Annotated in this window: 47 protein-coding genes (2 of these 47 running past the window's edge); 16 read left to right on the top strand and 31 right to left on the bottom strand. The window is 73.3% G+C overall.

The window, feature by feature from the left end:
* Nucleotides 1–698 carry the 5' portion of a VOC family protein gene (locus B6R96_RS20285; RefSeq protein WP_053704876.1) on the bottom strand. 88 nt of this gene lie to the left of the window's left edge, so only the first 698 of its 786 coding nucleotides appear in the window; its start codon is at nt 696–698; the stop codon falls past the left edge of the window.
* A 373-nt stretch (nt 699–1,071) separates the two neighbouring features.
* On the opposite strand from B6R96_RS20285, the gene B6R96_RS20275 reads away from it, so the two are divergent.
* On the top strand, nt 1,072–1,689 hold the full coding sequence (locus B6R96_RS20275) for a flavin reductase family protein (RefSeq protein WP_081523141.1): 618 nt from the start codon (nt 1,072–1,074) through the stop codon (nt 1,687–1,689).
* Between the two features lie 93 nt (nt 1,690–1,782).
* Here B6R96_RS20275 and B6R96_RS20270 read toward each other — a convergent pair whose 3' ends face one another.
* The 3 genes from B6R96_RS20270 to B6R96_RS20260 form a co-directional block, all read right to left on the bottom strand.
* Nucleotides 1,783–2,850 (bottom strand): Zn-dependent alcohol dehydrogenase, encoded by a 1,068-nt coding sequence (locus tag B6R96_RS20270; protein WP_081523140.1) that lies wholly within the window; start codon nt 2,848–2,850, stop codon nt 1,783–1,785.
* Nucleotides 2,847–4,049 carry an acyl-CoA dehydrogenase family protein gene (locus tag B6R96_RS20265; RefSeq protein WP_081523139.1) on the bottom strand — a complete coding sequence of 401 codons (1,203 nt, stop codon included), beginning with the start codon at nt 4,047–4,049 and terminating at the stop codon, nt 2,847–2,849. The genes B6R96_RS20270 and B6R96_RS20265 overlap by 4 nt, the downstream gene beginning before the upstream one ends.
* 96 nt (nt 4,050–4,145) lie before the next feature.
* On the bottom strand, nt 4,146–5,057 hold the full coding sequence (locus B6R96_RS20260) for an SDR family oxidoreductase (RefSeq protein WP_052876994.1): 912 nt from the start codon (nt 5,055–5,057) through the stop codon (nt 4,146–4,148).
* A 117-nt stretch (nt 5,058–5,174) separates the two neighbouring features.
* Between B6R96_RS20260 and B6R96_RS20255 the strand changes: the two genes are divergently transcribed.
* The 3 genes from B6R96_RS20255 (at nt 5,175) to B6R96_RS20245 (ending at nt 7,820) form a co-directional block, all read left to right on the top strand.
* A complete protein-coding gene (locus B6R96_RS20255) occupies nt 5,175–6,101 on the top strand; it encodes a cyclase family protein (protein WP_053173597.1) in 927 nt (308 codons plus the stop codon).
* A 142-nt stretch (nt 6,102–6,243) separates the two neighbouring features.
* Nucleotides 6,244–6,936 (top strand): hypothetical protein, encoded by a 693-nt coding sequence (locus B6R96_RS20250; protein ID WP_081523138.1) that lies wholly within the window; start codon nt 6,244–6,246, stop codon nt 6,934–6,936.
* 266 nt (nt 6,937–7,202) lie between these two features.
* Nucleotides 7,203–7,820 carry a TOPRIM nucleotidyl transferase/hydrolase domain-containing protein gene (locus B6R96_RS20245; protein WP_081523137.1) on the top strand — a complete coding sequence of 206 codons (618 nt, stop codon included), beginning with the start codon at nt 7,203–7,205 and terminating at the stop codon, nt 7,818–7,820.
* A 12-nt stretch (nt 7,821–7,832) separates the two neighbouring features.
* Here B6R96_RS20245 and B6R96_RS20240 read toward each other — a convergent pair whose 3' ends face one another.
* From B6R96_RS20240 to B6R96_RS20220, 5 genes are all read right to left on the bottom strand, one after another.
* Nucleotides 7,833–9,479 carry an alpha/beta hydrolase gene (locus tag B6R96_RS20240; protein WP_081523136.1) on the bottom strand — a complete coding sequence of 549 codons (1,647 nt, stop codon included), beginning with the start codon at nt 9,477–9,479 and terminating at the stop codon, nt 7,833–7,835.
* A 287-nt stretch (nt 9,480–9,766) separates the two neighbouring features.
* A complete protein-coding gene (locus B6R96_RS20235) occupies nt 9,767–10,243 on the bottom strand; it encodes an ATP-binding protein (protein ID WP_030390415.1) in 477 nt (158 codons plus the stop codon).
* A 331-nt stretch (nt 10,244–10,574) separates the two neighbouring features.
* Complete coding sequence (locus B6R96_RS20230; protein ID WP_081523135.1) at nt 10,575–11,522, bottom strand: acyl-CoA dehydrogenase family protein; 948 nt, start codon at nt 11,520–11,522, stop codon at nt 10,575–10,577.
* Nucleotides 11,523–11,527: 5 nt separating this feature from the next.
* On the bottom strand, nt 11,528–12,694 hold the full coding sequence (locus tag B6R96_RS20225; RefSeq protein ID WP_030390413.1) for an acyl-CoA dehydrogenase: 1,167 nt from the start codon (nt 12,692–12,694) through the stop codon (nt 11,528–11,530).
* On the bottom strand, nt 12,694–13,890 hold the full coding sequence (locus B6R96_RS20220) for an amidohydrolase family protein (RefSeq protein ID WP_030390412.1): 1,197 nt from the start codon (nt 13,888–13,890) through the stop codon (nt 12,694–12,696). The genes B6R96_RS20225 and B6R96_RS20220 overlap by 1 nt, the downstream gene beginning before the upstream one ends.
* 133 nt (nt 13,891–14,023) lie before the next feature.
* Between B6R96_RS20220 and B6R96_RS20215 the strand changes: the two genes are divergently transcribed.
* Nucleotides 14,024–15,577 (top strand): class I adenylate-forming enzyme family protein, encoded by a 1,554-nt coding sequence (locus tag B6R96_RS20215; protein ID WP_081523134.1) that lies wholly within the window; start codon nt 14,024–14,026, stop codon nt 15,575–15,577.
* Between the two features lie 83 nt (nt 15,578–15,660).
* Here the strand turns inward: B6R96_RS20215 and B6R96_RS20210 are convergent, their stop codons facing one another.
* The gene (locus B6R96_RS20210) at nt 15,661–16,104 is read right to left on the bottom strand and encodes a protein kilB (protein WP_237291465.1); all 444 of its coding nucleotides are present in this window, start codon (nt 16,102–16,104) and stop codon (nt 15,661–15,663) included.
* A gap of 185 nt (nt 16,105–16,289) precedes the next feature.
* Here B6R96_RS20210 and B6R96_RS20205 point away from each other — a divergent pair, with 185 nt between their 5' ends.
* Nucleotides 16,290–16,724: a VOC family protein gene (locus tag B6R96_RS20205; protein ID WP_053704885.1), complete on the top strand. Its 435-nt coding sequence runs from the start codon at nt 16,290–16,292 to the stop codon at nt 16,722–16,724.
* A gap of 258 nt (nt 16,725–16,982) precedes the next feature.
* Here B6R96_RS20205 and B6R96_RS20200 read toward each other — a convergent pair whose 3' ends face one another.
* A complete protein-coding gene (locus B6R96_RS20200) occupies nt 16,983–18,362 on the bottom strand; it encodes a maleylpyruvate isomerase N-terminal domain-containing protein (protein WP_081523133.1) in 1,380 nt (459 codons plus the stop codon).
* Nucleotides 18,359–18,922 (bottom strand): sigma-70 family RNA polymerase sigma factor, encoded by a 564-nt coding sequence (locus B6R96_RS20195; protein ID WP_081523132.1) that lies wholly within the window; start codon nt 18,920–18,922, stop codon nt 18,359–18,361. The genes B6R96_RS20200 and B6R96_RS20195 overlap by 4 nt, the downstream gene beginning before the upstream one ends.
* Before the next feature lie 301 nt (nt 18,923–19,223).
* Between B6R96_RS20195 and B6R96_RS20190 the strand changes: the two genes are divergently transcribed.
* On the top strand, nt 19,224–19,742 hold the full coding sequence (locus tag B6R96_RS20190) for an EF-hand domain-containing protein (protein ID WP_030390654.1): 519 nt from the start codon (nt 19,224–19,226) through the stop codon (nt 19,740–19,742).
* 143 nt (nt 19,743–19,885) lie between these two features.
* Here the strand turns inward: B6R96_RS20190 and purU are convergent, their stop codons facing one another.
* The gene (gene purU / locus B6R96_RS20185; RefSeq protein ID WP_053704887.1) at nt 19,886–20,764 is read right to left on the bottom strand and encodes a formyltetrahydrofolate deformylase; all 879 of its coding nucleotides are present in this window, start codon (nt 20,762–20,764) and stop codon (nt 19,886–19,888) included.
* A gap of 14 nt (nt 20,765–20,778) precedes the next feature.
* A complete protein-coding gene (locus B6R96_RS20180; RefSeq protein WP_052877084.1) occupies nt 20,779–21,225 on the bottom strand; it encodes an SCO4402 family protein in 447 nt (148 codons plus the stop codon).
* A 218-nt stretch (nt 21,226–21,443) separates the two neighbouring features.
* Here B6R96_RS20180 and B6R96_RS20175 point away from each other — a divergent pair, with 218 nt between their 5' ends.
* The gene (locus tag B6R96_RS20175; protein WP_081525167.1) at nt 21,444–22,733 is read left to right on the top strand and encodes an ABC transporter substrate-binding protein; all 1,290 of its coding nucleotides are present in this window, start codon (nt 21,444–21,446) and stop codon (nt 22,731–22,733) included.
* Between the two features lie 127 nt (nt 22,734–22,860).
* Here the strand turns inward: B6R96_RS20175 and B6R96_RS20170 are convergent, their stop codons facing one another.
* Together B6R96_RS20170 and B6R96_RS20165 are read right to left on the bottom strand one after the other, a co-directional pair.
* Nucleotides 22,861–24,126 (bottom strand): hypothetical protein, encoded by a 1,266-nt coding sequence (locus B6R96_RS20170; protein ID WP_159396346.1) that lies wholly within the window; start codon nt 24,124–24,126, stop codon nt 22,861–22,863.
* A gap of 108 nt (nt 24,127–24,234) precedes the next feature.
* Nucleotides 24,235–25,614, bottom strand: coding sequence for a hypothetical protein (locus B6R96_RS20165; protein WP_030390659.1), 1,380 nt, complete (start codon nt 25,612–25,614; stop codon nt 24,235–24,237).
* 222 nt (nt 25,615–25,836) lie between these two features.
* Here B6R96_RS20165 and B6R96_RS20160 point away from each other — a divergent pair, with 222 nt between their 5' ends.
* From B6R96_RS20160 to B6R96_RS20150, 3 genes are all read left to right on the top strand, one after another.
* On the top strand, nt 25,837–26,517 hold the full coding sequence (locus B6R96_RS20160; protein ID WP_030390660.1) for a bifunctional DNA primase/polymerase: 681 nt from the start codon (nt 25,837–25,839) through the stop codon (nt 26,515–26,517).
* A 171-nt stretch (nt 26,518–26,688) separates the two neighbouring features.
* A complete protein-coding gene (locus tag B6R96_RS20155) occupies nt 26,689–27,531 on the top strand; it encodes an ABC transporter ATP-binding protein (protein WP_030390661.1) in 843 nt (280 codons plus the stop codon).
* Nucleotides 27,528–29,228, top strand: a complete 1,701-nt coding sequence (locus B6R96_RS20150) for a transporter (RefSeq protein ID WP_081525166.1) — start codon at nt 27,528–27,530, stop codon at nt 29,226–29,228. Before B6R96_RS20155 ends, B6R96_RS20150 begins: the two co-directional genes overlap by 4 nt.
* Before the next feature lie 102 nt (nt 29,229–29,330).
* Here the strand turns inward: B6R96_RS20150 and B6R96_RS20145 are convergent, their stop codons facing one another.
* From B6R96_RS20145 to B6R96_RS20135, 3 genes are all read right to left on the bottom strand, one after another.
* On the bottom strand, nt 29,331–29,849 hold the full coding sequence (locus B6R96_RS20145; protein ID WP_053173629.1) for a hypothetical protein: 519 nt from the start codon (nt 29,847–29,849) through the stop codon (nt 29,331–29,333).
* Between the two features lie 171 nt (nt 29,850–30,020).
* Nucleotides 30,021–30,890, bottom strand: a complete 870-nt coding sequence (locus B6R96_RS20140; RefSeq protein WP_030390664.1) for an alpha/beta fold hydrolase — start codon at nt 30,888–30,890, stop codon at nt 30,021–30,023.
* A gap of 290 nt (nt 30,891–31,180) precedes the next feature.
* Nucleotides 31,181–31,873, bottom strand: coding sequence for a metal-dependent transcriptional regulator (locus B6R96_RS20135; RefSeq protein ID WP_030390665.1), 693 nt, complete (start codon nt 31,871–31,873; stop codon nt 31,181–31,183).
* 258 nt (nt 31,874–32,131) lie between these two features.
* Here B6R96_RS20135 and B6R96_RS20130 point away from each other — a divergent pair, with 258 nt between their 5' ends.
* A complete protein-coding gene (locus tag B6R96_RS20130; RefSeq protein WP_030390666.1) occupies nt 32,132–32,887 on the top strand; it encodes an SIS domain-containing protein in 756 nt (251 codons plus the stop codon).
* 228 nt (nt 32,888–33,115) lie between these two features.
* Here the strand turns inward: B6R96_RS20130 and B6R96_RS20125 are convergent, their stop codons facing one another.
* Both B6R96_RS20125 and pdxH read right to left on the bottom strand, forming a co-directional pair.
* On the bottom strand, nt 33,116–34,378 hold the full coding sequence (locus tag B6R96_RS20125) for a PAS domain-containing protein (protein ID WP_237291680.1): 1,263 nt from the start codon (nt 34,376–34,378) through the stop codon (nt 33,116–33,118).
* Between the two features lie 460 nt (nt 34,379–34,838).
* On the bottom strand, nt 34,839–35,501 hold the full coding sequence (gene pdxH, locus B6R96_RS20120) for a pyridoxamine 5'-phosphate oxidase (RefSeq protein WP_030390668.1): 663 nt from the start codon (nt 35,499–35,501) through the stop codon (nt 34,839–34,841).
* Between the two features lie 200 nt (nt 35,502–35,701).
* Between pdxH and B6R96_RS20115 the strand changes: the two genes are divergently transcribed.
* Nucleotides 35,702–36,808, top strand: coding sequence for a citrate synthase 2 (locus B6R96_RS20115; RefSeq protein ID WP_030390669.1), 1,107 nt, complete (start codon nt 35,702–35,704; stop codon nt 36,806–36,808).
* A gap of 88 nt (nt 36,809–36,896) precedes the next feature.
* On the opposite strand, the gene B6R96_RS20110 is transcribed toward B6R96_RS20115, so the two are convergent.
* From B6R96_RS20110 to B6R96_RS20080, 7 genes are all read right to left on the bottom strand, one after another.
* Entirely contained in the window at nt 36,897–37,496 is a 600-nt protein-coding gene (locus B6R96_RS20110) for a TetR/AcrR family transcriptional regulator (RefSeq protein ID WP_081523129.1), read from the bottom strand.
* The gene (locus B6R96_RS20105; protein ID WP_081523128.1) at nt 37,484–38,218 is read right to left on the bottom strand and encodes an enoyl-CoA hydratase family protein; all 735 of its coding nucleotides are present in this window, start codon (nt 38,216–38,218) and stop codon (nt 37,484–37,486) included. The genes B6R96_RS20110 and B6R96_RS20105 overlap by 13 nt, the downstream gene beginning before the upstream one ends.
* Nucleotides 38,219–38,781: 563 nt before the next feature.
* Nucleotides 38,782–39,942, bottom strand: a complete 1,161-nt coding sequence (locus B6R96_RS20100) for an acyl-CoA dehydrogenase family protein (protein ID WP_053173634.1) — start codon at nt 39,940–39,942, stop codon at nt 38,782–38,784.
* Nucleotides 39,939–41,849, bottom strand: coding sequence for an acetyl/propionyl/methylcrotonyl-CoA carboxylase subunit alpha (locus B6R96_RS20095; protein WP_081523127.1), 1,911 nt, complete (start codon nt 41,847–41,849; stop codon nt 39,939–39,941). Before B6R96_RS20095 ends, B6R96_RS20100 begins: the two co-directional genes overlap by 4 nt.
* 8 nt (nt 41,850–41,857) lie before the next feature.
* Complete coding sequence (locus B6R96_RS20090) at nt 41,858–43,456, bottom strand: acyl-CoA carboxylase subunit beta (RefSeq protein ID WP_079405278.1); 1,599 nt, start codon at nt 43,454–43,456, stop codon at nt 41,858–41,860.
* Complete coding sequence (locus B6R96_RS20085; RefSeq protein ID WP_237291679.1) at nt 43,453–45,108, bottom strand: acyclic terpene utilization AtuA family protein; 1,656 nt, start codon at nt 45,106–45,108, stop codon at nt 43,453–43,455. Before B6R96_RS20085 ends, B6R96_RS20090 begins: the two co-directional genes overlap by 4 nt.
* A 68-nt stretch (nt 45,109–45,176) precedes the next feature.
* Nucleotides 45,177–45,989: a TIGR03084 family metal-binding protein gene (locus B6R96_RS20080; protein WP_081523125.1), complete on the bottom strand. Its 813-nt coding sequence runs from the start codon at nt 45,987–45,989 to the stop codon at nt 45,177–45,179.
* A gap of 344 nt (nt 45,990–46,333) precedes the next feature.
* Here B6R96_RS20080 and B6R96_RS20075 point away from each other — a divergent pair, with 344 nt between their 5' ends.
* Nucleotides 46,334–47,956 (top strand): CocE/NonD family hydrolase, encoded by a 1,623-nt coding sequence (locus B6R96_RS20075; protein ID WP_081523124.1) that lies wholly within the window; start codon nt 46,334–46,336, stop codon nt 47,954–47,956.
* A gap of 99 nt (nt 47,957–48,055) precedes the next feature.
* Here the strand turns inward: B6R96_RS20075 and B6R96_RS20070 are convergent, their stop codons facing one another.
* From B6R96_RS20070 to B6R96_RS20060, 3 genes are all read right to left on the bottom strand, one after another.
* Nucleotides 48,056–48,412 carry a DUF1801 domain-containing protein gene (locus tag B6R96_RS20070; RefSeq protein WP_081523123.1) on the bottom strand — a complete coding sequence of 119 codons (357 nt, stop codon included), beginning with the start codon at nt 48,410–48,412 and terminating at the stop codon, nt 48,056–48,058.
* Nucleotides 48,412–49,389, bottom strand: a complete 978-nt coding sequence (locus tag B6R96_RS20065; RefSeq protein ID WP_081523122.1) for an EamA family transporter — start codon at nt 49,387–49,389, stop codon at nt 48,412–48,414. The genes B6R96_RS20070 and B6R96_RS20065 overlap by 1 nt, the downstream gene beginning before the upstream one ends.
* Nucleotides 49,390–49,469: 80 nt before the next feature.
* Nucleotides 49,470–52,268: an FAD-binding and (Fe-S)-binding domain-containing protein gene (locus B6R96_RS20060; protein WP_081523121.1), complete on the bottom strand. Its 2,799-nt coding sequence runs from the start codon at nt 52,266–52,268 to the stop codon at nt 49,470–49,472.
* A gap of 84 nt (nt 52,269–52,352) precedes the next feature.
* On the opposite strand from B6R96_RS20060, the gene serC reads away from it, so the two are divergent.
* On the top strand, nt 52,353–53,471 hold the full coding sequence (serC, locus tag B6R96_RS20055; RefSeq protein WP_053704532.1) for a phosphoserine transaminase: 1,119 nt from the start codon (nt 52,353–52,355) through the stop codon (nt 53,469–53,471).
* A gap of 292 nt (nt 53,472–53,763) precedes the next feature.
* A protein-coding gene (locus B6R96_RS20050) for a sacsin N-terminal ATP-binding-like domain-containing protein (RefSeq protein ID WP_081523120.1) crosses the window boundary here: on the top strand, nt 53,764–56,829 show its 5' portion. It continues 66 nt past the right edge of the window; 3,066 of the gene's 3,132 nt are visible here — the first part of the coding sequence; its start codon is at nt 53,764–53,766; the stop codon falls past the right edge of the window.

Below are 56,829 nucleotides of genomic sequence, written 5' to 3'. Positions count from 1 at the left end.
GTGGCCGGCATGAGCACCGAGCCGCCGTTCGCCCTGGCCACCGCGACGGTCGCGTCGACGTCCGCCGCCATGAAGTACGGCACCCAGCGCGCCCGTTCGCCCTCGCCCTCGCCCCTGAAGGGGGCGACCCCGCCGAAGGAGGCGTCCTGCTGGTCCCCGTCGGCGGTGCTCAGTACCCGGTACGTCATTCCGGGCGCGGGCATCTCGGCGCTGCGCCAGCCGAACAGGCCTGCGTAGAAGGCGATGGCGGCGACGGGGTCCGGTACGTGGAGCTCGGTCCACAGCAAAGCGTTCTCGGCGGAGGTCAGCTGGAGTCCGGAGGTCTTGCCGGGCTGCCAGACGGCGAACTCGGCGCCCTGCGGGTCGGTGTACTGGGCCAGCCAGCCCTCGCCCATGACGTCCATGGGCTCCATCCGGACGGTGCCGCCGCCGTCGCGGACGGCGGCGGTGGTGGCCTGGACGTCGGAGGTCATGAAGTGCTGCATCCAGGCGGGCGTCGCGCCCTCCTCGGTGAGCGGCCCGAGCGCGGCGACGGTCTTGCCGCCCACCTGGAAGAAGCCGTACCCGCCGGCCTCGGGCCCGGCGGAGGCGAACTCCCAGCCGAGGACGGCTCCGTAGAAGGCGACGGCGGCGTCGGTGTCGGGGCTGCCGAGGTCGAGCCAGTTGGGTGATCCGGTGGTGAAGTCGGTGCCGAGCATGGGGTCCTCCCGGGGTGCGGCGGCGGTACGAGGTCGCTGCCACGATGCCGAGCCTCCACCCGCACCCGGGCGTACGGACCCACGGGGGCGGGGGGTTTCACCCGTGTGGGGGAACTGGGGGGGGGCAGGCCGGCGAGTCCTTCACGATCAGGTCCGCTCCGGCCCGCCGGTGGAAGCGGGTGTCGGCCGGGCGCTCCCGCCAGGTGCCGACGGCGGTGCAGCGCGCCACGGCGTGGTCCTCGCCGCGCCACTCGCCGACGTACTGCGCACGCTCCAGCCGGGGCACGCGTTCAATCGGCAGGACCCCGCACCCCACCCCTTCCTATCTGACGACTCGTCAGTTTCAATCGTTGCTGTGATGGGACATGCAGGGATGGCGGCCACCGTCGTCCGATACCTCAGGTCAGTCGGCTCCCCCACCTCCGCCTCGGCGCAGCGGGAACCCGAGTCCGTCGACGCCCTGCCGCGTCCCGATCTGCGGGCCGTCGGCGCGGACGAGCGCGCGCCGGTGTCCCCCGCCGAGTTCCGGGCCGTGCTCGGGAACTTCGCCAGCGGGGTCACCGTCATCACCGCGCCGCCCGGCGAGGACGAGGAGGGCCCGGCCGGCTTCGCCTGCCAGTCCTTCGCCTCGCTCTCCCTCGACCCGCCCCTGGTCACCTTCATGGTGGCCCGTACGTCGACCACCTGGCCGCGGATCGCCCGCGCCGGGGTGTTCTGCGTCAACATCCTCGGAGCCCAACAGGGCGAGCTGTGCCGGTCCTTCGCCGTCAGCGGCGCCGACAAGTTCGCCGGGGTGAGCCACACCCCCGCCCCCGTCACGGGATCACCGCAGCTCGACGCCGTGCCCGCCTGGATCGACTGCCGGATCCAGGCCGTCCACACCGGCGGGGACCACCTCATCGTCGTGGGCCGGGTCGTGGCCATGGGCGCGGCCGGCGAGGGCGAGCCGCTCCTCTTCCACAAGGGCCGTTTCGGCCGCCTCGCCGACTGACCCGGCAGACCCGGCAGACCCGGCAGACCGGGCAGACCGGGACGCGAAAGGGTGGCTCCGGGGCCCGGCCCCGGAGCCACCCTTTCGCGCGGTTCAGAAGGTGAGCACCCCGCGCGCCACCCGCCCGTGGTGGGCGTCGTCCACCGCCTTGGCGAAGTCCTCCACCGGGTAGACCTCCGTCACCAGCTCGTCCAGCAGCAGCCTGCCCTGCCGGTAGAGCTCGGCGTACAGGGCGATGTCGCGCTGCGGGCGCGAGGACCCGTACCGGCAGCCCATGATCGTCTTGTCCAGGTACATGGAGGACACAAGGAACGACGCCTCCTCCCGGAAGCCGGGCACGCCGAGCAGGACCGCCTGTCCGTGCCGGTCGAGGAGGTCGATCGCCTGGCGGATCAGCTTGACGTTGCCCACGCACTCGAAGGCGTGGTCGGCGCCGGTCGGCAGGATCTCGCGGACCGCCGCCGAGGAGTCGGCCACGGCGGACGCGTCGATGAAGTGCGTGGCGCCGAACTGGCGGGCCACGGCCTCCTTCGCCGGGTTCGCGTCCACGGCCACGATCGTCGTGGCACCCGCGATCCGGGCCCCTTGCAGGACATTGAGGCCGATTCCGCCGGTGCCGATGACGACCACGCTCTCGCCCCGGTCCACGCGGGCCCGGTTCAGCACCGCCCCCACCCCGGTGAGGACCCCGCAGCCGATGAGCGCCGCCGAGGCCAGCGGGATGTCGGCGGGGATCCGCACCGCCTGCACGGCCTTGACGATCGTGCGCTCGGCGAAGGCGGAGTTGGAGGCGAACTGGAACAAGGGCTTGCCGCCCCGCGAGAACGGCTGCCCCGGCATCCCGATCGCCTTGCGGCACATCGTCGGCCGGCCCCGGTCGCAGTCCGCGCACGCCCCGCAGTTGGCGAGGGTGGACAGGGCCACATGATCGCCCGGCGCGACGTGCGTGACGCCCGGGCCCACCGCCTCCACGACGCCCGCGCCCTCGTGCCCCAGCACCACCGGCGGCGGGAACGGGATCGTCCCGTCGATCACCGACAGGTCGCTGTGGCACAGCCCGGCCGCCCCGATCGCGACGAGCACCTCCCCCGGCCCGGGACCGCGGATCTCCAGGTCGTCGACCACCTGGGCCTGCTTGCCGTCGAACACGACGCCTCTCACCTGGACTCCTTAGGCAGGCCGAGCACGCGCTCGGCGATGATGTTCCGCTGGATCTCGTCCGAGCCGCCGTAGATGGTGTCGGCACGGGTGAACAGGAACAGGCGCTGCTCCTCGTCGAGCCCGAGTTCGTACGGGAGTCCGGTCTCCCAGGCGGCCGGCCCGGCGGTGGCCGCCGCGCCGCGGACCGCCACCGCCAGCTCCCCGAGCCGCCGGTGCCAGCCGCCCCACAGCAGCTTGGCCACGCTGGGCGCGCCCGGATCCCCCGCGGAGGCGAGGGTGCGCAGCGCGTTCCACCGCATCGTGCGCAGCTCGGCCCACTGGCGGACCAGCCGCTCGCGCAGTACGGGGTCCCCGGCGCCCGCGGCGTCCCGCGCGGCGTACGCGGCCAGCACGCGCTCCAGTTCCGCCGCGAAGCCGATCTGCTGGACCAGGGTCGAGACCCCGCGTTCCAGGGCGAGCAGGCCCATGGCCACGGTCCAGCCGTCGCCCTCGGCGCCGACGACCTCCGCCGCGACCGCCCCGTCGAAGAACACCTCGTTGAACTCGCTCGTCCCCGACATCTGCCGGATGGGCCGCACCTCGACGCGGCCGGGCTGGTCCATCCGTACGAGCAGGAACGACAGCCCCCGGTGGCGGCGCGAGCCGGGCTCGGTGCGGGCCAGGACGAAGCACCAGTCGGCGTCGTGGGCGAGCGAGGTCCAGATCTTCTGGCCGGTCACCCGGAACAGCCCGTCGGCCGGGTCCCGTACGCCGGCCGTACGGATGCCCGCGAGGTCGGAGCCGGCGCCCGGCTCGCTGTAGCCCTGGCACCACAGCTCCTCCCCCCGCGCGATGCCCGGCAGGAAGCGATTGCGCTGCTCGGGCGTCCCGTGGGCGATGAGCGTCGGGGCAAGGAGGTTCTCGCCGATGTGGCCGACCCGGCCGGGCGCGCGCAGGGCCGCGTACTCCTCGGCCCACACGACCTGGCCGGTCAGGGAGAGCCGGCGGTTGCCCCACCCGTCGGCCTCCCAGCCCTGCCCGATCCAGCCGCCCCGGCCCAGCTCGCGCTCCCATGCCCGGCGGACCCGGGCCCCCTCGTGCTCGCTGCCCGGTCCGCCGAGGCCGACGGCCTGCGCGTACGGGCCCACGAGGTGCTCCGTCAGCCACGCCCGGGCATGCCCGCGCAGCTCCTCGTCCTCGGCCCCGAAGCTGAAGTCCACGCCGCTCCCCCTTGGTCCAGTCCGATCCGGTCCCGTCCGACCCAGTCCGATCCGATCCCCGGTCCGGTCCGGGCCCCGGTCCGGGCCGGGCCGGGGCTACGCGTTGGGGCGGTCCTTGGCGGCCGCCGCCTTCGCCATGGCCTCCAGCTGCGCGAGCATCGGCATCGGGTCGGTGCCCACCGTGCCGGGGAGGAAGTCGGCGATCTTCTCCGGCGTCCAGGACCCTTCGGCGTATCCGGCGCGCAGTTCGCGCGGCTGCGCCCAGACGGCGATCTTCGGGCCGGCGATCGTGTAGACCTGCCCGGTGATGTCCTCGGCCCTGGCCCGGTCGCTGAGCAGGTAGGTGACGAGGGCCGCCACGTCCTCGGGCTCGCCGATCTCCTTGAGCTCCATGGGGACGTTCGCGGACATGCGGGTGCGGGCGACGGGCGCCACGGCGTTGGCCGTGACCCCGTACTTGGCCAGGCCCAGTGCGGCGGAGCGGACGAGCGAGATGATTCCGCCCTTGGCCGCGCTGTAGTTGGCCTGGGCGACGGAGCCCTGGTGGTTGCCGCTGGTGAAGCCGATCAGGGTGCCCGAGCCCTGCCTGCGCATGACGGCGGAGGCGGCGCGGAAGACGGTGAAGGTGCCCTTGAGGTGGGTGGCGATGACCGGGTCCCACTCCTCCTCGGACATGTTGAACAGCATCCGTTCGCGCAGGATGCCGGCCACGCACACGACCCCGTCGAGGCGGCCGTACTGCGTGAGCGCGGTGTCGACGAGGCGCTGGCCGCCCGCCATGGTGGAGATGTCGTCGGCGACGGCGACGGCCTCCCCGCCGGCGGCGACGATCTCCTTCACCACGGCCTCGGCGATCTCGCTGGTGGGCTCCGCGCCCTCGATCCCGACGCCGTAGTCGTTGACGACGACCCTGGCGCCCTCGGCGGCCGCGGCGAGTGCCACGGCCCGCCCGATGCCCCGGCCGGCGCCGGTGACGGCGACGACCTTGCCTGCCAAGAAGTTCCCCACGTCCGGCCCCTTCCCGCGATTTCTGACGGACCGTTAGATTCTATGGGTAGTCAGATGCACCTGCACAAGCCCTCGTTGCCGTCGTTGCCGTATCCACGCAAGGAGCTGTCGACGCCCATGACCCTGCCCGCCGAGTTCCACGACATCGCCAAGCGCGTCAACAACTGGGGACGATGGGGCGCCGACGACGAGATCGGCACCCTGAACCTGATCACCGACGAGGTGGTCCGCGGCGCCGCGGCGGAGATCCGTACCGGCCGCCGGATCCCGCTCGCCCTCCCGCTCAAGGAGGACGGGGTCCAGGTCGGCATGATCCCCGGCCGGATCAACCCGCTGCACACGATGGTGCAGATCAACCAGGAGCTCTTCGGCCCCGGCACGGTGGCGTGCAGCGACGACGCCGTGAGCATGGGACTCCAGGCCGGCACCCACTGGGACGCCCTCACCCACGTCTCACACTCGGGGAAGATCTACAACGGCCGCCCGGCCGGCACCATCACGGCGCACGGCCGCGCCGAGTTCAGCGGCATCGACAAGGCCGGCCACATCGTCTCGCGCGGGGTGCTCCTCGACGTCGCACGCGCGAAGGGGCTGGACCGGCTGCCGGGCGACCACGCGGTCACCCCCGGGGACCTGGCGGAGGCCGAGGAGTTCGGCGGGGTCACCGTCCGCGCCGGGGACATCGTGCTGGTGCGCACCGGCCAGATCCAGGTCTACCTGGCGGGCGACAAGCACGGCTACGGCTTCCCCTCGCCCGGGCTGTCGGTCCGTACGCCCGAGTGGTTCCACGCGCGGGACGTGGCGGCCGTCGCGAACGACACCCTGACCTTCGAGATCTTCCCGCCGGAGATCGAGAACCTGTGGCTGCCCGTGCACGCCCTGGACCTGGTCGAGATGGGGATGCACCAGGGCCAGAACTGGAACCTCGAAAAGTTGTCCACAGCCTGTGCAGAAGAGAATCGTTACGCCTTCCTCCTCTCGGCGATGCCGGAACCGTTCGTCGGCGGCACCGGCACCCCGGTCGCCCCGGTGGCCGTCCTCTGAACCCGGCGGGGCGGGCGGCGCCGGGCCCGAGGACCCCCGCCGCGCGCGAGTCCTGCGCAGTGGAACCATGAGGTGGACATGACGCGTCACCGTACGCGCGTCACACCCCGTCCCCACCACCTTCCCCGCAGGAGAAGCCCGCATGGCCAACCCGTACCAGGTAACGCCGCCACCTGCCCCCAGGCGCCGCTCGGGCGGCAATGTCGTCGCCGTCATCGTCCTCGTCCTGATCGTCGTCGGCGGCTACTTCGCGCTGCAGTCGGTCAACAAGAAGGACGACGGCAAGCCGACGGCGTCCACCTCGGCGTCCCCCTCCGCCAAGCCCACGGCCAAGGACCCCGGATCCCCCGAGTCCTCCTCCGACACCTCCAGCGCGTGGAAGGTCGGCGACTGCGGCGGCCCCGACCCCTCCAAGGCCCCCGACGGCTACAAGCGGACGGGCTGCTCCGACTCCGGGGCCACCTTCAAGGCCATCGACATCAAGGAGGCCAGCATCCTCCCGGGCGCCATCCAGTGCCCGCCCGGCACCGACCTGATGATCGACGTGAGCATCTCCTACGGCGGTGGCAAGTCGAGCGGCATCCCCACCAACACCGTCTGCGGCCGCAACCTGTCGAGCGACCACCCCGGCGACGCGGGCGCCGGCGGCGGCCAGCTGGTGAAGGGCGACTGCGTCACCAACCAGGCCAAGGAGATCGCCTGTGGCGGCTCCGGCGCCCAGAAGGTCCTCGGCCTCGTCAAGACGAAGGCCGAGTGCCCCTCCGGCACCACGGACCCCATCGAGCTGACCATGGCCATCGGCCGCCCGTACGACGTGATCTGCACCGACGGCTAGGACGTCTCTTTCGGATCTTGTCGGATCAGCCCGGGTCGTCCGGTGCGGTACGGCGCAAGGCGGAGGGGCGCCCGTGTACTGGACGTACTCGGGCGCCCCGACAATGCGGCGAGCTGCCGTGCCGGGCGGGACGGGCCCGACAAGATCCGGAAGAGACGGCCTAGCAGCCGTCCGCCCGCCGTCCCGGCGCGATGGCCGGGACGGCGGGCGGCCGTGGCCGCCGAAAAGCGCGTGCCACGGCATCCACGAAGGCGCAGACTCAGCCCATGGCAGACATGCGGGCGTTCCGGGAAGCGGTCGACGACTGGGCGGCCGGCGGTCCCGAAGGGCCCGCCCGCGATCTGGCCGCCCGGCTGAACGTGCGCACGGCGGCGCTGCTGGAAGGGCCCAGCGACCTCGCGGCCGTCGAGGCGCTCGCCGCACGCCGCGGCCGCGACCTCGCCGCCGAGGGAGTGTGCGTCGTATCGATGGGCGGCGCCATGAGCGTCGCCCGCTACACCGGCCTCCTCGGGCCGCCCGGCCTCGGCCTGCGCCTGACGGGACTGTGCGACGAGAACGAACAGCCCTTCTACGACCGCGCCCTGGACCGGGCCGGGGCGCCCCGCGAGGGCTTCTTCGTGTGCGTGGCGGACCTGGAGGACGAACTGATCCGCGCCCTGGGCACCACACGGATCGAGGACATCCTGCGCACCGAGGGCGAGCTCCGCTCCTGGCAGACCTTCGTACGCCAGCCCGCCCAGCGCGACCGGCCCCGGCAGCGGCAGCTGCGGCGCTTCCTGGGCACGACGAAGGGCCGCAAGATCCGCTACGGCCGCCTCCTCGCCGAGGCCCTCGCCCCCGAAGAGGTACCGGCCCCGCTCGACGACCTCCTCGCGGTGCTGTGACCCGCGCCGGCCTCAGTCGCTCTCCTGCACACAGGTCCGGTCCTTCGCCGGCAGTCGGCCCGTGGCCAGGTACCTGTTGACCTGGTCGTCCACGCAGGCGTTGCCGTAAGTCCCGTAGAGGGCATGCCGGTTCGCTCCCTCCAGGGTGATCAGCCTGGAGCTCGGCAGCAGCCGGCGCAGCTCGACGCTGCTCTTGTACGTGGTGCGCGGATCGCCGGTCGCGGCCACGATCAGCGCGGAGGCATCGCGCTTCACCCGGGTGGGTTCCTCGCGCGGCCGGTCCCAGAAGGCGCACGGGTTGATGTTGTGGGTCAGCGGGCCGAACAGGGGGTGCGCGGCGCGGCTGCGCTCGATGTCCCGCCAGTACTGCTCGGGATCGCGCCCGGCGGCCACGTCCCCGCAGATGATCGCGGACTGCACGCCCGTGGGCTCGCCCTCCCCGCGCAGCGCGTACCGCAGCTCCGCGGCGAACCCGGCGGGCAGTGTGGTGGGCGCCCCTTCGGCGGCCGCGACCAGTACGGACAGCAGCTCGCCGAACGACGCCCGCGCGGGCTCGGTGTCGTCCGCGATCCCCGAGAACAGCAGGAGCGGCACCTGGCTGTCGTCGATCCGGAAGGCATCGGCGCCCGAACCGATCGTCAGCGGGCCGCGCGCGGCTGCCGCGACGACGCGGTCGACGGAGGCGAGCACCTCGGCTCGGGTGCGGCCGAGGCCGTAGGTGGCGTGGCGCTCCGCCGCCCAGCCCGCCCAGTCGGACAGCGCCTTCTCGTTCTCGCGCTCCGCGCCCTCCAGCAGCCGGGGGCGGTAGTCGCCCGGGTTGATCGCCCCGTCGAGCACCACCCGGTCGTGGCGGCCGGGGAACATCTGGGTGTAGACGGTGCCCAGGTAGGTGCCGTAGGAGTAGCCCAGGTAGGAGATCTTCCGCTCGCCGAGCGCGCCGCGGATGACGTCCATGTCGCGGGCGGTGTTGCGGGTGCTGATGTGCGGGAGCACGGAGGCAGCGGTGGCCCGGCACTTGTCGGCCAGGCCCTTCTGCAGGGCGACCTGCCGGTCGAAGCCCGCCCGGTCGGCGCCGGCCGACAGCCAGGTCATCCCGAGGGGCCAGCCGCAGTCCAGCGGGGTGCTGCGCCCGACGAAGCGCGGGTCGAAGCCGACGACGTCGAAGCGGGCCCCGACCTCCTTCATCGCCGCGCGGGCCGTCGGCGGGTAGGCCCGGCCGGGGCCGCCGGGGCCGCCGGTGTTCAGCAGGATCGCGCCGATGCGGTGGCGGGTGTCGGTGGCCTTGAGCCGGGATATCGCCACGGTGATCGTGCGGCCGCGGGGGGCGGCGTAGTCCAGCGGCACGGTCACGTCCGCGCACTGCACACCGGCCCGGTCCAGTTCGCGGCCCGTGGCGTCGTCGGGGCCCGTGACGCAGCTGCCCCAGCTCGGCCGCTGCTGGTAGTACCGGTCGAGCCCGGCCCCGGCGGCCCCGGCGGACGCGGCCCCGGCGGACGCGGCCCCGGCGGCGCCGGCCAGGGCGGGGGTGGTGGCGAGGCAGGCGGCGAGGACGAGGCCCACGCAGGACGCGCGGCGGGCGGCGGGGCCGAGGGTTCGCTCGGCGGTGCCGAGGGTTCGGGCGGCGGTGGGCGACGCGTCGGCCGCTTCGTGTGATCGCATGCCCCGAGGCTAGGAACCGGCCCCGGCACGGCACATCGGCCACGCGCACGAGGGCGCGGGTCCCGCTCTCCCCCGGCTCCCGGGACCCGCGGCCCGGTCCGGCCTCCTCCCCCAGGAGGAGGCCCGGCAGGTTCTGCGGGTGGCGGCGACGCGCATGCACGCCCCGAGCGCGGCACGGCAGCCGCCACCCCACGACCCGCACTCGTCAAGGCCTGTCCTTGGCGTCCCCTCGCGTCGAATCGCTCCACACCAGGGTGATCAAGATGTGACGAACCGTCAACACCTCGTTAGAGGTACACGCGCGGTTCCCGCGGCGGGGTGTGAATTTCCGACGGACCGTCCGAGGGGCGCTCCGAGGCACAGTCCGAGGTGGATTTCTCCGCGCGGTCGATCTCGCACCAGATCCGCTTGCCCGCGCCCTCGCGCTGCCAGCCCCAGCGGTCCGCCAGGCCGTCGACCAGCTCCAGGCCGCGCCCTCCGGTGTCCTCGCCGCACGCCTGCCGGCGGTTCGGCGCCCGGTCGCTCGCGTCGGCCACCTCGACCCGCACCCCCGGCCCCCCGAACAGCATCCGCAGCACGGCCGGACAGCCCGTGTGCACGACCGCGTTCGTGACCAGCTCGGAGATCAGCAGGATCAGCGTCTCGGCGAGCGGCTCGTCGTCCCCTATGCCCGACCCCGCCAACCGGGAGCGGGCCCATCGGCGGGCCCGGCCGACCTCGGCGGGATCCGCTCCGACCTCCAGCTGAACCTGAAGCACCTGCACCGCTCACACCATCCGAACCGGCGGACACTTCGCCTCGCGACAGGACGGGATCACCCAGTGTGATCCCCTTCCGTAGCAGCATGGTTGACGTACAGTCACCACGACAAGCGCTTCGGGCATATTCCCGCGCGAAGGAGGGGGCGTGGTGCATACTGTGCGACGCTCGCGCCGCTCAACCGCTCGCATTCGTGGGAGCGTACCGGAGCAGGCGCCCGCATCCGGGCCGCAATGAGTCGGGCGAAGGACACAAACCGATATCAACTCTCTGTAATCAGACATGCGTCCCGCGCCGTCCCGCCCGTGCCCGCACCTCACCGTGCGCGACGCCCCTCTAGGCCGTAGCCGGCAGCTCCTCGGCGAGCAGCGCTTCGGCGAGGAGTTCTTCGGCGAGGAGCTCCTGTGCCTGCGCCGCCGTCCGCCACTGCTCGGCCCGCACCCAGGCCCGCTTCAGGTGCAGGTGCACGTCCGCCTCCCAGGTGAAGCCCATCCCGCCGTGCACCTGGAGGCAGTCCCGGGCGCCCTGTACGGCCGCCTCGTCCGCCAGCAGCTTGGCCGCCGCCACCTCGCCCGGGCCCCCCGTCACCGCCGCCGCGTACACCGCCGTACGGGCCACCTCCGCCCGGACCAGCATCCGCGCGCACAGGTGCTTGACCGCCTGGAACGCCCCGATCGGCTGCCCGAACTGCTCGCGCTCGCCGGCGTACCGCACCGCCAGCTCCACCGTCCGCAGCGCGCTCCCGAGCTGCAGTGCGGCCGTCAGCAGCGCGCCCGTCGCGCGGTACGCCGAGACGTCGCCGGCCGCCGCGACCCGGTGCAGCGGTGTCAGCGGGTCCACCGAACGCACCGGCTCGCCGGCGGGCACCGCGGCCGCCCCCAGCACCGCGTCCGCGTCCCCGAGGTGGGCCACCAGCGGCCCGTCCAGGTCGAAGGCGGTCACCACCGCCGTTCCGTCCGCGGCTCCCGGGACCACCCCCGCGGCCAGGTGCGTGGCCACCAGGGGCCCCGGCACCAGCGCCCGCCCGGCCTCCTCGAAGACCAGGACCGCCTCGGGCAGCCCGAGGCCCACACCGCCCTCGGACTCCGGCAGGCGCAGCGCGAAGAAGCCCGCCCCGCCCAGCTCCCGCCACAGCGCGCGGTCCACACCGGCCGCCGCGCCGGCGCCCCCGCCCGCCGCGGCGTCGACCGACGCCCGTAGCGCCTCGCGCCCGTACCGCCCCGCCAGCAGGTCCCGTACGCCCGCCCGCAGGTGCTGCTGGTCCTCGGTCGGCTGGAAGTCCATGCCCCTCACCGGCCCTTCGGGAGGCCGAGGATCCGCTCGGCGACGATGTTCTGCTGGATCTGCGAGGTGCCCGCGGCGATCGTGTACGAGAGGGACGAGAGCCGGTCCAGCACCCATTCCTCGTCCAGGGACAGCGACGCGGCCCCGAGCACCTCGGCCGCCGTGTCGTACAGCTCCTGGCGCGCGTGCGAGTAGGCGAGCTTGAAGACGGAACCCCCGATGCCGGGGACGCCGCCCGCCGACCGGCCGGCCTCGCTGACGTTCCACTGGGTGAGCCGCCACAGCGCGCCGAACTCCCCGTACAGCCGGCCCAGCCTGCGCCGCAGCACCGGGTCGTCCCACCGGCCGTTGGCCTTCGCCGCCCGGGCCAGTTCCCCCAGGGTCCGGCGGCAGGCGACGACCTCGCCGACGAAGGCGGTGCCGCGCTCGAAGGACAGCGTGACCATGGTGACGCGCCAGCCGTCGTTCTCCGCGCCGACCCTGTTGGCGACCGGCACCCGCACCTCGTCGAGGAACATCTCCGCGAACTCCGCCGATCCGGCGAGCGTGCGCAGCGGCCGTACGGTCACCCCCGGCGCGTCCATCGGCATGGCCAGCCAGGAGATCCCCCGGTGCTTGGGGACCTCGGCGCCGACGGGCCGCGTCCGCACCAGCAGCTCGCACCAGTCGGCGACCTCCGCGTGCGAGGTCCAGATCTTCGACCCGGTGATCACGTAGTCGTCGCCGTCCCGCACGGCCCGGGTGCGCAGGGAGGCCAGGTCGGAACCGGCGCCCGGCTCGCTGAAGCCCTGGCACCACACCTCGTCGCCCCGCAGGACGGGCGGCAGCCAGCGCGCCCGCTGCTCGGCCGTGCCCTCGGCGGCGATCGTCGGACCGGCGTGCAGCAGCCCGACGAAGTTCGCGCCGACGTACGGGGCCCCGGCGCGCTCGGTCTCCTCCAGGAAGATCAGGTGCTGGGTCGGGGTGGCCCCGCGGCCGCCCGCGTCCACCGGCCAGTGCAGGCCCGCGTACCCGGCCTCGTGGAGCCTGCGCTGCCAGCCGAGGTCGTAGGCGCGCCGGCCCGGCCAGTCGTCGGGGGACGGCTTGGCGGGCAGCTCGGGGAGCACCTTGGCGAGCCAGCCGCGCAGCCGGGCCCGGAAGTCCTGCTCCTCCTCGGTGTAGGTCAGGTCCATCAGCGGTCCAGATCGAGGCCGAGCATGCGGATGGCATTGCCGCGCATCAGCTTGTAGACCGTCTCGTCGTCCAGCCCCTTCACGTGGTCGAGGGCTACCTCCTTGGTGTGCGGGAAGGTCGAGTCCACGTGGGGGTAGTCGGTCTCGAAGGTGGCGTTGTCGCGTCCGACGACGTCGAGCGAGGCGATCCCGTGCTTGTCGCGGAAGAAGCAGCAGAACATCTGCCGGTAGTAGTACGTGGACGGCGGCTCGGGGATCAGGTCGCGGACCCCGCCCCAGGCCCGGTGCTCCTCCCAGACGTCGTCGGCGCGCTCCAGGGCGTAGGGGATCCAGCCCATCTGGCCCTCGCTGTAGGCGAGCTTCAGGGTCGGGAACTTCACCAGGACGCCGCTGAAGAGGAAGTCCATCATCGAGGCCATCGCGTTGTTGAAGCTGAGCGAGGCCTGGACGGCGGGCGGGGCGTCGGGGGACGCGGCGGGCATCTGGGAGCTGGAGCCGATGTGCATGTTGACCACCGTGCCGGTCTCCTGGCAGACCGCGAAGAAGGGGTCCCAGTAGCCGGAGTGGATCGAGGGCAGCCCGAGGTAGGTGGGGATCTCGGAGAAGGTCACGGCCTTCACGCCGCGGGCCGCGTTGCGCCGGATCTCGGCGACGGCGAGGTCGATGTCCCAGAGCGGGATGATGCACAGCGGGATCAGCCGGCCGCCGCTGTCGCCGCACCACTCCTCGACCATCCAGTCGTTGTAGGCGCGCACGCAGGCGAGGGCGACCTCCTTGTCGTGCGCCTCGGCGAAGGTCTGCCCGCAGAAGCGCGGGAAGGTCGGGAAGCACAGCGAGGCCTCGACGTGGTTGAGGTCCATGTCGGCGAGGCGGGCCTTGGGATCCCAGCAGCCGCGGCGCATCTCCTCGCGGGTGATGCCCTCCAGGGTCATGTCGTCGCGGTCGAAGCCGACGGCGGCGATGTTGCGCTTGTACGGGAACTTCAGGTCCTCGTAGATCCACCAGTCGGTCGGCGGGCCGTCGGGGTCCATGGTGATGACGTACTTGCCACCGGTGTAGGCGAGTTCGCCGATGCCGGCGGTGAGCGCCTTGGGGCCGCGGTCGCGGTACTTGGCGGGCAGCCAGACGTCGAACAGGTGGGCGGGCTCGATCACGTGGTCGTCGACGCTGATGATCCGAGGCAGTCCCAGTTCCATGACAGTCTCCCGAATTCACTGATCTGATGGATCGTCAGAAACAAGCTAGCCCCGCCACCCCTGGACCGACAAGCGTGCGCGCTCTACGCTCTGCGCTTGATCTGACTATCCGTCAGCTATGGGGAGGTCTGGGATGACGGACACCGCGACCGCGACAGAACTGAGCCGCTCCCGAACCCTGTGGGAACTGATCACCCACCGGGCCGCACTGACCCCCGGCACCCCCGTCCTGATCGAGGCGGCCGAAGACCCGTCCGACGACCGCCGCCTCACCTTCGGCGAACTGCGCGACCGCTCCGAACGCGTCGCCGCCGGCCTCCACCACATGGGGGTGCGCCCCGGTACCGTCGTCGCCTGGCAGCTCCCCACCCGCATCGAAACGGTGCTGCTCTCCGTCGCCCTCGCCCGCATCGGCGCGGTCCAGACCCCCGTCATCCCCTTCTACCGGGACCGCGAGGTCGGCTTCGCCCTGCGCGAGTCCAAGGCCGAGTACTTCGCCGTCCCAGGACACTGGCGCGGCCACGACCACACGGCCATGGCCCGGCGCCTCGACGCCCGCGGCGTCTTCGAGGCCTACGCCAACCTCCCCGACGGCGATCCGGCCGTACTCCCCCCGCCGCCCGGCTCCGGCACCGACGTCCGCTGGATCTACTGGACCTCCGGCACCACCTCCGACCCCAAGGGCGTCCTGCACACCGACCGCTCCCTGATCGCGGGCGGCTCCTGCCTCGCGCACGCCCTGCACCTGGGCCCGGCCGACGTCGGCTCGATGGCCTTCCCCTACGCGCACATAGGCGGCCCGGACTACCTGGTGATGCTGCTCCTGTACGGCTTCCCCGCGGTGCTCTTCGAGAAGTTCGCGATGCCGGACGCACTGGACGGCTACCGCCGCCACGGGGTCACCGTGGCCGGCGGATCGACGGCCTTCTACTCCATGTTCCTGACCGAGCAGCGCAAGGCCCCGGAATCCCCCCTCATCCCCACCCTCCGCCTCCTCGCGGGCGGCGGCGCCCCCAAACCGCCGGAGATCTACCACGCGGTCGTACGGGAACTGGGCTGCAAGCTCACCCACGGCTACGGCATGACCGAAGTCCCGATGATCACCATGGGCTCCCCCGACGACACCGCCGAGAACCTCGCCACCACCGAGGGCCGCCCCCCGGAGGGCATGTCCATCCGCATCACCGCCCCCGACGGCACCCCGCTCCCCCCGCACACGGACGGCGAGGTCCGGCTGCGCGGCGAAGCGGTCTGCCAGGGCTACCTGAACCGGGACGCGTCGGCGGAGGTCTTCGACACCGACGGCTACCTGATCACGGGCGACCTCGGCCACCTGACACAGGACGGCTACCTGGTCCTCACCGGCCGCAGCAAGGACGTCATCATCCGCAAGGGCGAGAACATCTCGGCCAAGGAGATCGAGGACCTCCTCCACCGCCTGCCGGCCGTCGCGGACGTGGCCGTCATCGGCCTACCGGACCCCACCCGCGGCGAACGCGTCTGCGCGGTGGTGGAACAACCCCCGGGCGCTGCCCCCCTGACCCTCCCCCAACTGACGGCCCACCTCCGCGCGGAAGGCCTGGCCACCCACAAACTCCCGGAACAACTGGAACTCCTGGAATCCCTCCCCCGCAACGAAACCCTGCGCAAGGTCCTGAAGTACAAACTCCGCGAACGGTACGCCTAGCCCAGCGCCGCACCGGGCTCACCACCGCACCGGGCAACCTGCCGACGGAGGCATCGAGCATCACCGCCGCCACGTGCGGAATCTCAACGGTGGTCGGGGCTCAGCAATGTGGCGGCCGCGGCGACGAAGGCCGCTGACGCCTCCTTGGCCGCATGCCGCCGGGCGTCCAGTTCGGCGCGGTCGGCCGCCTTGCGCAGCGCGTAGGTGGCCTCCGCGGCCTGCTCGGCCGGGCCGGCCAGCTCGGGGACCAGGACCTGAAGCCGGATGTGGGGCGCGGTGATCGCCGTTCGGGTGTCGTGGGACCTCGTCTGGGCCTCCAGCCGGTGCTCGGCACCTGCGTCGGCCAGGGTCAGGCGCTCCCGATGGAACATCGCCGAGCGGTGCGCGTCCAGGGCGGCCGCGAAGTCGGTGACGGCGCCGAGCTGGTCCTGACGGTGGCTGTCGGCGCGCAGCTCGGCACGTGCGGTGCGTGCGGCACGGTGCTGGAGGAAGCCGGCGGCCAGAGCACCGGCGAGGGTACCGAGCACGGCAACGATCGAGGGCCATATGGACAAGATGGTGGGGCCTCTCCGGGAGTCGGCGGACGGATGCGGCTTCGAGGGCACTGCACCGTATGTTCCCAGGACTCAGCCCCTCACGGGGTTGAACTCCGCCCCTCCGGGAGGAGGATGGGGACGCTCGACACGGACAGGTACCGACGGTTGGAGGAATCATGGCCAAGGAATTCCAAGTCACTTACGACTGCGCCGACCCGGGTGCGCAGGCGGTGTTCTGGGCCCAAGCACTGGGCTACCGCGTCCAGCCGCCGCCCGAAGGGTTCCCCGACTGGCCGACCGCACTCACGGCGTGGGGCGTGCCTCCCGAACTGCACAACAGCCGGTCGGCCATCACGGATCCGGACGGCAAGGGGCCGCGGGTCTTCTTCCAGCAGGTCCCGGAGGGAAAGACCTCGAAGAACCGCCTGCACCTGGACGTCCGCGCAGCACCCGGCCTGAAGGGCGACGCGCGGATGGCCAAGCTGGAGGAGGAAGCCACCCGGCTGGAGGCGCTGGGAGCGAAGCGGCTGTACCGGATCGAGGCCAACGGCATGGACGAGGGGATCATCGTCATGGCCGACCCGGAGGGCAACGAATTCTGCCTCGACTGAGCCCTTGACCAGCCCCGGACGCGTCTCGAGCGTCGAACCGAGGCCGTGGGCGGCCTATGTCCGACCCAGGACGGGCTGGAGACGCTGAGAGGTGAGGAGCGCGTAGCGATCGGACGCACCCCCGACCCGGCAGGCGGCTCCGGATGGCCCGCCTCGGGGCATGCCCACGCCCGGCCCGCTCGGGCATCTCCGACGTGCCCGCCCCTGGAAGGAAACCCCCATGCGCCTCTCTGGCCACCGCCCCGGCGGACCCGCCCCCTAGAGCCTGCTCAGCGACGCCGCCGCGAACAGGACGTCGCGGATCGCCTCGCGGTCCCCGTGCTGGCCCACCGCCGCCTCCTCCGGGGAGATGTGGCCCGCGGCCAGCTGGCAGAACTCGATGCCGTCCAGGGCGATCTCCGCGACCGTCCGTTCCGGCGACGGTTTCGCTCCCGGTGAGTCCAGCGCGATGTCCCAGCCGCCGCCACCCGCGCCCTCGATCTCCAGGTGCAGGGTCCGTCCGGGCGCTCCCGCCGCGACCAGGCCGCGCGCCGGGGCCGCCAGGCCCGCCCGCCTGCGCTGGGCCAGCGCGCCCGGCAGGAGCCGCGCCGCCAGGTCGATCATCCCGTGCAGGTGCGGCCCGGACGGCGGCTCGTACGGATAGTCCACCGCCTCCGCGATGTCCCACGCGTGCACCCAGCACTCGAAGGCCCGTTCCAGGAACGCGTCCCCGAGCGGCAGTGCGAAGCCGCCGTAGTCCACGGCCAGCTCGGCGACTCCCCGGCCGGCGAAGGAGACCGTACGCACCAGCGTGTGGCCCTGCTCCCGCCACGGGTCGCGGACCTGCCGGGTGGTCGGGTACGGCGACGCACCCCAGAAGTGTTCCGTCCGCACGGTCGGACCGCCCTTCGGCGCGTCCGGTCCCAGCGGATCGTCCAGCCCCAGCGCGGAGGCGATCAGCCCGTCCACCGTCATCAGATGGCCGATGACCCCTGCCACCGTGGTCCGCTGCGACCTGCGCCGCTCCTCCTCGAACCACTTGAGCCGCACCGGGGTGTGCCACTCCGAGTCCCCGAAGTCCTGCAGCAGCGCATCGAGCCGCGCGGTCTCCGTGTCGTACGGACTCGCCCACACCGGCACCGGAATGCGGGCCGGCCGCTTGCCCAGGCAGTCCTCGAGGACGCGTGAGCGCAGCAGCGGCTTCAGGTCGAGGTTCTCCTCCGGGTGCAGCAGCCCCACCGCGTCGCGCAGCCGCAGCGCCTCCTCCGCGCAGGGCGCGCACTCGGTGAGGTGGTCCTCGACCGCCTGGGTCTCCTCGGCGGAGCAGGCCGCCAGTGCCCATGCCCCGAGCAGGGACTTCAGCACGGCGTGCGAGGGAGGTGGTGGCGGATCGAGCACCGGCTCGGGCATCGCCGCGTCAGGCGCGAGGTCCGACACCGGGTCCGGCACCGGGTCCGGCACGCGGTCCCCCGTCGAGTCCGCCGTCCGGTCCGGCGCCGGCAGTGCCGCGGGCGGCGGCACCGGCGATCCCGGGAGCGGCAGCGACTGCGGCGCGTGGCCCGGATCGAGATCGTCGGCGGCTCCGCGCGGACCCGGTATCCGCGCCTGGCCGCCGGGACGCTCGTATCCGTCATCGGGCGACTGGGCAGGGCCGTTCATCGAGTGGTTCCATATCCGGACTGGGCGGTTTCCTCCTGCGGGAGGGCGTTGGCGGTCGACAGCAGCTGCAGCCCGAGCCGCAGCCGGCGCCGCGCCTCGTCCTCGCTGATCTGCAGGTCGGCGGCGGCCTGCCGGTAGTCGCGCCGCTTGAAGTACGCGAGTTCCAGCGCGGCGCGCAGGGGCGCCGGCATCGAGGTGACGATGTAGTCGGCGCGGGCGGCCGCGTTGGCGCTGCGCACCTTCTGCTCCAGTTCCTCGCGGGAGCCGCGCCCCAGTTCGGCCTGGCGCAGCCGGGCGACGGCCTGGCCCTGGGTGATCCGGGCGACCCAGGAGCGCATGGAGCCCTGCTTGGGGTCGTAGGCGTCCGGGTTCTCCCAGATGTAGCCGAACACCTCGCGGGTGATCCGGTCCGCCGCCTTCTCGTCGCCCAGCACCCGATGGGCCAGGCTGTGCACGAGCGAGGCGAAGCGGTCGTACAGCTCCCCGAGCGCGGCGGCCTCGCCACGGGCGAGCCGCTGCTGCATGCGGCGGTCCCAGCGCGGTGGTGCGTCCTTCGGCATGAATGCCCCCAGCCGTGTGTCGACGCATCGAATGTACGGGGCACATGGCGGATCGCGCCTGTTTTGGGAGAACCTCACCCTGGAAGTGCGCCCTGCGTGATAGGGGCGTGGCAGGGTGTGAACGGTGGTACGGCCGAGGGCACATGGGGACAGGTGTACGCGCCCCACCGCGCTCCCCGTGCGCGGGTTCGATGCGCACGCCTCCTTGACCGCTTCGCTTAACGCGCTGGCCACGTAGGCCTTACGCTCCTGCCTTGTCTTGATCTGAACCCCACTGCACAGTGAAGGCGGAACGCCGAACATGGAAAGCGCAGAATACGAGCGCAAGATCGCCGCCCGATTCGCCACCTTCGACCAGGACGGGTCCGGCTACATCGACCGGGAGGACTTCAGCGCTGCCGCGAAGGCCGTCCTGGCCGAATTCGGTACCACCGCCCGGTCGGACAAGGGCCAGGCCGTCTTCGCGGGCGCCGAGGCCTTCTGGCAGGGCATGGCGGGCATCGCGGACGTCGACGGGGACCAGCGGGTCTCCCGCGAGGAGTTCATCACCGGCGCGGCGAAGCGGCTGCGGGACAATCCACAGCGGTTCGCGGAGATCGCGCGGCCGTTCCTGCGGGCCGTGATCGCGGTGGCCGACGAGGACGGCGCGGGGGCGACCCCGCCGAACGCGGCCCGGGTCCTGCGCGTCCTGGGCACGGCCCCGGAGCTGGCCACGCAGGTGGCGCAGGCCCTGGACGCCGACGGGGACGGCCGCATCTCGGAGGACGAGATCCTGTCGGCCTTCGCGGGCTACTGCGGCGTGGAAGCCCCGGACGCGTAACGCCTGCGGCGCGCCCGGCAGTACGTCCGGCTGCGCCGGCATGCTTCAGCCCCGCCGGCGTTTGAGGCGCGGGGTCCGGGGGCGCTCTCCCCGGACCCCCGCGCCTCAAACGCCGGCGGGGCTGCACTCGCTGCCAGTGTTCGCTACGCGAAGACCACCGTGCGGGCACCGTTCAGCAGCACGCGGTGCTCGCTGTGCCACTTGACCGCCCGCGCGAGCGCCTGGCACTCGACGTCCCGGCCGATCGCCACCAGCTGGTCCGGCGTCACCTCGTGCCCGACCCGCTCGACCTCCTGCTCGATGATCGGCCCCTCGTCGAGGTTCGCCGTCACGTAGTGCGCGGTCGCGCCGATCAGCTTCACGCCGCGCGCGTGCGCCTGGTGGTACGGCTTCGCGCCCTTGAAGCTCGGCAGGAACGAGTGGTGGATGTTGATGATCCGCCCGCTGAGCTCCGTGCACAGCTTGTCGGACAGCACCTGCATGTACCGCGCGAGCACCACGAGGTCGACGTTCTCGGCGCGCACGAGCTCCAGCAGCTGCTCCTCCGCCGCCGCCTTCGTGTCCTTCGTCACCGGGATGTGCACGAACGGGATGTCGTACGAGCCGACCAGCTCGGCGAAGTCGGTGTGGTTGGAGACCACGGCCGCGATCTCGACCGGCAGGGCGCCGATCCGCGAACGGAACAGCAGGTCGTTCAGGCAGTGCCCGAACCTGGACACCATGAGGATGATCCGCATGCGCTCCTCGGAGCGGTGGATCTGCCAGTCCATCTTGAACGAGTCGCCGATCGCGGCGAAGCTGGCGCGCAGTTTCTCGACGGTCACCGGCGGCTCGGCCTCGAAGTGCACCCGCATGAAGAAGAGCCCGGTCTCCCGGTCTCCGAACTGCTGGCTGTCCACGATGTTGCATCCGGTCATGAACAGGTAACTCGACACGGCATGCACGATGCCCTGCTTGTCGGGGCAGGACATGGTCAGGACGTACTGGGGCTGGGCCTGGGCCTCGTTGTGCGGGTCGCTCATGACCGCACAGCCTTTCACACCGCGCGGGTGAGGATCCTCAACACATCGAGCGAGGTGGGACGCACGTCCGGGTCGTCCCCGTCCGCCTCCGCGAGCCGTACGTGCGCCTCGCGCGCGGCACGTACCGCCTCGGGCCACGCGTGGTGCTCCAGGTAGGCGGAGACGGGGGCGTCGGGCCCGACCTGGTGGAGGATGCGGAGCACCCGCAGGACGGCGAGGTCGACGAGGGTCGCTTCCTGCGAGTCGCGGAAGATCGTGCCGACGTACTTCTCGGCGGACCAGCTGTCGAGCCAGGTGTCCTCGACGAGCCGGTACACGGCGTCGGTGACGTCCCCGTACGCCTCGTCGCCGGTCAGCCAGGTGTCCTCGTGGAAGGCCGGATCCGAGAGCATGTGCAGCGCCGAGCGCACGTTGCCGCGCCAGCGCCACCACGGCATGTCATTGAGGGGCATGCCGCCCATGGTGGAGGAGCGGCCACCGCGGCGGGAAGAGTTCTTCGAACCTTGGGCGAATGTCACGCTTTCGATCGTACGTTCCCGTTCGGTGCGATCTTGAAGCGCCCACGGGGGAACGGAACGGAACGCCCGTCACCGCCCGCCCCCGTAATTCACCTGGGCGTCACCGAATGTTGTGTCCAACTCACTCGACAGTTACCGGCGGGGCGGAATGGTGCATGGACATGACCGACTCGCGACGCGACGCATCCCCCTCCCGCATCCTCGTGGCCACGGTGATGGGTGCATGTCTCATCGCCGGGTGCGGGGCCCTCCCCGGGGGCTCGGGGGGCTCCGGCAAGACCGTCACCGTCATGACGTTCGCCCCGGAAGACACCAAAGCAACCAACATGCCCGGTATGACCGGCATGGCCAAGGCCTATGAGCGCTGGGTGAATTCCAAGGGCGGGATCAATGGGTACAGGCTGCGCGTACTGACCTGCAACGAGAAGAACACGCCCACCGGCGCCGCCGACTGCGCCCGCAAGGCCGTCGCCGAGAAGGCCGTCGCCGTCGTCGGCTCCTACAGCCAGCACGGGCGCGCCTTCATGGCCCCGCTGGAGGCGGAGGGCATCCCCTTCATCGGCGGCTACGGAGTCTCCTCCGAGGAGTTCCAGTCGCCGCTGTCCTACCCGGTGAACGGCGGCCAGTCCGTCCTGATCGCCGGCGCCGGCCACCAGCTGGGGCGCGCCTGCGACCAGGTCGCGCTGGTCCGCCCCGACACCATCGCGGGCGACACGCTGCCGGTCCTGCTCAACGCCGGACTGCGGGCCAACAAGATGGCCGACGCCGCCGACATCCGGGCCGCCGAGGACTCCGCGGACTTCGGGCAGCAGGCCCGCGAGGCCCTCACGCACACCAGCGGCAGCGGCAAGGAGAAGGAGAAGGACAAGGGCTGCGTCACCGCGGTCCTCGGCGAGCGCACCGAGACCTTCTTCGACGCCTTCCGCCGGACCGACACCCAGCGCAAGAAGCCGCAGATCTCCTCCGTGCTGGGCAGTGTCAGCCAGTCCCTGGTGGACCGCACGGGCGGCAAGGAGAGCCCCTTCGAGGGCGCGTACCTCACCAGCTGGTACCCGGTGTCCTCCGACCCCGTCTGGGAGCCGATGCGCAAGGTGGTCGCCGACTTCGCCTTCGGCGACGACACCGTCGACCCCGACGACAGCGGCGCGCAGACCACCTGGATCGCGTACACCGTGCTCGGCGAGATCCTGAAGCGCTTCAAGGAGGACGAGGCCGTCACCGCCCGCATGGTCAAGCGGTCGCTGAACGAGGCACAGCCGATCAGGACCGGCGGCCTCACCCCCGACCTGAGCTGGCGCTACCAGGACATGCGCGCCGTCGCCGGCTTCCCCCGCATCGTCAACGGCCAGGTCACCTTCCAGATCGTGCAGGCCGGACGGGTCGTGGCGCAGCCCGGCGAGCAGTCCCTGGACATGACCTCGACCCTGGAGCAGGCCCCGCGCACGGCCTGAGCGGCGCCGGGCGAGCCTGACCGGGCCGCCCCTGACCCGGACGCCCCTGACCCGGCCGCCCTGACCCGGCCGCCCCGACCGGGCCCGACCCTGGCCGGGCCGCACGGCCCGGCCACCACCGCCGGCCTCAGAGCTGGGACTTGTCGCGCTTCGTCAGGCCGTACTTGCCGGCGATCGTGTTCCACAGGGCGGCGGCGGACTCCTTGGCCTTCGTCGCCTCGCCGCTGGACTTGTTGCCGTCGGCGGCGTTCTTGGTGACCTTGGCCTTGCCGTCCTTGCACTTGTCGTCGTCCACGTCGTCGGCCCAGGCCGCGTAGCTGTCGTCGGCGTCCGCGCTGGACTGCCAGGCCTTGGTGAGGGACGCGGAGAGCTTGGCGTGGTCCGGGAGCCGGTCCAGCTTCAGCTCCTGGAGGCGGGTGACGAGCTCCTCGCGCTGACGGGCCGCGTCGCGCAGGTCGGCGGCCGCCTGGTCGAGATTGGCGCAGCCCTTGATGTCCTCCACGGCCTTGATCACCGCGGCCCGGCTGTCATTGCTGTCCGCGAGGAGCTTGTCCAGCTGGACGGCCTGCGGGCGGGCCGGGTCCACGGGAGCCTCGCCACCGGGGGCCGCGGAGGCGCCGCTCGCGGTCGGGGCGGCGGCGACCGCCCCGGGATCGTTGTTCTGCGGCTTGCCGTCGGCGAGCAGCGAACCGACCCCGAGCCCGACGACGGCCAGGCCGATGACCACCGCGCCGATGATCGCGGGCGAGACCCGGCGCCCGGGCTCCTGGGGCGGCGGGGGCGGGGCGTACTGCTGCTGCGGCTGCTGCTGGAACTGCTGCTGGTACTGAGGCTGTTGCGGCTGTTGCGGCTGCGGCGGGCGGGGCTGCTGGGGCCGCCGCGGCTGCTGCCGCAGCACGGGCTCCTGCACGGGCGGCAGGTGCTGGGTCTGCCCGGCGGCGTCGTCGCCGCGGAAGAGCCCGTCGAACCCCTCGACGGCGGGGACCGGCGGGATGTACTGCGTCGCCGCCTCCTCGTGCCCGGGAGCGGCCGGCACCGGCGGGATGTACTGCGTCGCCGCCTCCTCGTGCGCGGCGGCCGCCGGCACCGGCGGGATGTACTGCGTCGCACCCTCGTCGTGCCCGGGAGCCGCGGGCACCGGCGGGATGTACTGGGTCGCCGCCTCGGGCAGCGGCGGGTAGCCGTAGCCGTGCGGCTGCCCCGGACCCTCGTAGCCGGGCCCCACCACGTGCCCGGGCGCGCCCTCCGGGGCGGGATAGGCCTGCGGGTACCCGTACGCGGCCCCTGGGTGCGGCGGCTGCGGCTGCTCCGGGTACGCCGGATACCCGGACGCCTCGTCCGGACCCCACGGGGCACCCGGCTGGGGGGCGCCCCCTTGTCCGCTCTGCGTCACCGGGACTCCTTCTCCGACTCGCCCGACCCTACGGAACCGTCGGGTCACGCTACCCCGTCACGCACCGCCACCGTGAGAGCACCCCGAACCCGGTCCGGCCGCCCGGACCTACGCCGTCACCTCCAGCCGCGCCGCGAACTCCCGCACCGCCGCCTCCTCCCGGTACGGATCCAGCCGCGCCCGGAAGTCGTCCAGGTACTCCACCCCCCGGTTCGAGCGGAGCCCCTCCAGCAGCTCGGCAGCCCTCGTCGCCGTCTGGCAGGCCTGCTCCACCTCCCGCTGCTGCACCTGCGCCGCCGCCAGCAGCAGCAGCCCGATGGCCCGGCGGCGCTCCTTGCCCGCCGGAAGACCCCGGAGCGCCTCCTCCGCCCGCCGGGCCGCCGCGTCCGCCTGCCCCAGGTCGCGGTGGCAGTGCGCCAGCTCGTCCGCGAGGTACGCCGTGTCGAAGTGGCGGATCCACACCGGGTCGTCGCCCGACTCAGGCTCGGCCCGCTCCAGCGCGCTCACCGCCCGCCCGGACAGCACCGCCGTCGCCCGGGTGTCCCCGAGCAGCGCGTGCCCGCGTGCCTCGGCGGCGTAGAACATGGCCTCGACCCGCGGCGTGACCTGCCCCCGCGTCCCCTCCTGGGCGGCCCGTGCCAGCTGCGCGATCTCCCGCGGGTTGCCCAGTTCGGCCGCGAGGTGGCTCATGGACGCCGCGAGCACGTAGCCCCCGTACGCCCGGTCGCCCGCGGCCTGGGCCAGGCGCAGCGCCTGGATGTAGTAGCGCTGCGCGAGGCCGGGCTGGCCCGTGTCCACCGCCATGTACCCGGCGAGCTCGGTCAGCCGGGCCACTGCCGCGAACAGGGCCCGCCCGACGGGTTCCCGGTACGAGCCGCCGATCAGCCCGGACACCACCGAGTTGAGGTAGTGCACGACCACCGGCCGGACGTGCCCGCTGCCGAAGCGGTGGTCGAGGTCCTTGAGGGCCTCGGTGGTCGCCCGGACCGCCTCGACGTCCGGCATGCCGACGCGCGAGCCGCCGCTGCGGGCGACCTGGGTGTCGGCCCCGGTGATGAGCCAGTCGCGGCTCGGCTCGACGAGCGCGGAGGCGGCCACGCTGGAGCCCGCGAGGAAGTCGCGGCGGCCGACGTCGCTGCGCCACAGCTCGCAGACCTGCTCGATGGCGCCGACGACGGTCGGGGAGAACTGCAGGCCGACCCCGGAGGCGAGGTTCTTCCCGTTGGCCATGCCGATCTCGTCGATGGTGACGGTCCGGCCGAGCTTGCGCCCGAGCGCCTCGGCGATGATTCCGGGAGCCCGGCCGCGCGGCTGCTGGCCGCGCAGCCACCGGGCCACGGACGTCTTGTCGTAGCGGAGATCGAGGCCGTGCTCGGCCCCGCACATGTTCACGCGCCGGGCGAGCCCGGCGTTGGAGCACCCGGCTTCCTGGATGAGCGCCTGCAGCCGTTCGTTCGGCTGGCGGGCGACGAGAGGCCTGGCTGCCATGAAAACCCCCTGCTGACCGCGGGTGATCCGTTGGAATGATCACTTCCCGCCTGATGTGCGGAGAATCTTCCGCTCTGCGTCGTGTCGCTACCCAACTCCGGCGCCCCGGCCTCCTACGCGCCCCCACGCGTGCATCAGTGCGCCCCGTATGCAGGATCGATGCTCCGGCCGCCCCTTGGTTTACGCCCGTAACCCCGGGTGACCCGGGCAGTTGTGATGGGCGTGGAAGAGACCATCGGAGTCACGGAGACCGCACCCATCCCCAAGCAGCGCGGCGAGCAGCTGCTGGACCATGCCGTGCGGTACGCGGAAGAACGGCACTGGGATGTCTTCGCCGGCACCTGGTTGGAGCCCGCAGACGGCCGCGAGTTGTGCTCCTGCGGGGCGGCGGACTGCCCGGCGCCCGGCGCGCACCCGGCGGTGAAGGACTGGGCGGCGCAGGCCACCGGCAGCGCGGTGCAGGTCCGGCGGATCTGGGCGAAGCACCCGCAGGCCTCGATCCTGCTGCCCACCGGCCGGACCTTCGACGCGCTGGACGTGCCCGACTCGGCCGGATTCCTCGCGCTGGCCCGGCTGGAGCGGATGGAGCGCACCCTCGGACCGGTCACCCTCACGCCCGACCACCGGATGCTGTTCTTCGTCCTGCCGGGCGCCGGAGTGAAGGTGCCCGACCTCGTGCGCAAGCTGGGCTGGCCGCCGGCCACGATCGACCTGGTCGCGCGCGGCGAGGGCGAGTACGTGGCGGCGCCGCCCACCCGCTTCGGCGGGCGCGGCTCGGTCCAGTGGGCGAGGCGGCCCACGCCCGCCAACCGCTGGCTGCCGGACACGGAGGAGCTGATCGACGCGCTCGCGTACGCCTGCGGGAGCGAGGCCGCGGCGGACCGCAAGCGGCGCCAGGGCTGAGGCACCGGCGCCGGCACCCCGGCGTCGGCGTCGGCGCACCCGTGACAACCCGCCCCTTCAGCGCTGAGATCCGGGGCGAAAACAGATGACATACGTAACTGCTCAGGCCTCTCCCCCGCCTCCTATGGTGAAGAAGGAACGACCAACGGGGACGTAATGAGAGGCAGGCGCATGCCGGACCAGGGCGATGCGACGGGTGGGACGAACGGAACGGGTGGCGCGCGGTCCGCGCCGCCCGCCGTGCGGGTGGAAGGCCTGTGGAAGCGGTTCGGCGACCAGGTGGCCGTCGCCGGAGTCGATCTGGAACTGCCCGCGGGCCGGTTCATCGGCCTGGTCGGCCCGAACGGCGCGGGCAAGACGACCACGCTGTCGATGGTGACCGGGCTGCTGCGGCCGGACATGGGGCGGGTCCACGTCGCGGGGCACGACGTGTGGGCGGACCCGACCGAGGTGAAGGCGCGGATCGGCGTGCTGCCCGAGGGGCTGCGGCTCTTCGAGCGGCTGTCGGGGCGCGAACTGCTCGGCTACATGGGCCGGATGCGCGGACTGCCGGGCGAGGAGACCGACAAGCGGGCGACGCAGCTGCTGGAGGTCCTCGACCTGGCCGGCTCGCAGCACAAGCTGGTCGTGGACTACTCGACCGGCATGCGCAAGAAGATCGGCCTGGCAGCAGCGCTGCTGCACAACCCCGAAGTGCTCTTCCTGGACGAGCCGTTCGAGGGCGTCGACCCGGTGTCGGCGCAGACCATCCGCGGAGTGCTGGAGCGTTACACCGCCTCCGGCGCCACCGTCATCTTCTCCTCCCACGTGATGGAGCTCGTCGAGTCGTTGTGCGACTGGGTGGCCGTGATGGCCGCCGGACGGATCCGCGCCGCGGGCCCGCTCGCCGACGTACGGGGCTCCGCGCCCTCCTTGCAGGCCGCCTTCCTCGAACTGGTCGGCGCGCAGGGGCGGCACACGGCCGGGGACTCGCTGGAGTGGCTCGGCGGCGGTTCCGGGGCGGGATCGCGATGACCTCGCCCGCCAACCCGGCCGCCGGTCCGGCCGCCACCGTGACGACGTCCCCCACCGGGAGCACCGGAAGCACCGCGAGGGCCGGCAGCGCCGGTGCCTCTTCCGTCGCGGCGGTCCCGCTGACCCGGATCTTCGTCCGCCTCAAGCTGTCGCTGCTGCGCAACGGCCTCAAGGGCTCGTCGAAGCGCAAGGCCGCCTACTTCTCGACGCTCGCCTTCGCCCTCGTCGTCGGCTTCTTCGTGACGCTCGGCCTGGCCCTGCTGCACGGCAACGCCCACGCGGGCACCGTCGTCGTCCTGCTGGCCGCGATCCTGGCCCTCGGCTGGGCCTTCATGCCGCTGTTCTTCCCCACCGGGGACGAGACGCTCGACCCGAGCCGTCTGGTGATGCTGCCGCTGCGGCCCCGTGCGCTCGTACGGGCCCTGTTCGCCTCCTCGCTGGTCGGCATCGGGCCGCTGTTCACGCTGTGCCTGGCCGTGGGCTCCGTACTGGCCGTCGCGCGCGGCGCCGCCGGCGCGGTGGCCGCGGTGGTCGCCGCACCCCTGCTCGTCCTCGGCTGCGTGACCCTCGCACGGGCGGTGGCCACGGCCAACGTGCGGCTGCTGAGCAGCCGCAAGGGGCGTGACCTGGCCATCCTCAGCGGTCTGCTGATCGCCGTGGGCGGCCAGCTGGTCAACTTCGCCAGTCAGCGCCTGTTCCAGGCGGGCGGCCTCACCGCGCTGGAGCCCGTCGAGGCCGTGGTGCGCTGGCTGCCGCCGGCGACCGCCGTCGGCATGGTGGACTCCGTGAGCGAGGGCGCGTACGGGGTGGCGGCCGCCCAACTGGCCCTGACCCTGGCCGCCGTGGCCGCCCTCCTGTGGTTCTGGGAGCGGACCCTGACCCGGCTGATGGTCACCCCGGACGGCTCGACCATCGCGGCCGCCCGGCCGACGAAGGACCGCGGCGCGGGCGGCCCGGGATCCCTGCTGCCCGACGGCCGGACGGGTGCGGCCGTGCAGCGCACCCTGCGCTACGCCGTCCGCGACCCGAAGACCAAGGCCTCCTGGGTGACCGCACTGGCGATCGGCATGATCATCCCGGTCTTCAACGCCCTCCAGGGCACGGGGTCCGTCTACCTCGCCTGCTTCGGTTCCAGCATGCTCGGCATGCAGATGTACAACCAGTTCGGACAGGACACCTCGGCGTTCTGGATGGTCGCGCAGACCATCTCGTCGACGCGCGACGCCTATGTCGAACTGCGCGCGCGGGCCGTCGCACTGGCCCTGGTCACCGTCCCGTACACGGTCCTCGTCACCGTGGTCACGGCCGCCGTGATCGGCGACTGGTCGACCTTCCCCGCGGCGACGGGCCTGGCTCTGGCCCTGCTGGGCTCGATGCTCTGCACGGGGGCGCTGGCCTCGGCCCACTTCCCGTACTCCATCCCGTCGGACGGCGCCTTCAAGAACGTCGTCCCGGGCCAGGCCGGGCTCGCCTGGGCGGGCATCCTGGGCGGGCTGCTGGTCTCGGCGGTGATCTCCGCCCCGGTGATCGCCCTGACGATCTGGCTGAATGTGGCCGACCACCAGGACATCTCGTGGATCGTGCTGCCGGTGGGCGTGGCCTGGGGTGCCCTGGCCGCCTGGGCGGGCCTGCGGTTCGCGGCCCCGGCGGTGGCGCGCAAGCTCCCGGAGATCCTGTCGGCGGTCAGCAAGGGCTGACCGCCGGCCACTGGCCGTGCACGACCGGGCCGGCCCCCGCTCCCCTTCGGGAGCGGGGGCCGGCCCTTGTCGTGGGTCCGGCGCCGGGCGGGACCGCCGGTGTCAGTGGGCGGCGAGCAGGACCAGCGCGGCCGCGGAGCCCGTGAAGACGACGGCGTGGCGGAGGTTCTGGAGGTAGGGCATGACCCAGCGGGGGAAGCCCGCTTCGGCGGCGCGGAGCATGGAGCGGACGTCGATGCGCCGGAGTTCGGCGTCGTCCGACGCGGCGAAGGCGGCGGTGACGGACGGTACGGCGGTCAGGTTCGAGTAGAGGATCACGCAGTTCACGAGGATGACGAGCGGCTGGACGATCCAGGTGAGCGTCCCGGCCCAGGAGTTCCCGGCGAGCGCGAGCACGGCGGGCACGGTCAGGGAGACGGCGATCCCGACGGGGGCCCAGGTCTCGTGCCCGCCGGCGTCGAGCCGCATGCCATTCTCCGCCATGACCGTCGTACGGACCCCCTGGCGCCCCAGCTCGGCCTCGACGGCGGCCTGGGCGCGGGCCCCGTAGCGGCTGCGGACGAGAGGGATGCTCAGGAAGGCGGCGGCGATCAGGAGCTGCAGGGCGGCTACGGCGTTCATCGGGGTCCTCGTTTCTCGGGCTTGCCTGGCGACGTCGTCACCATGGGGCCGCCCCCTGACACGCCCCGAACAGCCCGCTGACAGACCGCTGACACGGAGCCCCGGGACTGTTGTCGCGGTACGGACAACAGTCCCGGGGCGCCGGGTCGGTGCGGGTCAGGTCAGGTCGGGTCAGGGCGCTTCGGCCTTGATCCCGTCGAGGAAGGGTTCCAGGACGGCGCGCCAGGCCGTCGGCTGGTCGTAGTGGAGGTAGTGGCCGGCGTCGGGGATTTCCGCGTACTGGCCGGCCGGGAGGACGCGGACCATCTCCTGGGCCTCGGCCCGGCCCAGCTCGCCGTCGAGGCCGCGGACCACCAGGGTCGGGCAGCGGACCTGGGCCAGCTCCTCCCAGTGCGCGTCGTGGACCCAGGTCTCGCGGGCCGTGAGCATCTGGCGGCGGGAGAAGAGCGGGCGCCAGCCGTCCGGCGCCTCGTGCATGACCTCGGCGAAGAAGGCGCCGCGGCCGGGATCGGGCCGCTCCACCCGGGGGTCGTCCTCGCCGAACCAGCGGCGGGCCGCGTCCTGGGTGGGGAACGGCAGGGGCCAGTGGTGGAACCAGTCCTCCCATTCCTCCTGGGAGGCCGCGCCGAGGGCGGAGGCGCGCATGTCGCAGATGACGAGGGCTTCGACCAGATCGGGGCGGCGGGCGGCGAGCTGCCAGGCGGTGAGGGCGCCCATGGAGTGGCCGATCAGGGTGACGGGGGCGAGACCGAGCTGCTCGACGGCGGCCTCGGCGTCGGCCACGAAGGCCTCGCGGCCCAGGGAGGTCGGGGTGTCGGCGGGCGGGCGGCCGCTCTGGCCGTGTCCGCGCTGGTCCAGGGCCACGACACGGTGGCGCTCGCGGAGCCAGCGGGCGGTGCCGGCCCAGTGGAAGGCTCGGCCCATCAGGCCGTGCAGTAACAGCACCCCGGGGCGGGGGTCGGGCTCGGCTTCTGCTTCGCGGAACTCCCAGGCGGCCAGGCGCACACCCTCGGCCCCTGTCACATCGACGCGCTGTACCACCGCAGATGCACCCCCTTCGCTCCCCGCCAGACTATCGAACCCGCATTCGAAAACGGGTCTCTCGCCCACAACACCGCTCTTTCGAGTGACCTTGCTCAAGGATTGGCCGCCGCTGCCGATGGAGATCCTTTCAACAGGGAGGCGGGCCGCTCGGGGAAGACGGTCCGAGGGGACGACCTTGAGAGCTCGGGGCTCCGGGTCACAAGGGGAGGACCGGTCCCGGCGCCGAAAGGCGCCGGGACCGACCACACCAAGAGCTGATCATCCGTACGGGTCGGGCCCCGAGGGGGTCAGCGCTTCGCGACGAAAACGTGCGAGGCGACTTCCACGTCCAGCTCGGCAGCCTCACCGCCGCTGCCGACCAGAACACCTCCGGGCGACTCGGTCACACTCACCACCGAGCCGGGCTGTACCCCTGCCCGCCGGAGCGTATACATCAACTGCGCGTCCGTCTGGATCGGCTCGCCGATCCGCCGGACGACGACGGTCTTGCCCTCGGTCCCCGGGTCGAGCTCGGACAGACTGACCATGCCGTCCTCCAGGAACGGGTCCGCCTCGGCCTTCTCACCCAGCTCCTCCAGCCCCGGGATCGGGTTCCCGTACGGCGACTCGGTCGGGTGGCGCAGCAGCTCCAGCACCCGCCGCTCCACCGCCTCGCTCATCACGTGCTCCCACCGGCAGGCCTCCGCGTGCACCTGCTCCCACTCCAGGCCGATGACATCGACGAGCAGGCACTCCGCGAGCCGGTGCTTGCGCATGACGCGCGTGGCCAGCCGGCGGCCCTCCTCCGTCAGCTCGAGGTGCCGGTCGCTGGCGACGGCCACCAGGCCGTCCCGCTCCATGCGCGCCACCGTCTGGCTCACCGTCGGACCGCTCTGGTCGAGCCGCTCGGCGATACGGGCGCGCATGGGGACCACGCCTTCCTCTTCCAGCTCGAGGATGGTGCGGAGATACATCTCCGTGGTATCGATCAGTCCGGACATTCGTGCCCCTCGGATTGCGTGCGCTGGCCCTGCCCCCAATTCTGACGCATCGGGCCGACAACCGTCCCGTGCCGTGGGTCAAGACCGCTCCCGGACATCTCCCGGACACCCCCCGCGAAGATCGCCCCGGGATGTCCGGGGCGCGCGACCGGGGCTTTCGGCGCTGGATTGACGTTCGTATTGACACGCCCTTGGTCCAGACCGCACGGTGAGCGGCGGACACGGACGCTCCCCCACCCCCGGAAGGGCCATCGGCGTATGAGCGAGAGCAAGCTGGCCGGTCAGTTCTTCGATGCCGCCATCGGTCTGCTGGAGCGGGTGCGGGACGAGGAGGCCCCGCGGATCGCGGAGGCCGGCTCCCTCGTCGCCGACGCGGTCGCCACCGGCAACCGGCTCTTCGCCTTCGGCGCCGGCCACTCCTCGCTGCCCGCCCAGGACGTGGTCTACCGGGCCGGCGGCCTGGCCCTGATGAACTTCCTCGCCGTCCCCGGCACCGCCGGCGTCGACGTCATGCCCGCGACCCTCGGCAGCGCCCTGGAACGGGTCGACGGACTGGCCGGCGCCGTGCTCGACAGCAGCCCCGCCTCCGCCGGCGACGTCCTCGTGATCATCTCCCTCTCCGGGCGCAACGCGCTGCCCGTCGAGATGGCGATGAACGCCCGCGCCATCGGCCTCAAGGTCATCGGGGTGACCTCGGTGGCGTACGCGACCGGGACGAAGTCGCGGCACGTCTCGGGCACCTTCCTCAAGGACCACTGCGACGTCGTCCTCGACAGCAAGATCGCGGTCGGCGACGCCGAGCTGACCCTCGACGGCATCGACGCGCCCTTCGCCCCCGCCTCCACCGTCGTGACCAGCGCGATCATGCAGGCGGTCATGGCGACGGCGGCCGGCGAGCTGGTCGCCCGCGGGGTGGAGCCCCCGCTGCTGCGTTCGGGCAACGTCGACGGCGGCCACGAGTGGAACGGCCGTGTGATGCAGGAGTACGGCGACCGGATCTTCTTCCGCCACTAGGACGTCTCTTTCGGATCTTGTCGGATCAGCCCGGGTCGTCCGGTGCGGTACATCGCAAGGCGGAGGGGCGCCCGTGTACTGGACGTACTCGGGCGCCCCGACAACGCGGCGAGGTGCCGTGCCGGGCGGGCCGGGCCCGACAAGATCCGAAAGAGACGGCCTAGACGTCAGCCGGGGCGCCAGCGCGCCCCGCCAACGTGCCCCGTTCCGCTGCCCCTTGTGGGCCGCTCAGGCGCCGTACGGGGTGGCGGGGCCCGTCGCCAGGTCCAGGTCGGCCGCCACCCGGGCCGCGACCTCCTCCGCGTACGCCGCGTCCGCGCGCTCGAACGGTGGCCGCGAGGGGCCGCGTACGAAGGTCAGCGCCCCCAGGGTCCGCCCCCGGCTCCGCAGCACCGTGCACAGCACGTGCGCCGCACCCTCGGGCCACTGGCGGGCCCGCGCCCACTGCGCGTCCGGCTCCCCTCGCGGGGCGCTGGTCCGCACCGAGCCGATCCGGTCCAGGGCCTGGAGCGCCGGATGCCCGGCCGCGTACCGGACGGGGATCGACCCGGGCGCCGGCAGCACCGGCGGCGAGGCGGCCGACCGTACGAGCCTGCGCCGATCGGGGTCGGCCGCGGGGTCCAGTACGTCCAGCAGCGCCTCCTCGGCGAAGCCGGCGAGCGCGAAGTCCAGCCGCACGGCCGCCGCCTCGGCCGGGTCCTCGCACTCGGCGGCGGCCCGCCCCGCCCGGTGGAGCTGGTGCGAGCGGAACCGGAGCTGCGCGGTGTCCAGCTGCTCCTGGCGGGCCTCGGTGACGTCCTGGAACAGCCAGCCGACGCCCAGCGGTACGGGCTCCTCCGCGAGCGGCGAGGCCAGCCGCAGGAACCCGCACCGCCAGCACCTGCGCCGCACCCCCTCCGAGGTGCGCACCGAGACCCACAGCTCGACGGGCGCGGGCGGGGCCCCCTCGGCGAGCACGTGCTGGAGGGCCCCCTCCAGCTCCTCGACGCCCTGGGCCAGCAGTTCCCCGAGCGGCCGGCCGAGCAGCGCGGTGCGGCCGGTCCCGAAGGCCTGCGCGGCGTGCGCGTTGACGACGGCGGGCCGCAGGTCGACGTCGACCAGGACGACACCCCACGAGGCGTCGTCCATGAGGGCCTCGCTGAGGGCGATGGAGCGTTCCAGGTCGATCTGGGCGTGCACCTCGCTGAAGGCGCAGTACACCCCGGCGGGTTTCCCGTCCGCGCCCGGCACTCCGGCGGACTGGGTCCGCACGAGGACCCGCCCGCCGTCCTTGGTCAGCAGCGCGAACTCGTGCACCTGGCGTCCGGGCACGTGCTGGGCGGCCATCAGCCGGTCCTGGACGTCGTGCGCGTCGGCGGCCCGTACCGCCCATCCCTCGAAGCCCTTGCGCCCCACGGCCTCGGTGGCGGTCCAGCCCAGGATCCGCTCGGCCTCACGGTTCCAGTGGGTGATCACCCCGTCGGAGTCGAACGCGCACAGGGCGGCGTCCATCCCGTCCAGCAACGCCGCGAGCAGATCGTCGGCGGTCTCGTTACGTCCGTAGGCACTCACCTGGCACCCCCTGCAGGTGTTCGCATGTGCGGCACGTCAGATCATTGAACTCCAACGTGACGCAGCCCACACCCCATTCCCCCGAATGTCCGGTAATGATCCATTTGAAGCCCGGAGAAATATTTGCTTGTGCCCCGCCGGAGGTGCTCCTAGGCTCTGCGGTACACGAGAAGGGAGGTGGTTCCCGAAATGTACGGAAACCGGACGCGTGAGGTGGCTGCGGGCTAAGCGCCCGTCGTCGCACGCACCCAGTGCGGTGCCCGGCGGGATCGCCAGGCGCCAATCCCAAGCAGTCACCCGACCCGCGGGCTCGCCGGTACGTCCGGCCGGCTTCTCTCACTGCAGGAGAGAAACCAGAGCCCGCGGGTCGCCTGCTTTCCCCGACCGCCGCGCACCCGACCTACGGGCAGAGCCGCTCCACGCGCCACTTCTCCCCGTCCAGGGCATAGCGCAGCCGGTCGTGCAGGCGGTTCTCGTGGCCCTGCCAGAACTCCACCGCCTCCGGGAACACGCGCAGACCGCCCCACTCCGGCGGAACCGGCACCTGCTCGCCCTCCGGATAACGAGCCTCCAGCTCGGCATAACGCCGGTCAAGCTCCCCGCGGGAACCGATCACGCTGGACTGCTCGCTCGCCCAGGCCCCCAGCTGCGAGCCGTGCGGGCGGGAGCGGAAGTACGCCGCCGTCTCGTCCCGGCCGATCCGGGCCGCCGTACCCGTGACGATCACCTGGCGGGCGATGGGGTGCCAGGGGAAAAGCAGCGCCACGTGCGGGTTCTCGGCCAGCTCACGGCCCTTGCGGGAGGCGTAATTGGTGAAGAAGACGAAGCCCCGGCCGTCGAACTGCTTCATCAGCACCGTCCGCGAACTGGGCCGTCCGTCGGGCGTGGCCGTCGATACGACCATGGCGTTCGGTTCGAAGAGGCGGGAGTCGGCCGCCTGCTGGAACCAGAGGGCGAACTGGTCCATCGGATTCTCGGCGAGACTCCCCTCGTCGACGATCTCCGAGCGGTACTGCTTGCGCATCGTGGCGGGGTCAATGTCCTGATCGGTCACGCTCGCCATCCTGCCCCAGCCGGACCCGCCACGGTGTGCCGTATGTCACGCTTCCGCAGTCGGGGCGGAACGGCCAAAATCTTGGGGCCGGTCCGAAGGTCCCCAAGCGGGTGACCGACGGCCCTGCCGGGCATCAACGGGGATGACCGCGCCGGACCGCGAGTCACGCCGGGAGCCGCGCGTGTTCGCACTATCTGAGGAGCCGCCTGATGTCCGACTTCGTACCCGGGCTCGAAGGGGTCGTCGCGTTCGAGACCGAGATCGCCGAACCGGATAAGGAAGGCGGTTCCCTGCGCTACCGCGGGGTCGACATCGAGGATCTCGTCGGACACGTCTCCTTCGGGAACGTCTGGGGCCTGCTCGTCGACGGTGCCTTCAACCCCGGGCTGCCCGCCGCCGAACCCTTCCCCATCCCGGTCCACTCCGGTGACATCCGCGTCGACGTCCAGTCCGCGCTCGCCATGCTCGCCCCCGTGTGGGGCCTGAAACCGCTGCTGGACATCGACGAGCAGACCGCCCGCGACGACCTCGCGCGCGCGGCCGTGATGGCCCTGTCGTACGTCGCCCAGTCCGCCCGCGGCCAGGGCCTGCCCATGGTGCCGCAGCGGGAGATCGACAAGGCCGAGTCCGTCGTCGAACGGTTCATGATCCGCTGGCGGGGCGAGCCCGACCCGCGGCACGTCAAGGCCGTCGACGCGTACTGGACCTCCGCCGCCGAGCACGGCATGAACGCCTCCACCTTCACCGCCCGGGTCATCGCCTCCACCGGAGCGGACGTCGCCGCCGCCCTGTCCGGCGCGGTCGGCGCCATGTCGGGACCGCTGCACGGCGGAGCCCCGTCCCGCGTGCTCGGCATGATCGAGGAGATCGAGCGCACCGGCGACGCCGTCGCGTACGTGAAGAAGGCCCTGGACAAGGGCGAGCGGCTGATGGGCTTCGGGCACCGCGTCTACCGCGCCGAGGACCCGCGCGCCCGCGTACTGCGGCGCACGGCCAAGGAGCTGGACGCGCCGCGCTACGAGGTGGCCGCCGCACTGGAGAAGGCCGCCCTGGAAGAGCTGCACGCGCGCCGTCCCGACCGGGTCCTCGCCACGAACGTGGAGTTCTGGGCCGCGATCATGCTGGACTTCGCCGAGGTCCCGGCGCACATGTTCACCTCGATGTTCAGCTGCGCCCGTACCGCCGGCTGGTCCGCGCACATCCTGGAGCAGAAGCGCACGGGCCGCCTGGTGCGGCCGTCGGCCCGCTACACCGGGCCGGGACGGCGCAACCCGCAGGAGATCGAGGGCTACGCGGACATCGCCGAGACCGCGTAACCGCCGCTCGTACCGGGCGCCGCACCCCGCTCGCGGGGTGCGGCGCCCTTCGCGCTCCCGCGCCTCGGCCCGCGCTTCAGCCCGCGCTTCAGCCCAGGATCGCGTCGAGGATGCGGGACCACTGGGCCACCACCCCGGCCCGGCGGGCCGTGTCGTCCGTGAGCACATTGGCCAGGCCCAGACCCCGTGCCATGTCCAGCAGGCCCTGCACGGTCTCCCGCACGCCCGGCACCGACTCGTCCGCACCCAGCAGCTCGACGGCGATCCGGTGGGTCTCCCGGCCCACCCGGGCCTCCAGCTCGGTGACCTGCGGGCGCAACTGCTCCTCGTTGGAGGCGGCCACCCACAGCTGGAGCGCGGCCCGGAACAGCGCCCCGGTGTACAGATCGACGAGCGCCTCCACAACGACCGGGCGCGCGGCCGGACCGGCGTGGAAAAGGTCGCGCAGGGCCGTCGAACGCTCCTCGGCGACGTACTCGACGGCCGCCGTGAACAGGTCCTCGCGGGTCGGGAAATGGTGCTGGGCGGCGCCGCGCGAGACCCCGGCCCGTTCGGCGACGACCGAAACGGTCGAACCGGCCCAGCCGTGCTCCGCCAGGCACGACACGGCCGCCTCCAGGAGATGGCGCCGGGTGACACGGCTGCGCGCCTGCTTGGGGCCCTGCTTGGGGCCGGTCACAGCGACCATGACGGCTCCCGGCGCTCGAAGCGGGCGGTGATGCCCTCGCGGGCCTCGTCGGAGGCGAACAGTCCCGCGGACAGCTCGGTGAGGCGCGACCCGTCGCGGGCGAGGGCCTCGCGCACGGCGGCGGCCGTCAGCGCCTTGGTCGCGGCCAGGCCCTGCGGGGATGCCTTGCGCAGGCCGGCGAGTACGGGCTCCAGCGCGGCGTCCACGTCCTCGGCGGCCAGGGTGAGCAGCCCCGTGCGGGCGGCCTCGGCGGAGTCGAACACCTCGGCGGTCAGGAAGTAGCGGGCGGCGGCCCGCGGGTCGAGGCGCGGCAGCAGCGGCATGGAGATGACCGCCGGGGCGAGGCCCAGATGGGTTTCGGTGAAGGCGTACGTGGACTGCGGTCCGGCGGCGGCGATGTCGCAGACGCCGAGCAGGCCGAGGCCGCCGGCGCGGACGTGTCCGGTGACCCGGGCGACCACGGGCTTGGGCAGCTCGGCCGTCTCACGGAGCAGCGCCACGAAGTCGGCCGGGTCGCAAGGGGACTTGAGATCGGCCCCGGCGCAGAAGGTGTTCCCGGAGTGGGTGAGGACGACAGCCCGGACGGCCGGATCCGCGGCGGCGGCAAGGGCGGCGCGGAGTTCTGCGACGAGGTCGACGGAGAGGGCGTTGCGGTTGCCCGGGGAGTCCAGGGTGAAGGTGGCGATGCCGGTCGCCTGGGCGGCGTGCACGAGTGGGGCCATGTCTCCTCCGGAGCGGTGTGCGGTGGGGTTCTCCCCGGCAGACCCGGGCGGGGTCCCTCCGGGAGGGTACGGTGTGCCGCCCCGCGGTTGCCCTGCGGGCGGCTTGGCGGTATACGGCCCCGCCGTTGCCCGGGGCTCCGCCCCGCCGTTGCTCGGGGCTCGGCCCCGGACCCCGCGCCTCGAGCGCCGGCGGGGCTTGATGTGGCGGGGTCGTGGTGTGGGGCGGTGCCCCGCACGAGGGTCTCCTCGGCTCGGCGCGCGCGGCGGCGTCATGGCCGTACGGCGGGGGTCGCGCCTCGTCCTGCGGGGACCCTCCTGCGTGTCCCCGCCCCACGGCAGGCTCCGACCGTGCCCGGGACCCGACTGGGGGGCAGGGCTTTCCCGGGGGTGTGTCGGCGGAGGGGAGTGGGGACGGGGCGGGGTGTCCCCGCAGGACGAGGCGCGACCACCGGGTACGGCCGAGACATGCCCGCACCACTCAGCCTCGCCGGCGATTGAGGCGCGGGTTCGGGCAGCGCCCGGCACACCACCGCGAGCCGCACACCGCCGAGCCGCCCGGAGGGTTAGTAGGACTTGGGGAGGCCAAGGGTTTGGTGGGAGATGAAGTTCAGGATCATCTCGCGGCTGACGGGGGCGATGCGGGCCACGCGAGAGGCGGTGATGAGCGACGCGAGGCCGTACTCGCGGGTGAGGCCGTTGCCGCCGAGGGTGTGGACCGCCTGGTCCACCGCCCGCACGCACGCCTCCCCCGCCGCGTACTTCGCCATGTTCGCCGCCTCGCCCGCCCCCATGTCGTCCCCCGCGTCGTACAGGCGGGCAGCCTTCTGCATCATCAGGCGGGCCAGTTCCAGCTCGATGTGCGCCTGGGCCAGCGGGTGGGCCACGGCCTGGTGCGCGCCGATGGGGCTCTTCCACACCTGGCGGGTCTTCGCGTAGTCCACCGCCTTGGCCAGGGCGTGGCGACCCATCCCGATGGCGAAGGCGGCCGTCATGATCCGCTCGGGGTTGAGTCCGGCGAACAGCTGGAGCAGGCCCGCGTCCTCGTCCCCGACCAGGGACGACGCGGGCAGCCGGACCTCGTCCAGGGTGAGCTCGAACTGTTTCTCCGCCGCCTGGAGTTCCATGTCTATGACGGTGCGGCCGAAGCCGGGTGCGTCGCGCGGCACGATGAACAGGCACGGCTTGAGGCTGCCCGTGCGGGCGTCCTCGGTGCGGCCGACGATGAGGGTGGCGTCGGCGATGTCGACGCCGGAGATGAAGACCTTGCGGCCGGTGAGGATCCAGTCGTCGCCGTCCCGGCGGGCTGTGGTGGTGATCCGGTGGGAGTTGGATCCGGCGTCGGGTTCGGTGATGCCGAAGGCCATGGTGCGGCTGCCGTCGGCGAGGCCGGGCAGCCAGGCCGCCTTCTGGGCCTCGGTGCCGAAGCGGGCGATGACCGTGCCGCAGATGGCGGGCGAGACGACCATCATGAGGAGGGGACAGCCCGCGGCCCCGAGTTCTTCCAGGACGATGGACAATTCGGCGATGCCGCCGCCTCCGCCGCCGTATTCCTCGGGGAGGTTGACTCCGAGGTAGCCGAGCTTCGCGGCGTCCGCCCACAGCTCGTCGGGGTGGCCGCCCTCGCGGGCGACGCGGGCGAGGTACTCGCGGCCGTAGCGTCGGCCGAGGGCGGCGACGGCGGTGCGCAGGGCCTGGTGCTCTTCGGTTTCGATGACGGGGCTCATGCTTGCGGTTCCTCCTGGACTACGGCGAGCAGGGCGCCGAACTCGACCTGTTGGCCGGTGGCGACGTGGAGCGCGGTGAGCGTGCCGGAGGCCGGAGCGAGGATGCGGTGTTCCATCTTCATGGCTTCCAGCCAGAGCAGGGGCTGGCCGGCGGTGACGGGGCTGCCGGGGGCCAGGCCCTCGGCGATGCGCACGACGGTGCCGGGCATGGGGGCGAGCAGCGAGCCCGGTTCCGTGCGGTCCTGGGGGTCCGGGAAGCGCGGAACGGGGGTGAAGGTGTGGGCGCCGAGTGCGGAGTCCACGTAGATCTCGGTCCTGTTCGAATTTTGTTTCACGTGGAACGCCCGCCGGATTCCCTCGACTTCGAGGGTGACGAGGCAGGGGGTGGCGGCCAGGACCCGGATCCCGGGGTGGTTCACCGGCTGGTACTGGACCTCGTGCTCGACGCCGGCGGACCGGTAGCGGCGGGTCTGCGGCTGGGAGCGGACGTTGCGCCAGCCGCCGAGGCGGGCGGCGAGGGGGGCGTCCGGGGCGGGGGCGGCTTCGGCGAGGGCGGCGGCGAGGGCGGCTGCGGTGGCGTCCGGGGCGTCGGCGGTGAGGGTGTCGAGGTGGCGCTCGTAGAAGCCGGTGTCGAGCTGTCCGGCGGTGAACTCCGGGTGTCGCAGGGAGCGTACGAGGAGCTCGCGGTTGGTGGTGAGCCCGTGGATGCGGGCTCCGGCGAGGGCGTGGGCGAGGGCCCGGACGGCTTCGGCGCGGGTGGGTGCGTGGGCGACGACCTTGGCGAGCATGGGGTCGTAGTGGATGCCGACGGTGTCCCCGTCGGTGAAGCCGGTGTCGACGCGGACCCCGCCGGGGATGGCGAGGGTGTGCAGGGCGCCGGTCTGCGGGCGCCAGTCCTGGGCGGGGTCCTCGGCGTAGAGGCGGGCCTCGACGGCGTGGCCGGTGGGCTGCGGGGGCTCCGGGGGCAGGGCCGCGCCCTCGGCGACGCGCAGTTGGAGTGCGACGAGGTCGAGGTCGAAGACGGCTTCGGTGACGGGGTGTTCGACCTGGAGGCGGGTGTTCATTTCCAGGAAGTACGGGCGGCCGTCGGCGGTGACGAGGAACTCGACGGTGCCCGCGCCGCGGTAGGAGACGGCTCGGGCGGCGGCGACGGCGGCTTCGTGGAGGGTGGTGCGCAGGGACGGGGGCAGGCCCGGGGCGGGGGCTTCCTCGATGACCTTCTGGTGGCGGCGCTGGAGGGAGCAGTCGCGGGTGCCCAGTGCCCAGACGGTGCCGTGGGCGTCGGCGAGGATCTGCACCTCGACGTGGCGGCCGCGTTCCACGTAGGGCTCGGCGAAGACCTCGCCGTCGCCGAAGGCGGAGCGGGCCTCGGCGACGGCCGCGTCGAGGGCCTCCTTGAGCTGGTCGAGGTCGCGGACGACGCGCATCCCGCGGCCACCGCCGCCGGCCGCGGCCTTGAGGAGCAGGGGCAGGTCGGCGGGGGTGGCGGCGGCCGGGTCGACGGGGTCGAGGAGCGGTACTCCGGCGGCGCGCATCAGTTCCTTGGCCCGGGTCTTGGAGGCCATGGCCTCGATGGCCTCGGGGGGCGGGCCGATCCAGGTCAGGCCGGCGGCCAGGACCTCGCGGGCGAAGTCGGCGTTCTCGGAGAGGAAGCCGTAGCCGGGGTGCACGGCGTCGGCGCCGGCGGCGAGGGCGGCTTTGATGATCAGGTCGCCGCGCAGGTAGGTGTCGGCGGGGGCCGCTCCGGGCAGCCGTACGGCCGCGTCGGCGTCGCGCACGTGGAGGGCGTCGGCGTCCGGGTCGGAGTGGACGGCGACGGTGGCCAGGCCCAGGGCGCGGGCGGTGCGGAAGATCCGGACGGCGATCTCGCCGCGGTTCGCGACGAGGAGGGAGGTCAGGTTCGTCATGTGCGGGCTCACATCCGGAAGACGCCGAAGCCGCCACGGGCGCCCTCGACGGGGGCGTTGTGGACGGCCGACAGGCACAGGCCGAGGACGGTACGGGTGTCGCGCGGGTCGATGACCCCGTCGTCGTACAGCCGCCCGGACAGGAACATCGGCAGGGACTCGGACTCGATCTGGGCCTCCACGAAGGCGCGCATCCCGGCGTCGGCCTCTTCGTCGTACGGCTGTCCCTTGGCGGCGGCGGACTGCCGGGACACGATGGAGAGCACGCCGGCCAGCTGCTGGGGTCCCATGACGGCGGACTTGGCGCTGGGCCAGGCGAAGAGGAAGCGGGGCTCGTAGGCGCGGCCGCACATGCCGTAGTGGCCGGCACCGTAGCTGGCGCCGATGAGCACGGACAGGTGCGGGACCTTCGAGTTGGCGACCGCGTTGATCATCATCGAGCCGTGCTTGATGATGCCGCCCTGCTCGTACTCCTTGCCGACCATGTAGCCGGTGGTGTTGTGGAGGAAGACGAGGGGGATGTCGCGCTGGTTGGCGAGCTGGATGAACTGGGCGGCCTTCTGGGACTCGGCGCTGAACAGCACGCCCTGCGCGTTGGCGAGGATGCCGACCGGGTAGCCGTGCAGGGTGGCCCAGCCGGTGACGAGGCTGGGGCCGTAGAGGGGCTTGAACTCGTCGAAGTCGGAGGCGTCGACGATCCGGGCGATGACCTCGCGCGGGTCGAAGGGCGTCTTGAGGTCGGGCGGGACGATGCCGAGGAGTTCTTCGGGGTCGTGGAGGGGTTCCTCGGCGCGGGGCGGGTCCGTGTGCGGCTTGCGGTGGTTCAGGCGGGCGATGACGCGGCGGGCCCGGCGGATGGCGTCGTACTCGTCGAGGGCGTAGTGGTCGGCGAGTCCGGAGGTGCGGGCGTGCATGTCGGCCCCGCCGAGGGACTCGTCGTCGCTTTCCTCGCCGGTGGCCATCTTGACCAGGGGCGGACCGCCGAGGAACACCTTGGAACGGTCCTTGATCATGATGGTGTGGTCGGACATGCCGGGGATGTACGCGCCTCCGGCGGTGGAGTTGCCGAAGACGACGGCGACGGTCGGGATGCCCTCGGCCGAGAGCCGGGTGAGGTCGCGGAAGATCGCGCCGCCCGGGATGAAGATCTCCTTCTGCGAGGGCAGGTCGGCGCCGCCGGACTCCACGAGGCTGATGCAGGGGAGCCGGTTCTGCCGGGCGATCTCGTTGGCCCGCAGCGCCTTCTTCAGCGTCCACGGGTTGGAGGCGCCGCCGCGCACGGTGGGGTCGTTGGCGGTGACCAGGCATTCGACGCCCTCGACGGTGCCGATGCCGGTGACCATGGAGGCGCCGACGGGATAGTCGCTGCCCCACGCGGCGAGCGGGGACAGTTCCAGGAACGGGGTGTCCGGGTCGAGGAGCAGCTCGACGCGCTCGCGCGCCAGGAGCTTGCCGCGGCCGCGGTGGCGGGCCGTGTACTTCTCGCCGCCGCCCGCGAGGGCCTTGGCGTGTTCGGCGTCGAGGGCGGCGAGACGCTCCAGCGCGGCGGTACGGGCCTTCGCGTGCTCGGGGGCGTGCGGGTCGACGGTGGTGCCGAGGCGGGTCATGGGGTGGCCTCCGGGGCCGGGAGGAGGGCGACGGGGATGTCGAGGTGGCGGGCGCGGAGCCATTCGCCGAGGGCCTTGGCCTGGGGGTCGAAGCGGTGGCCGGAGGCGACGCCGTCGCCGAGGATGCCGGTGACGGTGAAGTTGAGGGCGCGGAGGTTGGGGAGTTCGTGCCGGGTGACGGGGAGGCCGTCGGTCTCGGGCAGCAGGGCCCGGAAGGCGTCGACCGTGAGGGTGCGGTGCAGCCAGTCCCAGGCGGGGCCGGTCTCGGCCCAGACGCCGACGTTGGCATCCCCGCCCTTGTCGCCGCTGCGGGCCCCGGCCACTGCGCCGAGCGGCGCCCGGACGGTGGGCCCCGCGGGCGGCCCCCCGGGGGCTCCGCCCCCGGACCCCCGCGCCTCGAATGCCGGCGGGGCCGGGAATTGGGGGGCCGGAGAGGTCGGGGCGGCCGGTGGGATCGGGAGGCGGGTGCCGTCCGGGAGGACCGCCGTGTGCGGGACCTCCGGGGACGGGATCGGGGTCGCGGTGAAGACGCCGTAGGGCTGCGCCGGGCCGGGCGGGGCGGTGACGTGGAAGCCCGGGTAGCTGCCGAGGGCGAGTTCGATCGCCGCCGAGGTCAGGGCGCGGCCCACCCGGTCCGGGGACGGGTCGCGGACCACCAGCCGCAGCAGGGCGGAGGCCGTCTCCTGCGTGTCGGCGTCCTCGTGGTCCGTGCGGGCCAGGGTCCAGGTGGCGTCGGCCACCCCGTCCAACAAGTCGGTGAGTTGGATGCGGACGAGGTTGGCCTTCGCCTCGATGTCCAGGCCGGTCAGGACGAAGACGACCTCGTTGCGCCAGCCGCCGATCCGGGTGACGCCCACCTTGAGGGTGGACGGCGGGGCCTCGCCGCGCACGCCCGAGATCCGGACGCGGTCGGCGCCCTCGTCGGTCAGCCCGACGGTGTCCAGGCGGGTGGTCACGTCGGGGCCGAAGTACCGGACGCCCTGGGTCTCGTAGAGGAGTTGGGCGGTGACGGTGCCCGCGGTGACGGCGCCGCCCGTGCCCGGGTGTTTGGTGATGACCGCCGAGCCGTCTTCGGCGATCTCCGCGAGCGGGAAGCCGGGGCGGCGTACGTCGTGGCGGGCGAAGAAGGAGTAGTTGCCGCCGGTGGCCTGGGTTCCGCATTCCAGTACGTGGCCCGCGGCGACCGCTCCCGCCAGCCGGTCGTGGTCGTCCGGGGCCCAGTCGAACCACCAGGCGGCCGGGCCGCTGACCAGTGCCGCGTCCGTGACCCGGCCGGTCACCACCACGTCCGCCCCCGCGCGCAGGCAGGCGGTGATCCCGGCTCCGCCGAGATAGGCGTTGGCCGTCAGGGCCCCGTCCACCTGTGCGGTGAGGTCGTCGCCCTCGACGTGGGCGACCCGCACCGGGACCCCGGTCTTCGCCGCCAGGGTCCGTACTGCGTCGGCGAGTCCGGCCGGGTTGAGTCCGCCGGCGTTCGCGACGATCCGTACGCCCCGCTCGTGGGCGAGCCCGAGTCCTTCCTCCAGCTGGCGCAGGAAGGTCCTGGCGTAGCCGAGGTCCGGGTTCTTCAGGCGGTCGCGGCCCAGGATCAGCATGGTCAGCTCGGCGAGGTAGTCCCCGGTCAGCACGTCCAGCGGGCCGCCGGTGAGCATCTCGCGCAGGGCGTCGAAGCGGTCCCCGTAGAAGCCGGAGGCGTTGCCGATGACCAGCGGGCGCCGGGTCACCGCGTGGCCCCCGGTTCCCGGCCGGGCCCCGCGGGGCCGGCGAAGGCCTGGGCGATGTCCAGCCAGCGGTCCGCGTCGGGGCCGGTCGCGGTGAGGTCGAGGTCGGTGCGGTGGGCCCGTTGGGTGACCAGCAGGCAGAAGTCGAGCGCGGGGCCGGTGATCCGCTGCGGGGCGTCCGGCGGGCCGTACGTCCACACCTGCGGGCCGTCGGGGGCGGTCAGCTCCACCCGGAACTCCTCGGTGGGGGCGGGCAGGGCGCGTACGGCGTAGGCGTAGTCGCGGGCCCGTACGCCGATCCGTGCGACGTGCCGCAGCCGCGCGGTCGGGGTGCGGCGCACGCCGAGCGCGTCGGCGACGTCCTGGCCGTGCGCCCAGGTCTCCATCAGTCGGGCGCTGGCCATGGAGGCGGCCTTCATGGGCGGCCCGTACCAGGGGAAGCGCGTGTCGGGCGAGGCCGCGGCCAGTGCCGCGTCGAGGGCGCCGCGCGTGGTGCGCCAGCGGGCGAGCAGTTCGGCGGGCGCCAGTTCGGCGCCCTCGCGCGCGCCCTCGTCGACGAAGGTGTCGGGGGCCTTCAGCGCTTCTTCGACCATGTGTCCGAAGCCGGTGGCGTCGGTGAGGGAGAGCAGCGAGGCCCGGTCGGTCCAGTGCAGGTGGGCGATCTGGTGGGCGATGGTCCAGCCGGGCGCGGGGGTGGGCCGGGCCCAGTCGGGGACGGCCAACTCACCTACCAGAAGGTCCAGTTCGCGGCCCTCCTCACGCAGATCTGCGAAGACGGCGACGGCTGCGTCGGCGGCGGACGGATCGGGCACGGTGCGCTCCCCTTCTCGGCGTGAGGGGAAGACTGGCAGCACCCGACAAAACAATCAAGCATGCTTGCATGATTATTTCGGGGTGGCGACGCCTTCCCGCCACACGCCCCAAACCGGCGCTTTCGCACGGCAGTTGCCGCTCCGGCGAGCGGCCGCAGGTCCCGCCGCACGACGGCCCGTGGGCGCGGAGGGGGCGATTTCGGCCGTAACCCGGAAACTCGCGATACGTCACCGGATGTCCCGTCGATACTGAACGCTCCGCTCCGGCCCGGACGGGCGCCCACGCACCGCACCCCCACATTCGTGTCAAAGGAACCGCTCGACGACGAAGAGGATGGACTGCCGTGACTCCAGCCGCCCGAACTCCCTTCTCCCTCTATCCCGAACTCGACGCGAACGCCCTCACCGCCTTCGTCGCCGCCCTGGAGAGCGGCGACGTCACCGGCCTCGCCCCCGCGCGCGCCGCCGAGATCGCCGAGGTCCGCTCGGTCGCCGTCTTCACCCGCGGCAAGGTGACCGGCGCCGACGGGGACCTCCTCGACGCCGCGCTCTGGCGGCACTCCGGCACCCAGCCCCGCCCCGTGATCGTCATGCCTTCGCCGTGGTCCAGCCTGGGCTGGCTCCCGTACGCCGTCCAGGCCTCCCTCTTCGCCGCCCGCGGCTACAACGTCCTCGCCTACTCCGCCCGCGGTTTCGCCGGCTCCGAGGGCCAGGTCGACGTCGCCGGCCCGCTCGACGTCGCCGACGGCAGCCGCGCCCTGGACCACGTCATCGAGCGCAGCACCGGCCCCGTCACGAAGATCGGCTTCCTCGGGGACTCGTACGGCTCCGGCATCGGCCAGCTCGTCGCCGCGCACGACACCCGCGTCGACGCCGTCGTCGCGCTCAGCACCTGGGGCGACCTCGGGGAGGCCTTCTACGAGAACTCCACGCGGCACGTCGCGGCCGTACGGGCCCTGCTCGACGCGGCCGCCAAGGCCCGGCTGAGCCCGCAGACGCAGAGCGTCTTCGACAACGTCCTCGCCAACCGCGACGTCCAGGGCACGCTGCGCTGGGCGGAAACCCGCTCGCCCTTCTCCCACATCAAGGAGCTCAACCGCCGCCAGGTACCGGTCTTCTTCTCGCACGCCTGGCACGAGACGCTCTTCCCGCCCAACCAGACGCTGAAGATGTTCAACGAGCTGACCGGCCCCAAACGCCTCGCCGTCTCCATCGGCGACCACTCCGGCCCCGAGATGACCGGCATGGTCGGCCTGCCCAACCGGATCTGGACGGACGCCCACCGCTGGCTCGACCGCCACCTCAAGGACATCGACAACGGCATCGACGCCGAGGGCCAGGTCCTCGGCGAGATCATGTGGAGCAAGACCCTCGAACCCCGGCCCACCTGGCCCTCCCTCACCGAACGCGTGGAGCGGCTGCACCTGGCGGACGACGGCGAACTCGGCGAGGAGCCGCAGGCCGGCTGGACGTCGACCGTGCTGTGCGGGGTCGACACCCCGGCGACCGTCGCCGACAAGGTGGTGCAGTCCGGCTACGCGGAGATCGCCGGCCGCCCGAAGATCTACCGCACCCAGGACATCGACCGCACCGTCGCCGCCGTGTGGACCGCGGACCCCGTCGCCGAGACCACCCGGCTGCGCGGCATACCGCGGCTGCGCGTGACGTACCGGGCGGCGAACCCCGGTTCCACCTTCGTCGCGTACCTCCTCGACACGGCGCCCGACGGGACGGCGCACCTCGTCACGCACGCCCCGTACACGGACCTCGACTCCCCGCCCGACAGCCTGATCAGCGCGGACATCGAGCTCCAGGCCACGGCCTACGACGTGCCGCGCGGCCACCGGCTGATGCTGGTGATCGACGCCCGCGACCCCTTCTACGGCGACGCCAACCTGCCGCGCGCGACCCTGGCGTTCACCTCCCCGGACGCCACCCCGTCCTACCTGGACCTACCGCTCGGCTGACCCCGCAACCCCGTACGCCCGTCCGGCCGGCCCCCGTCCCGGCCGGACGGGCCGGACGGGCCGACTCAGGGGCTTCGGGGAGCGGGGGCGGGAGCGGACTCAGCAGGGCTGTCCCGGGCCCGCCTGCGCCGTCGCGCGCAGGAGGTCACGGAGGAGGTCGAAGTCGACCTTGGCGGGGTTGCGGAAGCGCAGGCAGGCCTTGCCCATGTCGTGGGCGGCCAGACGGTCCGCGAAGGCGTCCCGGACGTCGGTGCGCATCAGGTAGAAGGAGATGTACTGCTTCTGGTTCGCCCAGGCGATCTCCTCGGCCGTCCCGCCCGCCCGCACGTACGCCGGCATCCCGTACGCGATCCTCTCCTCGAACCCGGTCAGCTCCTCCAGGCACAGCTCCCGCAGCCGCGTCAGCGCCGGCCGGCGGGCCTCGGGGGCTGCGGCCAGGTAGGCGGAGACGTCCATCAGGCGGCCTGCTTCCGGATCTGCGAGCGGACCGCGCCCATGCTGGCCGCGATCACCAGGGCGATGGCCAGCGCGTCCAGTGCGGACATGGCCTGGTTCAGGACGAGGAAGCCCGCGGTGGCGGCGATGGCCGGCTCCAGGCTCATCAGGATCGCGAAGGTCGGGGCCGGCATGCGGCGCAGCGCGAGCATTTCCAGGGTGTACGGGAGCACCGACGACAGGACGGCCACGCCCAGGCCGAGGGCCAGCGTGCTCGGGACCAGCAGGTCCGAGCCGGCTTCGGCGATGCCCAGCGGCAGCGAGATGACCGCGGCGACCGCCATGGCGAGGGCCAGCCCGTCCGCCTGCGGGAAGCGGCGGCCGGTACGCGCGCTGAACACGATGTACGCCGCCCACATCGCGCCCGCCCCGAGCGCGTACGCCGCGCCCAGCGGGTCGAGGGAGCCGAAGCCGAGGCCGCCCCCGCCGTGCCCGGAGAGCAGGACCACGCCGCCGAGCGCGAGGCCGGCCCACAGCAGGTTGACCAGGCGCCGCGAGACGATGACGGAGAGGGCGAGCGGGCCGAGGACCTCCAGGGTGACGGCCGGGCCGAGCGGAATCCGGTCGATGGCCTGGTAGAAGAGGCCGTTCATCCCGGCCATGGCGGCGCCGAAGGCGAGCACCGTGCCCCAGTCGGAACGGGAGTGGCCGCGCACCTTCGGGCGGCACAGGAGCAGCAGCACGACCGCGGCGGCCGCGAGCCGCAGGGTGACCACGCCCGCCGCGCCCGCCCTCGGCATGATCATGACCGCGAGGGCGGCACCGAACTGCACCGAGATCCCGGCGGAGATCACCAGCGCCACGGGCCCCAGTCCGGAACCGGAAGCGGAAGCGGAGCCGGAAGCGGAACCCTGGGCGGTCGACGGAACCGGCGCCGGAACCGCGTCGGTGGCGGCCGCGGGCGAACTCGTCGGGGACGAAGAGGAAGGTGCGGGCATCTCTCCAGACTAAGGGTCCGTAAGGAGTGTTGCTGGATGTCCTGCCTTACAACCGTGAGAACAGTCCTGCTCTGAAGCCCCTACAACCCCTCCGCGAGGAGTTCCGCCAGGTGCCGGGCCCGGACCCCGCCCAGCTGGGCGATCTGCGTACGGCACGAGAATCCGTCCGCCTGGATCGCGGCGTCCCGCGGGGCCGCGCGCAGGGACGGCAGCAGCTGTTCCTCCGCGCAGGCCACCGACACCTCGTGGTGCCCGGGCTCGAAGCCGAAGTTGCCCGCCAGCCCGCAGCAGCCGCCGCTGAGCCCGCCCACCAGCCCCGCCCGCTCGCGCAGCCGCCGGTCGGGGCCGTCCCCGAGCACCGCGTGCTGGTGGCAGTGGGTCTGGCCGGCCACCGCCCGGTCCAGGCGCGGCGGCCGCCAGTGCGGGGCGTACTCCTCCAGGGTCTCCGCGAAGGTCCGCACCGCCGCCGCGAGGCGGGCCGCGCGGGGGTCGTCGGGGAGCAGTGCGGGCAGGTCGGTCCGCAGGGCCGCGGCGCAACTCGGTTCGAGGACGGTGACGGGGCCGGTGACCTCGCCGACGGCGTCCAGGGTCCGGCGCAGGACCGTGCGGGCCCGGTCGAGGCGGCCGGTGGAGACGTACGTCAGGCCGCAGCAGACCCGGCCGCCCCGGGGCACGGCCGCGCCCAGGCCGGCCGCCCGGAGCACGCGGAGCGCGGCGTGGCCGGCCTCGGGCGCGAGGTACTCCGTGAAGGTGTCGGGCCACAGGACGACGGTGGTCCCGGCTTCGGACCCGGAGCCGCGACCGGACTCGAACCCGCGACCGGACCCCGCCCCCGCCCCCGCCCCGGGCGTCAGGCCCGCCGTGAACGGCCGCTTCGCGAGTGCCGGCAGGGCCCGTTCCGGGGCCAGGCCCGGCACCCGTACCGGCAGGAGGCGTGCCGCCGTGTTGACGGCCCCCGCCGCCCGCAGGCGGGCGATCAGGCGGAGCCAGGCCGGCAGGCCGCCCAGCGCGTAGTGGGACAGCGGGCGGATCCGGCCCGCCCAGTGCCGGTGCAGGAACTCCGCCTTGTACGAAGCCATGTCCACGCCGACCGGGCAGTCGCTGCGGCAGCCCTTGCACCCCAGGCACAGGTCCAGCGCCTCGGCGACCTCCGCCGAGCGCCAGCCGTCCGTGACGACCTCCCCGGCCAGCATCTCGTGCAGCAGCCGCGCCCGGCCCCGCGTGGAGTGCTGCTCCTCCCCCGTCACCCGGTAGGAGGGGCACATCACGCCGGAGCCGCCCGGCTCGGTCGTCCGGCACTTCGCGACCCCCACGCACCGCGCGACCCCGCCCGCGACCCCGCCCGCGAACGAGGTCGCGAACGAGGTCGCCGGCAGCACCGCGAAGCGCAGGTTCTCGTCCAGCCGGGCCGGCCTGACCAGCATTCCCGGGTTCATGCCGCCCGCCGGGTCCCACACGTCCTTGTAGGCGCCGAAGAGCCGCACCACCTCCGCGCCGTACATCCTCGGCAGCAGTTCCGCCCGTGCCTGCCCGTCCCCGTGCTCCCCGGACAGGGAGCCGCCGTGCGCGACGACCAGATCGGCCAGTTCCCCGGAGAAGTCCCGGAAGCGGGCGATGCCCGCCGCCGACACCAGGTCGAAGTCGATCCGTACGTGGACGCATCCCTCGCCGAAATGCCCGTACGGGGATCCGCGCAGCCCGTGCGCCGCCAGCAGCGCCCGGAACTCCCGCAGGTACGCCCCCAGCCGGGCCGGCGGCACCGCGCAGTCCTCCCATCCCGGCCAGGCCATCCCCCCGTCCGGCATGCGGGTCGCCGTGCCCGCCGCGTCCTCGCGGATCCGCCACAGCGCCCGCTGCTCGGCCGGGTCGGTGACGACCGTCGCGTCGAGCGGGTCGGCGGCCCGTACGAGGGCCCGCGCGCCGCCCTCGTCCGGCATCTCCACGAACAGCCACGCCCCGCCCCGCGGCAACGCCGGTGCACCGCCCCCGACCAGGTCCTCGGCCATCCCCTCCACCGTCAGCGGCCCGTGCGCCAGCAGCCCCGCCGCCGCGTCCGCCGCCGCGCTCTCGTCGGCGTACCCGAGCACCGCCAGCACCGGCGCGGGCGGCGCGTCCACCAGGCGCACGACCGCTTCGGTCACCACCCCGAGCGTGCCCTCGCTCCCGCAGAACGCCCGCGCCAGCTGCACCCCGCGCTCGGGCAGCAGCGCGTCGAGACCGCCGTAGCCGGAGATCCGCCGCGAGAAGGCGGTCGGCATCCCGGCCGGCCGCATCCCGGTGCGCAGCAGCCCGAGGTGCGCGGTGACCAGCTCCCGCAGGCCGTCGGGGGCGCCGGCCCAGCCCGTTCCGATCCGGTGGGCGGTGCCCCCGTACGCCGTCACCGCCAGCTCGGCCACGTTGTCCGCGGTGGTGCCCCAGGCCACCGAGTGGGCCCCGCACGCGTTGTTGCCGATCATGCCGCCGAGGGTGCAGCGGGAGTGCGTGGACGGGTCGGGCCCGAAGGTCAGCCCGTACGGGCGCACCGCGTCCCGGAGCCGGTCCAGGACCAGCCCCGGCTGGACCACGGCGGTGCGCGCCGCCGGGTCCACGGACACGAGGGCGTTCATGTGCCGGGTGAGGTCGAGCACCACGCCCACGCCGGTGGCCTGGCCCGCGATGGAGGTCCCGCCGCCGCGCGGCACGACGGGCACCCCCGCCGCGGCGCACACGGCGAGTGCGGCCGCCACGTCCTCGGCGTCGCGCGGGGCGACCACGCCCACCGGCACGCGGCGGTAGTTGGAGGCGTCCATGGTGGTCAGGGCCCGTGCGGCGGCGCCGAAGTCGACTTCCCCGCGCAGGTTCTCCCGCAATGTCCGTTCGAGTTCACCCGGTGACGTCACTCCCCCAGCCTCCCACCGGCCGGAGCCGTCTCATCCGGTGGACGCGCGTCCGGGGCGCGGACCGGGACCCGATACGCTCCGCTCGTGGCTGAGATCCAGATTCCCGCTGACATCAAGCCCGCCGACGGACGCTTCGGCGCGGGCCCCTCCAAGGTGCGGACCGAGGCGCTGGACGCCCTCGCCGCCACCGGTACCTCCCTGCTCGGAACCTCACACCGCCAGGCCCCGGTCAAGAACCTGGTCGGCTCGGTGCGCCAGGGCCTCCGGGACCTCTTCTCCCTCCCCGAGGGGTACGAGGTGATCCTGGGCAACGGCGGCTCCACCGCCTTCTGGGACATCGCGACCGCCGGTCTGATCGAGCAGAAGTCCCAGCACCTGACCTTCGGCGAGTTCTCCTCGAAGTTCGCCACGGCCGCGAAGCTCGCGCCGTGGCTGGACGCGCCGTCCGTGATCTCCTCGGAGCCGGGTACGCACCCGGAGCCGGTGGCCGAGGCGGGCGTGGACGTGTACGCGTACACGCACAACGAGACCTCGACGGGCGTGGCGGCGCCGATCAAGCGCGTCGCGGGCGCCGACGCCGGGTCCCTCGTCCTGGTGGACGCGACCTCGGGCGCCGGCGGTCTGCCGGTGGACATCACCGAGACGGACGTCTACTACTTCGCCCCGCAGAAGTCCTTCGCTTCGGACGGCGGCCTGTGGCTGGCCGCGTTCTCCCCGGCGGCCCTGGAGCGCGCGGCCCGCGTACACGCGTCCGGCCGGCACATCCCGGAGTTCTTCTCGCTGCCGACGGCGATCGACAACTCGCTGAAGAACCAGACGTACAACACCCCGGCGCTGGCCACCCTGTTCCTGCTGGACCAGCAGCTGGAGTGGATGAACAGCCAGGGCGGGCTGGAGTTCACCACCGGTCGTACGGCGGCCAGTGCGCGCAACCTGTACAGCTGGGCGGAGGCGTCGAAGTACGCGACCCCGTTCGTCGTGGACGCCGACAAGCGCTCCTCCGTCATCGGCACGATCGACTTCTCGGACGACATCGACGCGGCGGCCGTCGCGAAGGTGCTGCGTGCCAACGGGATCGTGGACACCGAGCCGTACCGCAAGCTCGGCCGCAACCAGCTCCGTGTTGCGATGTTCCCGGCGATCGACCCGGCGGACGTGCAGGCGCTGACCGCCTGCATCGACTACGTGATCGAGAAGCTCTGACCTCCGGCGCCTGCTGACGCCTGACGGCAGCCGCTTGACGGCTGCCCGGTACGACGGAGCCCCCGGTGACGTGATGTCGCCGGGGGCTCCGTCGTGCGCCGTCCGTCGTGCGCCGTCCGCCGTCCGGCGCATCGCCCGCCGTCCGGCGCATCGCCCGCGCGGTCGAGACACGTTCGGGAAGGACGCCTTCCCGCGGCCGTCGCCGTGTTCGCGCACCTCACGGCCACGGCGTGGGGGGTCTCCCGCACGCGGTACCTTCAGGGGTCCGGAGGCGAATCATGGAGGCAGCGGCGTGAGCGTGCGAGTGACGGCGGCCCAGAGCGGCGTGGACCCCTTCGGCACGGCCCGGCTGCGGCGCGGGGTGCTCGACGCGTGGGGTGCGGGCCCGGCCCGGTTCCGCGAGGACGCCAACGCCGAGGAGGACCTCGCGCTCGGCGGCTACCGGGACCGGCTCGTCATCGAGCTGGCCCAGAACGCCGCCGACGCCGCGGCCCGGGCCAAGGTGCCCGGCCGGCTGCGGCTCACCCTGCACCCGGGCGAGGGCGGGCACGCCCTGCTGGCCGTCGCCAACACCGGTGCCCCGCTGGACGCGACGGGCGTGGAGTCGCTGAGCACCCTGCGCGCCTCCGCCAAGCGGGAGCCCTCCGGGGACAGCGTCGGCCGCTTCGGCGTCGGCTTCGCGGCCGTGCTGGCCGTCTGTGACGAGCCCGCCGTGCTCGGCCGCCACGGCGGTGTCCGCTGGTCCCTGGCCGAGGCCCGCGAACTGGCCCGCGATGCCGCCGTCGGCAGCCCGGGCCTCGGCGACGAGCTGCGCCGCCGCGACGGTCACGTCCCGCTGCTGCGCCTGCCGTTGCCCGCCGAGGGCACCGCCCCCGAGGGCTACGACACCGTCGTGGTCCTCCCGCTGCGCGACGCCGCCGCCGAGGCGCTGGTGGAGCGGCTCCTCGCGGGCATCGACGACGCCCTGCTGCTCACCCTGCCCGGGCTGCGCGAGGTCGTCGTGGAGACCCCTGCCGACGGCACGCGCACGCTCCACCGGCGCGACGAGGGCCCGTACACCGTCATCGAGGACACCACCGCCTCCGGCACCGTCACCCACCGCTGGCGCACCGTCCGCCACGGCGGCCCCATCGAGCGCGCGCTGCTGGCGGACCGGCCCGTCGAGGAGCGGCTGCGGCCCGCCTGGGCGGTGTCCTGGGCGGTGCCCGTCGACACCGACGGCGCCCCGGTGCGCCCGGTCACGGCCCCCGTGGTGCACGCGCCGACCCCCACCGACGAGCCGCTGGGCATCCCGGCGCTGCTCATCGCGACCCTGCCGCTGGACACCACGCGCCGGCATCCCGCGCCGGGACCGCTGACCGACTTCCTGGTGGAGCGCGCGGCCGACGCGTACGCCGAACTCCTCGGCGCCTGGGACCCGGTGACCACCGAACTGGTCGACCTGGTGCCCGGACCGCTCGGCAAGGGCGAGCTCGACGGGGCCCTGCGCGCCGCCGTGCTCCAGCGCCTGCCCCGTACGGCCTTCCTCGCGCCCGCCGCGCCGCCCGAGCACGCGGAGGAGCGCGCCGCCCTGCGCCCCTTCGAGGCCGAGGTGGTGGAGGGCGCGGGCGCCGACACCGTGCGCGTCCTCGCCGAGGTCCTGCCGACGCTGCTGCCCGCGGGCCTGGAGCGCCGTGCCGAGCTGCGCACGCTGGGCGTGGGCCGGCTCCCGCTGGGCGATGCCATCGAGCGGATCGCGGGCATCGAGCGGACCCCCGACTGGTGGCACCGGCTGTACGACAGCCTCGCCGGGGTGGATCCGGACCGGCTGTCGGGGCTGCCCGTGCCGCTCGCGGACGGCCGTACGGCGATCGGCCCCCGGCACATCCTGCTGCCCGGCACGGACACGCCCACGAGCCTGGCCCGGCTGGGTCTGAAGGTCGCGCACCCCGACGCGGCGCACCCGCTGCTGGAGAAGCTGGGCGCGCTCCCGGCCACGGCGCGGGCGGTCCTGACGACCCCGCAGGTGCGGGCCGCCGTCGCCGCCTCCCTGGACGCCGGGGAGATCTGGGACGAGGACGCGGACGCCCTGGACGCCGACGAGCTGGCCGAGGTGGTCCTGGGGCTGGTCCGGGATGCCGATCTGGCGCCGGGCGACGAGCCGTGGCTCGGCGCGCTGGCCCTGCCCGACGAGGACGGCGAACTGGTTCCGGCGGGCGAACTGCTGCTGCCCGGCAGCCCGCTGGCCTCCGTGATCCGCGAGGACGAGGTCCCGTACGTGGACGCGGACCTGGCGGAGCGGTGGGGTGCCGGGCCGCTGACCGCGTGCGGGGTGCTGGCCACGTTCCAGCTGGTCCGCGCCACCGATGTGGTCCTCGACCCGGACGAACTGGAGCCGCGCGAGGGTGATTTCGCGGAGCCCGACGACGCGGGACTGCTGGACGCGGTGGACGTGTGGTGCGAGGACGTCCTGGACCAGCTGCCGGACACCCCGGTCCCGCCGGTGGCGACCGAGCTGATCGCCGTACGGGACCTCGACCTCGTCGACGACGACTGCTGGCCGCAGGCCCTCGCGATGCTGGCGCAGCCGCCGCTGCGCGACGCGCTGACCCAGCCGGTACGGATCCTGCTGCCGGACGGCACCACGCAGTCGGTGCGCCCGTACACGGCCTGGTGGCTGCGCGACCACCCGGTGCTCGACGGCCGGCGCCCCGCGGGCCTGCGCGCGGCGGGCGGCGATCCGCTGCTGGCGGGCCTCTACACCCCGGCGGACGCCACGGGCTTCGAGGACGAGCAGGTCCTGCGGGCGCTCGGGGTACGGACCACCACGGCGGCCCTGCTGGACGAGCCCGGCGGCGCGGCCGAGCTGCTGGGCCGGCTCGCCGACCCGGAACGCGAGGTGACGGGCCACCAGTTGCACGGCCTGTACGGTGCGCTGGCCGATCTGGACCCCGAGCAGGTCACGCTGCCGGACGAGCTGCGGGCGGTGGTGGACGGCGAGGTCGTGGTGGTCGACGCGGGCGAGGCGCTGATCGCGGACGCCCCGGACCTGCTCCCGCTGACGGCGGGACTGCCGCTGCTGCCCGTCTCCCCGTCGAGGGCCGCGGACCTGGCCGACCTGCTCCAGGTCCGGCGGCTCTCGGACACGGTCCCGGCGGAGGTGACCACGCCCGGCGAGGAGCACGAGGTGCCGGAGTCGGTGGCGCTGCTGCTGGGGCCGGCCACTCCGGCGACGTACATCGAGCACGAGGAACTGGTCGCGGGCGGCACGGAACTCGACTGGCGCCGCACCCCCGACGGCACCCTGCACGCGTCGACCCTGGAGGGCGTGGCCGCGGGCCTGGCCTGGTCGGCGGGCCAGTGGCCCCGCCGCTTCGAG

Source organism: Streptomyces sp. Sge12, assembly GCF_002080455.1.
GTDB lineage: Bacteria > Actinomycetota > Actinomycetes > Streptomycetales > Streptomycetaceae > Streptomyces.
The sequence above is the reverse complement of the archived record's forward strand: the minus strand, read 5'-3'. Positions and strand labels throughout refer to the sequence as shown.

Excerpts from the sequence above, each read along its gene's own strand:
- B6R96_RS20125 (WP_237291680.1), bottom strand. The coding sequence starts at position 34,378 with ATGGACGCCGCCCTGTGCGCGTTCGACTCCGACGGGGTGATCACCCAC.
- pdxH (WP_030390668.1), bottom strand. The coding sequence starts at position 35,501 with ATGGCGAGCGTGACCGATCAGGACATTGACCCCGCCACGATGCGCAAG.
- B6R96_RS20070 (WP_081523123.1), bottom strand. The coding sequence starts at position 48,412 with ATGGACGTCTCCGCCTACCTGGCCGCAGCCCCCGAGGCCCGCCGGCCG.
- B6R96_RS20135 (WP_030390665.1), bottom strand. The coding sequence starts at position 31,873 with ATGTCCGGACTGATCGATACCACGGAGATGTATCTCCGCACCATCCTC.
- B6R96_RS20155 (WP_030390661.1), top strand. The coding sequence starts at position 26,689 with ATGCCGGACCAGGGCGATGCGACGGGTGGGACGAACGGAACGGGTGGC.
- B6R96_RS20180 (WP_052877084.1), bottom strand. The coding sequence starts at position 21,225 with ATGGGCGGCATGCCCCTCAATGACATGCCGTGGTGGCGCTGGCGCGGC.
- B6R96_RS20085 (WP_237291679.1), bottom strand. The coding sequence starts at position 45,108 with ATGCTCACCGGCGGCCCGCTGGACGTGCTGACCGGGGACTACCTCGCC.
- B6R96_RS20090 (WP_079405278.1), bottom strand. The coding sequence starts at position 43,456 with ATGACCCGCCTCGGCACCACCGTCGACCCGCACGCCCCCGAGCACGCG.
- B6R96_RS20205 (WP_053704885.1), top strand. The coding sequence starts at position 16,290 with ATGGCCAAGGAATTCCAAGTCACTTACGACTGCGCCGACCCGGGTGCG.
- B6R96_RS20145 (WP_053173629.1), bottom strand. The coding sequence starts at position 29,849 with ATGAACGCCGTAGCCGCCCTGCAGCTCCTGATCGCCGCCGCCTTCCTG.
- B6R96_RS20230 (WP_081523135.1), bottom strand. The coding sequence starts at position 11,522 with ATGGACTTCCAGCCGACCGAGGACCAGCAGCACCTGCGGGCGGGCGTA.
- B6R96_RS20240 (WP_081523136.1), bottom strand. The coding sequence starts at position 9,479 with ATGCGATCACACGAAGCGGCCGACGCGTCGCCCACCGCCGCCCGAACC.
- B6R96_RS20110 (WP_081523129.1), bottom strand. The coding sequence starts at position 37,496 with ATGGTCGCTGTGACCGGCCCCAAGCAGGGCCCCAAGCAGGCGCGCAGC.
- B6R96_RS20065 (WP_081523122.1), bottom strand. The coding sequence starts at position 49,389 with ATGCCCGCACCTTCCTCTTCGTCCCCGACGAGTTCGCCCGCGGCCGCC.
- B6R96_RS20095 (WP_081523127.1), bottom strand. The coding sequence starts at position 41,849 with ATGACGAACCTGACCTCCCTCCTCGTCGCGAACCGCGGCGAGATCGCC.
- B6R96_RS20100 (WP_053173634.1), bottom strand. The coding sequence starts at position 39,942 with ATGAGCCCCGTCATCGAAACCGAAGAGCACCAGGCCCTGCGCACCGCC.
- B6R96_RS20165 (WP_030390659.1), bottom strand. The coding sequence starts at position 25,614 with ATGGCAGCCAGGCCTCTCGTCGCCCGCCAGCCGAACGAACGGCTGCAG.
- purU (WP_053704887.1), bottom strand. The coding sequence starts at position 20,764 with ATGAGCGACCCGCACAACGAGGCCCAGGCCCAGCCCCAGTACGTCCTG.
- B6R96_RS20200 (WP_081523133.1), bottom strand. The coding sequence starts at position 18,362 with ATGAACGGCCCTGCCCAGTCGCCCGATGACGGATACGAGCGTCCCGGC.
- B6R96_RS20215 (WP_081523134.1), top strand. The coding sequence starts at position 14,024 with ATGACGGACACCGCGACCGCGACAGAACTGAGCCGCTCCCGAACCCTG.
- B6R96_RS20225 (WP_030390413.1), bottom strand. The coding sequence starts at position 12,694 with ATGGACCTGACCTACACCGAGGAGGAGCAGGACTTCCGGGCCCGGCTG.
- B6R96_RS20130 (WP_030390666.1), top strand. The coding sequence starts at position 32,132 with ATGAGCGAGAGCAAGCTGGCCGGTCAGTTCTTCGATGCCGCCATCGGT.
- B6R96_RS20250 (WP_081523138.1), top strand. The coding sequence starts at position 6,244 with ATGGCCAACCCGTACCAGGTAACGCCGCCACCTGCCCCCAGGCGCCGC.
- B6R96_RS20105 (WP_081523128.1), bottom strand. The coding sequence starts at position 38,218 with ATGGCCCCACTCGTGCACGCCGCCCAGGCGACCGGCATCGCCACCTTC.
- B6R96_RS20150 (WP_081525166.1), top strand. The coding sequence starts at position 27,528 with ATGACCTCGCCCGCCAACCCGGCCGCCGGTCCGGCCGCCACCGTGACG.
- B6R96_RS20195 (WP_081523132.1), bottom strand. The coding sequence starts at position 18,922 with ATGCCGAAGGACGCACCACCGCGCTGGGACCGCCGCATGCAGCAGCGG.
- B6R96_RS20115 (WP_030390669.1), top strand. The coding sequence starts at position 35,702 with ATGTCCGACTTCGTACCCGGGCTCGAAGGGGTCGTCGCGTTCGAGACC.
- B6R96_RS20245 (WP_081523137.1), top strand. The coding sequence starts at position 7,203 with ATGGCAGACATGCGGGCGTTCCGGGAAGCGGTCGACGACTGGGCGGCC.
- B6R96_RS20255 (WP_053173597.1), top strand. The coding sequence starts at position 5,175 with ATGACCCTGCCCGCCGAGTTCCACGACATCGCCAAGCGCGTCAACAAC.
- B6R96_RS20190 (WP_030390654.1), top strand. The coding sequence starts at position 19,224 with ATGGAAAGCGCAGAATACGAGCGCAAGATCGCCGCCCGATTCGCCACC.
- B6R96_RS20175 (WP_081525167.1), top strand. The coding sequence starts at position 21,444 with ATGACCGACTCGCGACGCGACGCATCCCCCTCCCGCATCCTCGTGGCC.
- B6R96_RS20275 (WP_081523141.1), top strand. The coding sequence starts at position 1,072 with ATGGCGGCCACCGTCGTCCGATACCTCAGGTCAGTCGGCTCCCCCACC.
- B6R96_RS20220 (WP_030390412.1), bottom strand. The coding sequence starts at position 13,890 with ATGGAACTGGGACTGCCTCGGATCATCAGCGTCGACGACCACGTGATC.